Raw genomic sequence first — 57,671 nt, 5'->3', positions numbered from 1 at the left:
GGAAAGTATCGGAGCATACTTTGTGCGGATCTTTTTCATCGTGCTGCTGCTGGTGCTGCTGATGAGCTCCATCCTGATGTTCTGTGAAGTGGGCTTTCTGCTGGGTACGGGGTTCTTTGGTTTTTGGATCACCAAAGTGCCCGCTATCTTCCTGGTGGCCTATATAACCGCGCTGATCTTCTTCCCCCTGTGTATCAAGGGCGCCCAGGCGCTGTGCACCCGGGACTGAACTGCATACATAACCGTCAGCCCCTCCGTTCGGTACGGAGGGGCTGCTTTTGTCCATAAAGCTCCTCCGGCAGGCGGAGGAGACGTTGGAACGGCTTGCCTGCCCGCTCCGATACCGGAGGCGGGCAGCCGCTGTGGGTGGCCTGGTCCGCCTTGTCTGACTGAATGGTATCGCCAATGCCCCAGGGTTAAGCGGTCTCCTTCAGTGGTGGACATCTTGTCCAGAGGGGGACAGACCACGTTCTTGGCAACAACAAGGGCGCGCTGCTGATGCAGCGCGCCCTTGCCGGCATGGATCTTTACTTCTGCAGACCCTGCGCAAAGTTCATGAAGATCTGCGCCACTTCCGCGCGGGTGGCGGTGCCGGTGGGATCCAGAACGTTGCCGCCCTTGCCGGACAGCAGCTTGGAGCCTACCGCCCACTCCATAGCCTCAGCGGCCCAGGAGGAGGTTTTGGCGCCATCGGTGAAGGTGGTCAGATCGCCCCTGGCGGACACATCGTAGCCCTTGCTCTCAGCGTAGCGGTACAGGATGGTAGCCAGCTGCTCGCGGGTCACGGTGTCGTTGGGAGCGAACACGGTGTCGCTGTAACCCTTGACGATGCCCTCGGCAGCCGCCCAGCGGACCGCCTCGGTGTACCACACGCCGCTCTCCACATCGGTGAAGGACAGGGTGGCGTCGGTCTCGGGCTGGCCCTCCAGCCGCCACAGGATGGTGACCACCATGGCCCGGTTGGTGGTCATGAGGGGGGCGAAGGTGGTGGAGGAAGTGCCGTCCATCAGCTTGCTTTCATAGACGTACTTGACGGCCTCATAGAACCAGTCGTCAGCCTTCACGTCGGTAAAGGGCAGGCCGGTCTCCACGGGGGTATCGTCCTTGGTGAAGGAGGCCTCCACAGTAACGGCAGAGGCGGGCATGGCAAAGGTGTACTTGCCGTTGCCCTTGTCGGTGAGCTTGAGCTCATTGCCGTTCTTGTCGGTGACGGTGAGGGTATCCAGCTTGTAGCCTTCGTCAGGCTTCACGGTCAGAGTGACGGTGAGGCCCTTGGGGGCGCGGGTGCGGCTGGAAGTCACAGTGCCGTTGTCGCTGTCCTCCACGGTGATGACGTAGGCAGTAGAGACGGTGGGGCCCTCAGGATCCACGGGGGCGCCCTCTACATCCACGGGCATGACGGCCTCGTAGGTCTGGCCGTTGTAGAGTACGGAGCCGCGGACGTACTGGGTGTCTTCGGCGTTGGGGTTGTAGGTGGTGCTGTCCCAGGTCACGTCGCAGGCGACACCGAAGCCGGTGGACAGCTCCAGAACCACCTGCTCAGGCAGGTTGAGCATCTCAAAGGAAGTGCCGTAGTCCACGCCCAGGCTGGTGGGGTTCACCAGCACATTGACCACAGTGGGTTCGTCGGACAGGTTGACGGTTACGGAAGCGGTAAGGTTCTCCTCGTTGAGGATGGCGGTGCCGGACAGGTCCAGTGTGCCGGTCAGGTCCTGGGGCTCCGTGGAGGCGGCATCATAGCCCTCAGCGCTCCACTCTACGGGGAAGCGGAGGGTGGTGCCGTCGGACAGGGCAACTACGGCGCACACAGGCAGCTCCAGCTCGTCAAACGCGGTGTTGAGCCGGCCGTAGGCCACAGAAGGCATTACGGTCTCCACCACCACATCCTCAGGCTCGCCCGGCTCAGTGGGATCCAGGTAGCGGGTACCGGTGACCTCCAGCTCGTTCAGGCCGATGGAGTGGCCGAAAGCGCTCTGGTTGATACCGGTGAAGTAGAGACGCAGGTAACGAGTACCCTCCGGAATGGCGGCTTCAAAGTTAGTCAGGGCATCGGTGCGGCCGTCGCCGCTCATACCGGTGTAGGTTCCGATGGTGGTCCAGCAGCTGGCGTCCTTGGCGTTCTGACCCTCAAAGGCGATCTCATCGCTTACCGTACCTACATTGACAGTGCTGTAGTCGGTGGGTACAAAGTCAGAACCGGCCACTTGTACCACATAGTCGCTGGGCCATACCTTGGCATAATAGCTGGAGGAAACCTCAGTGATGTCGCACACATCCTCACCCAGATCCACCACGATCCAGGAGTCGGCGGTGTCATCGACCTTCATCTTGTTGCCGCTCCAGCGAGTGTCAAGTTTACCGTCCACAGCATCAGCGGCGAAGGTCTGATGATTGACCTCAAGGCCGGAAGCATAGACAGGGTGCTCCAGAGCCAGGTTCATAGGCTCGGATACTTCCGCAGCTGCACCGCGGCTGCCATAGACCTCCAGCTCTCTGAGGCCGATGGAGTTGCCGGCGGCTGCAGTGTTCAGACCCGTATAATATACGCGGATATAGCGGGCGCCGTCCGGGATCGGATTCTCCAGCTCGCCGGTCAGATCGATGGTGTCGATCTGGTTGGCAGTGCCGTCGGTGCGCTGGCTGACGGAGTACACGGTGGTCCAGTCATCACCGTTGGTGGCGGAGAACTGGATCTGGTAGTCGGTGGGCCACACCCTGGCGTGATAGTAGGCCTTGATGCTGGTGATCTCGCCTACCTCTTCGCCCAGGTCTACCACTACCCAGGCAGGAGTCTGCTGATCGCCCACCATACCCTGAGACCAACGGCTATTACGGCACCTATCTGGATCTGTATCTGGCGGAATTTACCCAGAATCTCCAGTGGTATGTGGACAATCTGGACTACGCCTCCGACTGGACCTGGTTTGACGAGGAGGGCAATGCCCTCAGCGACGAGGAAGTGGCGGCTATGACCAGCCAGGACAAGGCGCAGGCCTTCCTGGAGGGCCGCTACGCCAAAGGCACCTCCGCCGGCGGCCCTGGAGGCGGCATGATGGGCGGCGGCCGTGGGGATCTGGGCCAACCTCCCGAGGGCCTGGAGGAGGGGCAGCTGCCGGAAGGCATCCAACCTGGCCAGGGCGGCGACGCCGGCAACCGGGAGATGATTGTAGGTACCCCCGATGCGGGCACTACCCAGGCCTCGGGCAGCACAGTGGATTCCAACAACTACGCCACCTATGAGGAGATGGTGGAGGCCTACCGGGCTGACATCGAGAGCATTCAGGCCGGAGATGAGTACGGCAACAACCTGGTGGAACTCTACAATCCCCTGAACTATATCGGAGCTGAGGACACGGAAGACCCCACCTGGGTCAAGATTCTGTGCGGCGCGGCGGAGGGCGACATCTCCATGTTCAACTCTCTGAATCTGCAGATCGCCATGCTGAACGCCGGTATTGACGCCGAACTCCAGTGGCAGTGGGACGGCGGTCATGTACCCTCCGAAGTGCTGGGAGACTCCTTCAGCCTGTATGTGGATCAGATGTACGGCCAGTATGTGGAGGGTGCGGCAACCGTCACCAAGGCTGAGGCCCAGCCCCAGACCACCAACGGCACCGCCACGGAGGCCAGCGGCACTGACCTGACCGGCTGGGTCAGCATGGAGAACGGCACGGTGTCTTTCTCTCTGGCCGACGCGGCCGCCTACCGCACGGCCGGAGCCAGCAAGGCCATGCCCGGCTTTGACGTGATCGATTACGGCCAGGAGGACTATGTGTTCGGTACGGCGGAGCAGGATGCCCGCCATTGGGACAGCGTGCTGCTGGATATCTTCAAGACCTATGCCGACGTGCTGGCACCCCTGTTTAACAACGGAATAGCCTCCTGACGAATGAGAATAAAAGCCATCCGCCGGAACAGAATACCCATGAGGATGGCTTTTACAGAACAAAGAAAAAACCCTTGAAACCGTTTGGTTTCAAGGGCTTTATATGGTGGACGATACAGGACTTGAACCTGTGACCTCCCGCACGTCAAGCGGATGCTCTACCAGCTGAGCTAATCGTCCGAACAGCATGGACTATTATAGCGAAAAGAAAGGTGCTTGTCAATACTTTTTTTAAATTTCTCTTTTCAAGGCTGGGAAGTGCTGGTATACTGAGAAAAACGCCGTGAACAAGGAGGAAATGGTATGGCAGGACGGGTGGTTCTCATTACCGGCGGCAGCCGGGGCATCGGCGCGGCGGCGGCCCGGCGGTTTGCCGCCGGGGGAGACCGGGTGGTGGTCAACTACTGCCGCTCCAGAGAGAAAGCGGAGGCTCTGGCGGAGGAGATCGGCGGCTGGGCGGTCCAGGCCGACGTGTCAGACTCGGCCCAGGTACGGAATATGGTTGACAATGTGTTGGATAAATTTTGTCAACTTGACATTCTGATATGCAACGCAGGCATTGCCCAGCAGAAATTATTTGGCGATCTGACGGACGAGGATTGGCGGCGGATGTTTGCCGTCAACGTGGACGGAATGTTCTACACCATCCGGGCGGCGCTGCCTCATTTTATCCATCGCAAGGCGGGAAAAATTTTGACTTTGTCCTCTATGTGGGGACAGGTGGGAGGCTCCTGCGAGGTGGCCTATTCTGCCGCAAAAGCTGCTGTCATCGGGCTTACAAAGGCTCTGGCCAAGGAGGTTGGGCCCTCTGGGATCACGGTGAACTGTGTGTCTCCCGGGGTCATTGATACCGAGATGAACGGCAACCTGGGGCCCGAGGATCTGGCCGCTTTGGCGGAGGAGACCCCCCTGGAGCGCATCGGCCGGCCGGAGGATGTGGCGGAGGCCCTGTGGTATCTGGCTTCCGACGCTGCAAACTTTATCACGGGACAGGTTTTGTCCCCCAATGGCGGACTGATTATCTGAAAATGCCTGCCTATGTTCATAAATTGTTCATACTTCACACAAGGGCCACCTGCTGAAGGGCGGCCCTTGTGCATTTTTAAGGTTGACAATTTCCGACGACACGCATATAATTGTCAACAACTTCTTGAAGGAGGAATGAACGATGAAAAAGTCTCGCATCCTGTCTCTTGCGCTGGCGGGTGCGCTCAGCTTCTCCATGCTGGCCGGCTGCGGCGGCGGCACCGAGAGCGGCTCCGCCAATACCCCCGCCGGTGGCAATGAAACCACCAGCGGCAGCACCGAAGGCACCATTCAGATCGGCGGCATCGGCCCCCTGACCGGCTCCGCTGCTGTTTACGGCCTGGCCACCAAGCAGGGCGCCGAAATCGCCATTGAGGAGATCAACGCTCTGGGCGGCCTGCAGTTCTCCCTGAATTCCCAGGACGACGAGGGTGACATTGAGAAGGCTGTTAACGCCTACGGCAAGCTGAAGGACGACGGCGCCAAGATCATCTACGGCTGCACCACCACCAACCCCTGCGTGGCCGTGGCCGCCGAGACCTATAACGACCGCTACTTCCAGCTGACTCCCTCTGCCTCTTCCACCGACGTGACCGCGGGCAAGGACAACGTGTTCCAGGTGTGCTTCACCGACCCCAACCAGGGTGTGACCGCCGCCAACTATATTAAGGACAACAACCTGGGCACCAAGGTCGCTGTCATCTACAACAACGGCGATGCCTACTCCACCGGCATCTACAACTCCTTCCAGGCCACTGCCAAGGAGATCGGCTTGGAGGTTGTGACCGTTCAGACCTTCCCCGATGACACCAACACCGACTTCAACGTGCAGCTGTCTGCCGCCAAGGACGCCGGCGCCGACCTGGTGTTCATGCCCATCTACTACACCCCCGCTTCCCTGATCCTGTCCCAGGCCAAGAGCATGGGCTATGAGCCCACCTTCTTCGGCTGCGACGGTATGGACGGTATCCTGGACCTGGAGGGCTTTGACAAGAGCCTGGCCGAGGGCCTGATGCTTATGACTCCCTTCAACGCCTGGGGCGAGGACGAGCGCACCAAGACCTTCGTCAGCGAGTATGAGGCTGCTTACGGCGGTATCCCCAACCAGTTCGCCGCTGACGGCTACGACTGTATGTACGCCATCTATGAGGCCTGCACCGCTGCCGGCGTTACCGCCGACATGAGCGCCGAGGAGATCTGCGAGGCTCTGATCGCTCAGTTCACCTCCAGCGACTTCAGCGTGGACGGCCTGACCGGCACCGGCATGACCTGGTCCGCCAACGGCGAGGTCTCCAAGGCCCCCGTGGTGGTCAAGGTCGAGGGCGGCGTGTACGTCACCCAGTAATCTGGAGCAGAATACTACCGCTTAACAGGGACTCAGAAGCGGGTTGCCGGGGGGACCCGGCAGCCCGCTTTTCCCCATGTATCCCCAATCGGATGTATGGTGGAAACATCGGCAGCCCGCAGGACCGCCGATGTTTCTGCCATGCACAGAACAGAGAAAACAAGTAGAGAGGTGAATGGTTTGAGCTTCCTCAATAATCTGATCACCGGTATCAGCCTGGGCAGCGTCTACGCCATCATCGCCCTGGGCTACACCATGGTGTACGGCATCGCAAAGATGCTGAACTTTGCCCACGGCGACGTCATCATGGTGGGCGCCTATGTGACCTTCTTTGCCACCGGCAGCTTTAATCTGCCCCCTGTGGTGGGCGTACTGCTGGCTGTGGTGGTGTGTACCGTCCTGGGCGTCGTCATCGAAGGACTGGCCTACAAGCCCCTGCGTCAGGCGTCCTCCCTGGCGGTGCTCATCACCGCCATTGGCGTCAGCTATTTCCTGCAAAACGCCGCCCTGCTGCTGTGGGGCGCCGATCCCAAGGTGTTTACCCCCGTCATCCCTGAGGGCTCCCTGCCCATCTCCGGTGTGAACATCACCTATGTGTCTCTGGTTACCGTACTGGCCTGCATCATCATCATGCTGGCCCTCACCTGGTTCACCAGTAAGACCAAGATGGGCAAGGCCATGCGGGCCTGCTCCGAGGATAAGGCGGCCGCTCAGCTCATGGGCATCAACGTCAACCGCACCATCTCCATGACCTTTGCCATCGGCTCCGCTCTGGCCGCCATCGCCGGTGTGCTGCTGTGCTCCAGCTACCGGACTCTGATGCCCACCACCGGCTCCCTGCCCGGCATCAAGGCCTTTACCGCTGCCGTGTTCGGCGGCATCGGCTCCATCCCCGGCGCCATGCTGGGCGGCATCCTGCTGGGTATCATCGAGACCTTTGCCAAGGTGATCAATACCAACATCTCCGACGCGGTGGTCTTTGCGGTGCTTATCATCGTGCTGCTGGTGAAGCCCGCCGGCCTGCTGGGCAAGACCGTCCGCGAGAAAGTGTGAGGTGAGGGATATGAAGAAATTGACTTCCGGCCGGAAACGGCTGATCAACAACACCATCACCTACGCCATTGTCATTGCGGCCTTTGTGATCCTTCAGGTGCTCAATGCGGGCGATATGCTGTCCTCCTCTCTGCAGGGCCAGCTGGTGCCCATCTGCGCCTATATCGTCATGGCTCTGTCCCTCAATCTGGTGGTAGGTATCTCCGGTGAGCTGAGCCTGGGCCACGCCGGATTTATGAGCGTGGGCGCCTTCTCCGGCGTAGTGACCGCCATGTCCCTCCAGGATGCCATTCCCAACGGAGCGGTCCGCCTGGTGGTGGCCATGATCGTGGGCGCGGTGCTGGCTGGTATTGCCGGCGTCATCGTGGGTGTGCCTGTGCTCCGTCTGCGGGGTGACTACCTGGCCATCGTGACTCTGGCCTTCGGCGAGATCATCCGCAACATCATGAACGTGCTCTATGTGGGCGTGGATAAGAACGGCCTCCACTTCTCTCTGGAGAATGAGATGGCCCTCAACCTGGAGGAGGGCGGCAAGGCCATCCTGAAGGGGCCCATGGGCTTCACCACCAACGTGAAGCTGGCCTCCTTCACCGCCGGCTTTATCCTGGTGCTCATTGCCCTGACTGTGGTGCTCAATCTGGTGAACAGCCGCTCCGGCCGGGCCATTATGGCCCTGCGGGACAACCGCATCGCCGCCGAGAGCGTGGGCATCGGCGCTACCAAGTACAAGCTGATGGCCTTCGTTACCTCCGCCGTTATGGCGGGCGCCGCGGGCGTGCTCTACGCCATGAACTTCTCTTCCGTGGCCCCCAAGAAGTTTGACTTCAACACCTCTATTCTGGTGCTGGTGTTCGTGGTGCTGGGCGGTATCGGCAACATCCGCGGCTCCATCATCGCCGCCGCCTTCCTCACCTACCTGCCCGAGCTGCTGCGTGCCATCAACCTGGATGAGTACCGGATGCTGGTGTACGCCATTGTGCTCATTCTGGTGATGATCGCCACCAATAACCCGGTGATGCGCGGATTCTTCAACGGCATCAAGGAGAAATTCCGCAAGTCGCCGGAACAGCCGGCCGAGAAGGGAGGCGTCAGCCATGAGTAAACCCAAGCGTCCCGAGACCAAGCTGGTCCCGGTGCCCAGCCCCAATATTATCCCCGAGCGCGACATCAAGCAGACCCCCATCCTGGAGTGCCAGCACCTGGGCATCGACTTCGGCGGCCTCACCGCCGTGAATGAGTTCAACATGGCCATCGGCCGCACCGAGATCGCCGGCCTCATCGGCCCCAATGGCGCCGGTAAGACCACCGTGTTCAACCTGCTGACCAAGGTGTATCAGCCCACCCGGGGCACCGTGCTGCTGGACGGCATTGATACCCACAATATGTCCACCGTTCAGGTGAACAAGGCGGGCATCGCCCGTACCTTCCAGAACATCCGCCTGTTCGACAACCTGACGGTGGAGGACAACGTAAAGATCGGCCTGCACAACCATGTCCGCTACCCCATGTGGAGCGGCATCCTCCGCCTGCCCAGCTACTGGAAGAAGGAGAAGCTGGCCCATGAGAGCGCTCTGGAGCTGCTGAGCATCTTCGATATGCAGCATCTGGCCAACGCCAAGGCGGGCAGCCTGCCCTACGGCGCCCAGCGCAAGCTGGAGATCGTCCGTGCCCTGGCCACCAACCCCTCTCTGCTGCTGCTGGACGAGCCGGCGGCGGGCATGAACCCCTCCGAGACCGCCGAGCTGATGGACAACATCGTCAAGATCCGGGATACCTTCCACATCGCCATTCTGCTCATCGAGCACGACATGAATCTGGTTATGGGCATCTGTGAGGGTATCTGCGTGCTCAACTTCGGCCAGATCATCGCCAAGGGCACCCCCTCGGAGATCCAGAACAACCCGGAGGTCATCAAGGCCTATCTGGGCGACCAGAAGGAGGTATAAGCCATGGCGGTATTGCTGGACGTCAAGAACATCAACGTGTACTACGGCGCCATCCACGCCGTGAAAGACATCTCCTTCCACGTGGAGGAGGGGGAGATCGTCACCCTCATCGGCGCCAACGGCGCCGGTAAGACCACCACCCTCCAGACCGTCTCCGGCCTGCTCCACACCCGCACCGGCTCCATCGAGTTTATGGGCAAGCCCATTCAGGCGGTACCTGCCTCCAAGCTGGTGGCCCAGGGCCTGGCCCAGGTGCCCGAGGGCCGCCGGGTGTTCCAGCAGATGACGGTGGAGGAGAACCTGGAGATGGGCGCCTTTACCCAGCCCAACTCCACTATTGCCCCCAACCTGGAGCGGGTGTACGCCCAGTTCCCCCGACTGAAAGAGCGCCGCAAGCAGGTGGCGGGCACCCTGTCCGGCGGCGAGCAGCAAATGCTGGCCATGGGCCGTGCCCTCATGTCCAACCCCAAGCTGCTCATGCTGGACGAACCTTCGATGGGTCTGGCCCCCATCCTGGTGGAGCAGATCTTCGATATCATCAAGGAGCTGCACAAGGCGGGCACCACCATCCTGCTGGTAGAGCAGAACGCCCAGATGGCCCTGAGCGTGGCCGACCGGGGCTATGTGCTGGAGACCGGCCGGGTGACCCTGACCGGTCCGGGCCGGCAGCTGCTGGCCGACGAGGCGGTGAAGAAGGCCTACCTGGGCGGTTAAGCCCCAATAAAACGAGAGAGAAAGCGCGCTGCAATTTGCAGCGCGCTTTTTTTAAGAAAAGCTATGGCGGAACTAAATTTAGTGTGGTAAAATGATGGGGTAAATATTGGAATGTCTGGAAGGGGAGGGATATGCAGCGAGCATATTCTTCCGGACCGCGCTGTCTGAAACAGGCCCTGACAAACCGGCCAGAGCCGTTTTGGAAGAAACCGCCCTCCATGCCGGAGCGGAGATCAAAAAGGGAGGAAATCTGTAGAAAAAGACGCTGCGTAAACGTATCCTGGCTGGCGCTGCTGTTGCCGCCCTGTTGTGCGGGACGGCTGTGGCGGCCAGTACCGTCACCACCAAGATGATCGAAGCCAACTACATGGGTATCAAGATCGTGGTGGACGGGGTGGAGGTCACCCCCAAGGACGCCAACGGCAAGGTTGTGGAGCCCTTTGCCAGCAGCGGCACCACCTATCTGCCTGTCCGCGCCATCGGTGAGGCTCTGGGCAAGGAGGTCACCTGGGACGGCAGCACCGCCACCGTCTATGTGGGCGAGGTGCCCGGCCAGGCCACCGACTGGATGAAGAAGCTGCCCCCCTATCAGGTGAGCACCAATACCAAAATCTTTGACGGCAGCGATCCCAAGAGCTATATGACCATTTCCGGCAACAAAATTGCTCAGGGTGTCCAGATGTCGGGCGGCTACAAGAATGAGGGCTACGCCATCTGGAACACCAACCTCCAGTATGACACCATGACCTTTACCATCGGCCATGTGGACGGCTCCAAGGAGTACAAGATCAGCCTGGACGTGTACCTGGACGGCGAGCTGGCCGAGACCTATACCATTGACTGGAGCGACGCCCCCCAGACCATCACCATCTCCCTGGACCACGCTGCCAATGTGCGGCTGGAGACTCTCAACGTGGAGGGCACCAGCGGCTGGAACCATGAGTTCGGCATCTACGACATCTCCTTCTCCTGAATCCACCCAAAGGAGCGCGCCGCAGCGGCGCGCTCCTTTTTATATGGAAAAAGATTTAACATTTTTCTGCTTTCTCTCCCTGACACAGCGTGATACAATAAACACATATAATGGATCGTTATGGACTGTGACAGGAGGGAATCGACGGAACTATGCCAAATTACTACGCGCATCTGAAATTTGGAGATAAAGTACTGGGCGGGCTGCCTCAGCCTCTGGCCCAGGTCATCGATGAGGAGCGGGAGGCCTTTGATCTGGGCTGCCTGGGTCCCGATCCGCTGTTTTTCTACCAGCCCATCCGACCCAACGCTGTCCGGCGGGAGGGGGTGCGGATGCACCGCAATTCCGCCCTGCCCGCCGTGGAGCGGCTGCGCCAGGCCATTGAGGAGGGCGTACCCATGTCGGTGGGCTACGGAGCCGGATTTTTGTGCCACCTGGCCCTGGACAGCGCCTGTCACGGCTATGTGGACGAGCGGGCCGCCGACGGACCCATCTCCCACATGGCCATGGAGGGGGAGTTCGACCGGATGCTGATGGAGAGCGACGGCCTGGATACCGTCAGCCAGGCCCATCTGCCCACCCCGCCCCAGAAGGGAAGCCAGGTGTGGGACGCCGCTGCCTGTGCCTATATCCATGCCTCTCCCCGGCAGGTCCGCCGGGCCTACCGGGCCATGAATTTTTACTTGGGCTTCTTTGCCCGCTCCTGCGGCACCCGCCGGGGCAAGGTCATCGGCGCCGTCAGCCGGATGCTCCCCATCCAGTCCGCCAAGGATGTGGCCCTGAAGGAGACCCCCCATCCCGCCTCCCTGGAGAGCAGCGCCGACCTGGACCGGCTGCTGGAGGGTGCGGTGGATGAGACCACCCAGCAGATCGACGCCTTTTTCCAGGCCATCCGGGAGGACGCTCCGGTGCCTCTCTGGTTTGACCGGGACTTCAAGGGCACGCCCCAGGCGGGGGAGAAGGGGTGGACCGCGGTGCTTAACGGTTCTCTGTCCTGAAACAATCCCAGTATGATGCGGGCGACCATAAAGGTCGCCCCTACAAAAGACACCTCGTAGGGGCGGCCTTTATGGCCGCCCGATTTTTTAAGACGGGTCCACCGCCTCCAGCAAAAAGGTGACCGGGCGGATGCCGTCGGTACAGCATACCACCGTGGCTCCCTCATCCTTCTGCCAGGGGGTGTAGGTGGCTCCGCAGGACAGGGCAGAGACCGAGCGGTAAATGTCGATCCAGGCCCAGGGGCAGAACCCCGCCGGCATCTCCGCTCCGCCGGTATACAGAAACGTGTCTCCCTCCTCAAAGAAATCACAGACACATTCCTCCGGCGGCTCTGTCAGATAGCGGCGGACCAGATCGGAATAAAGCTGCTTGCGCAATACCGTAATTTTGACCTGCTTCACAGGGCGGCACCTCCTTATAAAGCCTGATCTTATTATAAATCGAACTGATGTACGAATCAAGGCGCGGGCAAGAACTTAAAGGAAAAATTTTAAAAAGGGGATTGACAACGGCGGTTAGTTGATGTAAACTCATACACGATCAAGAGGTTAGCGAGAGCTAACCAAATATGCAGACCACAAGCGGCCCTGCCGCAGTTGGGAGGGAGGAACTATGATGCCGCTGACACTGGCACAGCAGGGCGAACCGGTCACCATCCGGAAAATCACGGGGAAGGATGAACTGCGTCAGCACCTGGCTGAACTGGGCTTTGTTATGGATGCCACGGTGACTGTGGTTAGTAAACTGGGCGGGAACCTGATCGTGCAGGTCAAGGACAGCCGCATTGCCCTGGACCGGAATATGGCCGGACGAATCATGATCTGAGAGGAGCAGAGCAATGAGAACTTTGAAGGACGCCAAGGTGGGGGACACCGTCACGGTAGTACGCCTCCACGGCGAGGGCGCGGTGAAGCGCCGCATCATGGATATGGGCATCACCAAGGGTGTGGCCATCCAGATCCGGAAGGTGGCTCCCCTGGGGGACCCCATGGAGCTGAACGTGCGGGGCTATGAGCTGAGCGTACGCAAAGCCGACGCCGAAATGATTGAGATTGCGTAAGGGCTATTTGGCAGCCCGTAGGGGCGCACACTGTGCGCCCGCCTTCCCATGGGGGAAGGCTATTTTTCAGACTAATGGTTAGCTAACGCTAATCAAGAAGGGAGTAAGAAGATGGAGTTGAAGATCGCGCTGGCGGGCAACCCGAACTGCGGTAAAACCACCCTGTTCAATGCCCTGACCGGCTCCAGCCAATACGTGGGCAACTGGCCTGGCGTGACGGTGGAAAAGAAGGAGGGCAAGCTGAAGGGCCACAAGGATGTGGTGATCCAGGACCTGCCCGGTATCTATTCCCTGTCCCCCTACACCCTGGAAGAGGTGGTGGCCCGGAACTATCTGGTGAACGAGAAGCCGGACGCCATCCTGAACATTGTGGACGGCACCAACATCGAGCGCAACCTGTACCTCACCACCCAGCTCATTGAGCTGGGCATCCCGGTGGTGGTGGCGGTGAACATGATCGACCTGGTCCGCAAGAACGGGGACGTGATTGATCTGGAGAAGCTGGGGGCCGCCCTGGGCTGCCAGGTGGTGGAGATGAGCGCCTTGAAAGGCGAGGGCGGTAAGGAGGCCGCCGAGCGGGCGGTGGTGCTGGCCAAGACCAAGAAGGCCGGCGAGCTGCCCCATGTGTTTACCGGCAGTGTGGAGCACGCCATCGCTCACATTGAGGAGTCCATCGCCGACCTGGTGGATGAGCGGTATCTTCGCTGGTACGCCATCAAGGTCTTTGAGCGAGACGAGAAGGTGCTGGAGACCCTCAACCTCACCGGCGAGCTGAAGGAGCATCTGGAGGCCCACATTGCCGACTGCGAGCGGGAACTGGACGACGACGCCGAGAGCATCATCACCAACCAGCGCTACGTCTACATCAGCTCCGTGGTGGGCAAGGCCGTGAAAAAGAAGAAGGCCGTCCATTCCATGACCACCTCCGACAAGATCGACCGGGTGGTGACCAACCGCATCCTGGCCCTGCCCATCTTTGTGGCGGTGATGATCCTGGTGTACGCCATCGCCATGGGCGGCAGCGCTTTTGCGCTGGGCACCAAGGCCACCGAGTGGGCCAACGACGGGCTCTTCGGCGACGGCTGGTTTGTTCCCTTCACCGCCGACACCGAGGCCTGGGAAGAAGCCTCCGGCGCCTGGGAGGAGGCCTCCGCCATGATTGCGGGCTATGAGGCCGGCGACAGCGAGGTCTACTTCTACGATGACGAGACCGGCGAGACCACCGTGGTGCCCGTCACCGAGGAGGCCTATCAGGCCGCCCTCCAGGTGTCCGAGCCCGATCCCAACGACTACGGCACCTGGGTACCCGGCATCCCTGTACTGGCCGAGGGGGCGCTTACTGCCATCAACGCTCACCCGGTGCTCCAGTCCCTGATCCTGGACGGCATCATTGGCGGCGTGGGCGCGGTGCTGGGCTTCGTGCCCCAGATGCTGGTGCTCTTCCTGCTGCTGGCCATTCTGGAGGACGTGGGCTATATGGCCCGTATCGCCTTCATCATGGATCGGATCTTCCGCCGCTTCGGCCTGTCCGGCAAGAGCTTCATCCCCATGCTGGTGGCTACCGGCTGCGGCGTGCCCGGCATCATGGCCTCCCGCACCATTGAGCAGGAGCGGGACCGGCGCATGACCATCATGACCACAGGCTTCATCCCCTGCGGCGCCAAAATGCCCATCATCGCCCTGTTCGCTGGGGCCCTGTTCGGCGGCTCCGCCTGGGTGGCTACCTCCGCCTACTTCATCGGCGTGGCGGCGGTGGTGATCTCCGGCATCATTCTGAAGAAAACGAAGGGTTTCGCCGGTGATCCCGCCCCCTTCGTTATGGAGCTGCCCGCCTACCACGCCCCCGCTGCCGGCAATGTGCTGCGGGCCATGTGGGAGCGTGGCTGGTCCTTCATCAAGCGGGCCGGTACCGTGATCCTGCTCTCCTCTATCATCCTGTGGTTCCTCCAGGGCTTCGGCTTCGTGGACGGCGTGTTCCAGATGGTGGAGGACAACAACGACTCCCTGCTGGCCGCTGTGGGCCACGCCGTGTCCTTTATTTTCGCGCCTCTGGGCTTTGGTTTCTGGGAGGCCACCGTGGCGGTGGTCACCGGTCTCATCGCCAAGGAGGAGGTGGTTTCCACCTTCAGCGTGCTCTTCCCGGGCAACCTGACCGTGGATATGGCTGCCGCCTTCACCGCCATCTCCGCCTATTCCTTCATGATCTTCAACCTGCTGTGCGCTCCCTGTTTTGCCGCCATGGGCGCCATCAAGCGGGAGATGAACAGCCCCAAATGGACCTTGGCCGCCATCGGCTATATGTGCGGCTTCGCCTATGTGATCTCTCTCATCGTCTACCAGATCGGCGGCCTGATCCTGGGCCAGGTGGCCTTCGGTGTGGGCACCGTGGCTGCCTTCATCTGCCTGGCGGGTCTCATCTACCTGCTGGTGCGGAAGAACAAGTATGAGGAGTCCGGCGTCAATCTGCGGGCGGTGGCCGCCGCCGAGTAAGGCGTCCCGCCCATCTTATCAAGGAAAGGAGCATCTTTATGCTACCCACGATTCTCATCAGTCTGGCCATTGCGGCTGCCTGCGCGGCCATTGTGGCCCGGGGCATCCACAACCGGCGCCACGGCAAGAGCAGCTGCTCTTGCGGCGGCTCCTGCGGGAGCTGCGGATGCTCCGGTATGTGCCACCCCGGCCGGGAAGAACCCGCCAACCGCTAGGAAGGAGCATACCATGGAACTGACCAACACCAACATCCGCTATCTGCTGACCATCTATGACCTCTCCCAAGTCCGGCTGGAGGTCTCCTCCAAGGACATTGCCGCGTCGCTGGCGGTCTCCCGGGCGTCGGTCACCAGTATGATGTCCATCCTCATTGACAAAAACCTGGTGGATAAGGAGCGCTACGGCAAGATCCACCTGACCGGCCTGGGCCGGGCACTGGCCCGGGAGCTGGCCGGTCAGGCCGGACGGCTGGCCACCGATCTCCAGACCCGGATGGATCTGTCCGGGGAGGAGGCCTGGAAGGCCGCCTGCGCCGCCGTATCCGAGCTGCCCCGGCGCTGTTTCCAGCAGCCCCTGGCGGCGGTGCCCCTGCCTGCCTGAGTTACCCTCTCTCTTTCCATTCCCCTCACACCGCCCCGCCCGCCGGATATTCCGGCGGGCGGGGACTTTTTGTGCAAAAAGGCGGAGGCGGCAGGCTTGAAATGCCTGCGGCGGGTATGATATAGTATCAGAGTATGTATTTCAGCGGGAGGCGCTTTTTCTTGTTTGACGGACTGTTATTTGATCTGGACGGCACCCTGTGGGATTCGGTGGATTCCATCTGTCTGTCCTGGAACCGGGTGTTGGAGCGGATCGCGCCCCAGTATGCCGGGCAGATTACCCGGCCCCGGCTCATCGGCTGTATGGGGATGCTGCTGCCCGATATTGTGAAGAAGCTGCTGCCCGATCTGGACTGGAAGGAGATCCAGCCCCTGCTGGACGGACTGCTGAAAGAGGAGAACGCCCATGTGGCCCGCCACGGCGGCATCCTCTATCCCCAGGTGCCTGAGACTCTTGAAATCCTGGCCCGGGATTACCCCCTGTTTATCGTCAGCAACTGCCAGGACGGCTACATCGAGGCCTTTTTCCTGGCCCATGGGCTGGGAAAGTATTTCACTGACTATGAAAACCCCGGCCGCACCGGCAAGCCCAAGGGGGACAACATTGCCCTGGTGGTACAGCGCAACGGCCTGAAAAAGCCTCTGTATATCGGGGATACCCAGGGAGATTATAACGCTGCTACCCAGGCGGAGGTGCCATTCCTTCACGCCGCCTACGGCTTCGGCCACATCGACCATGAGGTGCCCCATGTGGACGCCTTCGCGGATATCCCGGCGGCGGTGAAACGGCTCAGTCCGCCGTAAAAACGGGCGGCCATAAGGGCCGCCCCTACGTTGTTTTTTGATATTATTACAAGGAGGAACCATACCTTGTCTCAATACGAATCTGAAATCAAACGGCGCAGAACCTTTGCCATCATTTCCCACCCCGACGCCGGTAAGACCACCCTGACGGAAAAGTTTCTGCTCTACGGCGGAGCTATCGCCCAGGCCGGTCAGGTCAAGGGCAAGAAGAATACCCGTGCCGCCACCTCCGACTGGATGGAGATCGAGAAGCAGCGTGGCATTTCGGTCACCTCTTCCGTCATGCAGTTCCAGTACGAGGGCTACTGCATCAACATCCTGGACACCCCCGGCCACCAGGACTTCTCCGAGGATACCTACCGCACCCTGATGGCCGCCGACTCCGCCGTCATGGTCATCGACGCCGCCAAGGGCGTGGAGGCCCAGACTCGGAAGCTGTTCAAGGTGTGCGCCATGCGGGATATCCCCATCTTTACCTTCATCAACAAGATGGACCGGGAAGCCCGGGACTCCTTTGAACTGCTGGAAGAGCTGGAGAAGGAGCTGGGCATCGAGACCTACCCCGTCAACTGGCCCATCGGCTGCGGCAAGGATTTCAAGGGCGTGTATGACCGGGGCAGCAAGAAGATCATCCACTTCACTTCCAACGGCGGCGCCAAAGCCGCTACCGCTACCGAGGTGGAGCTGGGCGACCCCAACCTGGACGGCCTCATTGGGGAACGGCTCCATCAGCAGCTGGTGGATGAGATCGAGCTGCTGGACGGCGCCGCCGCCGAGTTCGACCTGGACCGGGTGCGCCACGGCAAGCTGTCCCCCGTGTTCTTCGGCTCCGCCCTCACCAACTTCGGCGTGGAGCCCTTCCTGGAGCACTTCCTCCAGATGACCACCGCTCCTCTGCCCCGAAAGGCGGGGGACGAGGTCATCGACTCCATGGACGACAACTTTTCCGCCTTCGTGTTCAAGATCCAGGCCAACATGAACAAGGCCCACCGGGACCGGATCGCCTTCATGCGCATCGTCTCCGGCAAGTTCGAGGCGGACAAGGAGGTCTACCACGTCCAGGGTGGCAAGAAGATCCGCCTGTCCCGGCCTCAGCAGCTGATGGCTGCCGAGCGGGAGATCATCGAGGAGGCCTACGCCGGCGACATCATCGGCGTGTTTGATCCCGGCATCTTCTCCATCGGTGATACCCTGTGCACCGCCTCCAAGAAGTTCAAGTTTGACCCCATCCCCACCTTCGCCCCCGAGCACTTCAAGCGGGTGCGCTCCCTGGACACCATGAAGCGCAAGCAGTTTTTGAAGGGCATGGAGCAGATCGCCCAGGAGGGCGCCATCCAGATCTTCAAGACCCCCTACTCCGGCATGGAGGAGGTCATTGTGGGCGTGGTGGGTACCCTGCAGTTCGACGTGCTGGAGTACCGCCTGAAGAACGAGTACAACGTGGACCTCTACATGGAGGGTCTGCCCTACGAGTACCTGCGGTGGATCGAGACCGAGGACGGCCAGCCGGTGAAGGAGGAGGACCTGAACCTGGGTACCGACACCAAGCTGGTGGAGGACTACAAGGGTAACCAGCTGCTGCTGTTCGGATCCCAGTGGGCCATCAACTGGACCGAGGAGCGCAACAAGAACCTCACCTTCCACGAGTTCGGCGGCACCAAGTTTTAAAATAAAATGCGGCCCGGAACAAATTCTGTTCCGGGCCGCATTTTTGTATAAAGAAAACCACTCGCTAGGCGAGTGGTTCAAAAAAGCCTAAGGCGATGAAAAAGATAAAAAAACTCCCTTTGCTATAATAGGAGTGCGGTCTGCCAACTGCACAAACGATAGCAAAGGGAGGACATCCAGATGGGACTGAATGACATCAATAGTTTATCCCATACCCGGTGGAATTGCAAATATCATATCGTATTTGCGCCAAAGTATCGGAGGAAGGTATTTTACCAAGAAAAGAAAGCGGCAATAGGAAAAATACTGCGGCAGTTATGTGAGTGGAAAGGGGTAAAGATCATAGAAGCGGAAGCGTGCCCCAACCACATCCATCTGTTTGTAGAGATACCACCGAAAATGTCAGTATCGCACTTTATGGGGTATCTGAAAGGGAAGAGCAGCACAATGCTGTATGAGCAATTCGGCGAGCTGAAATACAAGTACCGGAACCGAGAATTTTGGTGCAGAGGATACTATGTGGACACGGTAGGGAAAAACGAGAGCCGAATTGCCGAGTATGTGAGGAATCAGCTAAAAGAGGACGAGATGGGAGAGCAACTGAGAATCCCATCTAACAGCCCGTTTACGGGCGGCAAGTAACAGTCCTTACGCAGCTGGCAGACCGTATTACGCGTTGCACGCGTCCGCGAGGAACAGAGGGCTATGCCCGCATAGTGACAACCACCAGCTTCGCTGGTGGATGTGTTCATTTGTTGTGCTTATTAGGCCTACCGCCTCAGGGAGGCGCTCTCCCGGTACTGGATGGCCTCGGCCAGATGCTCCACCCCGATGTGCTCCGCCCCATCCAGATCGGCGATGGTGCGGGCCACCCGCAGGATACGGTCGTAGCTGCGGGCGGTCAGGCCCATCCGGTCGAAGGCGCCCCTGATGAGGGCGGTGCCCGCCTCGTCCAGCTGGCAGAACAGGGAGAGTTCCTGCTGCCCCATGTGGGCGTTGCAGTCGGGGCCCTCCGGCCCGAAGCGGGCGGTCTGAATGGCACGAGCGGCGTTCACCCGGGCCTTGATGACGGAGGATGGTTCGGCGTCGGACCGCCGGGACAGCTGGTCAAAGTCCAGAGCGGGTACCTCCACATACAGGTCGATCCGGTCCAGCAGAGGCCCTGACAACCTGCTCAGGTACTTGTCCACCGCCTGGGGGGAGCAGCGGCACCGGTCGGTGCCGTACCAGCCGCATTTGCAGGGGTTCATGGCGCACACCAGCATGAACCGGGCGGGAAAGACCGCCGTGCCCGCTACCCGGCTGATCTGCACCACCCCGTCCTCCAGGGGCTGGCGCAACGTCTCCAGTACCTCCTTATGGAACTCAGGCAGCTCGTCCAGAAAGAGCACTCCGTTGTGGGCCAGGGAGATCTCCCCCGGCCTGGGAGTGGAGCCTCCGCCTGCCATGCCCATGGCGGAGACAGTATGATGGGGGGCCCGGAAGGGCCGCCGGGTGAGCAGGGGCTGGTCCTCGCTGGTCAGACCCATCACCGAGTGGACCTCGGTGCACTCCAGAGCCTCCCGGCGGGTCATGTCGGGCAGGATGGAGGGCAGGCGGCGGGCCAGCATAGACTTGCCCGAGCCCGGCGGGCCAACCATCAAAAGGTTGTGGCCTCCCGCGGCGGCGATCTCCAGAGCCCGCTTGCCGTTCTCCTGGCCCTTCACGTCGGCAAAGTCCAGTTCCGCCTCCACCGAATCCCCCGGCGTCCAGGGGTCGGCGGGGAGGATGGGGGTCTCCTCCCGCAGGTGGGCCACCAGCTGGGAGACGCTCTCCACCGGGTAGACGTTCAGCCCACTGGCCAGGGTGGCCTCAGCGGCGGAGGAGGCGGGGACGTACAGATCCTTGATACCCGCCCGAACGGCGGCCAGGGCCATGGGCAGCATACCGGGGATGGGCCGCAGCTGCCCGGACAGGGACAGCTCTCCCACGAAGGCGCAGGGGCCGGCGGGCAGCCGGAGCTGTTCCCCGGCTGCCAAAATGCCCACCAGAATGGGCAGGTCGTACACCGTGCCGCCCTTTTTGCGGTCGGCCGGGGCCAGATTGACGGTAATGCGGGAAACCGGGAAGGAGAAGCCGCAGTTTTTGATGGCGGCGCGTACCCGGTCCCGGGCCTCTTTCACCGCCGCGTCGGGCAGGCCTACGATCTCAAAGGCGGGCAGCCCGCCGGACAGGTCGCACTCCGCCCGCACCTCATAGCCTGAGATGCCGGTGAGCCCCAGGGAACGCACTTCACACAGCATGGCCTGTCGCCTTCTTTCCGCCCCGGGCCGCGGCTCCGGGGGCTGTAATCTTATACCATATTAAATTATAGCACATAAGGGCGTCTGCTGCCAGAGCGGAGGGACAGGTACGGGTTGTCTGACAGTCTGCAAAACAGGGGAGAGGGGCTTCCAAAGACGGCAATTTTCCAGAATATGAAGTCTAGTACGGGCGGTTCAGCAGAAAAAAGGGAGTTCTGAATTTTTTTCGAGTAAAAGCGGTAAAACCGGGTGTATTCCTAGGAATTTGAGAATTTGAAGAAAATTTTCATAGATAAGTAAGATTTGATTTACAAACGGTTTGGATGGTGTTACAATGAAGGCGCTCCGGGAAAGTTTCTTTCCGGTAAGCGGGGAAAAAGCCAGGGTAATGGGAATCCGGCCCGGTCTTTGGGAGAGGCGGGGACCGATTCCCATTGCCCTGGAACAACGAACAAGGAGGAATCGTTTCAATGGCTAGAAAGCTGAAATCCATGGACGGTAACACCGCAGCCGCCCACGTGTCTTACGCCTTCACCGAAGTGGCGGGCATCTACCCCATCACTCCGTCCAGCCCCATGGCCGACAACGTGGACCAGTGGGCCGCTCAGGGCCGGAAGAACATTTTCGGTACTACCGTCAACGTGGTGGAGATGCAGTCTGAGGCTGGCGCCGCCGGTACCGTTCACGGCTCCCTGGCCGCCGGTGCCCTGACCACTACTTACACCGCTTCTCAGGGCCTGCTGCTTATGATCCCCAATATGTACAAGCTGGCCGGTGAGCTGATGCCCTGCGTGTTCCACGTGTCCGCCCGTACCGTGGCCACCCACGCGCTGAACATCTTCGGCGATCACTCCGACGTTATGGCCTGCCGCCAGACCGGCTTTGCCATGCTGTGTGAGTCCAATCCCCAGGAGGTTATGGACCTGGGCGCCGTTGCCCACCTGGCCGCCATCAAGGGCCGCGTTCCCTTCCTGAACTTCTTCGACGGCTTCCGTACCTCCCACGAGATCCAGAAGATCGCTATCTGGGACTACGATGACCTGAAGGACATGGTGGACATGGACGCTGTGGAAGCTTTCCGTAAGCGCGCCCTGAACCCCGAGCATCCTGTGATGCGCGGTTCTCACGAGAACGGCGACATCTTCTTCCAGCACCGCGAGGCTGCCAACAAGTACTATGACGCTATCCCCGGCATCGTCGAGGAGTACATGGGCAAGGTCAACGCTAAGCTGGGCACCAACTATCAGCTGTTCAACTACTATGGCGCTCCCGACGCTGACCGCGTCATCATCGCCATGGGTTCCATCTGCGACGTGGCTGAGGAAGTCATCGACTACCTGAACGCTCACGGCGAGAAGGTCGGCCTGGTGAAGGTCCGCCTGTATCGTCCTTTCCGCGCCGACAAGCTGCTGGAGGCCATTCCCGCCACCGCCACCAAGATCGCTGTGCTGGACCGCACCAAGGAGCCCGGCGCTCAGGGCGATCCTCTGTACCTGGATGTGGTTACCGCCTTCGCCAACGCCGGCCGTCAGGCTACCATCATCGGCGGCCGCTACGGCCTGGGCTCCAAGGACACCCCGCCCAGCAACGTGTTCGCCGTGTATGAGGAGCTGACCAAGGACCAGCCCAAGCGTCAGTTCACCGTGGGTATCGTGGACGACGTCACCTTCACCTCCCTGGAGGAGAAGCCCGCCCCCAACACCGCGGCTCCCGGCACCATCGAGTGCAAGTTCTGGGGCCTGGGCGGCGACGGTACCGTGGGCGCCAACAAGAACTCCATCAAGATCATCGGCGACCACACCGACAAGTATGTTCAGGCGTACTTCCAGTACGACTCCAAGAAGACCGGCGGCGTGACCATCAGCCACCTGCGCTTCGGCGATCAGCCCATCCGCGCTCCCTACTACATCAACAAGGCCGACTTCGTGGCCTGCCATGTGCCTGCTTACATTGTCAAGGGCTTCCCCATGGTCCGCGACGTGAAGGACGGCGGCGTGTTCCTGATCAACTGCCAGTGGAGCGATGAGGAGCTGGATCACCATATGCCCGCCGTGGCCAAGCGCTACATCGCCGAGCACAACATCCAGGTCTACACCATCAACGCCATCGACCTGGCCATCGAGATCGGCATGGGCAAGCGTACCAACACCATCCTGCAGTCCGCTTTCTTCAAGCTGGCTAAGGTGATGCCCGAGGCCGAGGCCATCCAGTACATGAAGGACGCTGCTACCCACTCCTACCTGAAGAAGGGCCAGGACGTGGTTGACATGAACCACAAGGCCATCGACGCCGGCGCCACCGCCTTCCACAAGTTCGAGGTTCCCGCTTCCTGGGCTACCGCCGAGGACAAGCCTGTTGCCGAGCACCTGGAGGGCAAGGCCGAGACCGTGAAGATGGTCAAGGAGATCATGGAGCCCGTGGGCCGCATGGACGGCGACAGCCTGCCTGTTTCCGCCTTTGTCAACGGCCACGAGGACGGCACCTTCCAGCAGGGCGCTGCCGCTTACGAGAAGCGCGGCGTGGCCGTGTCCGTGCCCGAGTGGGATGCCTCCAAGTGTATCCAGTGTAACCAGTGCTCCTATGTCTGCCCCCACGCCACCATCCGTCCCTTCGCCCTCACCGAGGAGGAGGCCAAGAACGCCCCCGCTCAGGCGAAGATCGTGGACATCAAGGCCGGCAAGGGCAAGGGCGTGTACAAGTTCGCTCTGGCTGTCAGCCCCCTGGACTGCATGGGCTGCACCGTCTGCGTGAGCACCTGCCCCGTGAAGGCTCTGACCATGAAGCCCCAGGAGTCCCAGGCTGCCGAGCAGGAAGTCTTCGACTACATGGTGGCCAAGGTTGCCCCCAAGGCCGACGTGGAGGATATCGCCACTGTCAAGGGCAGCCAGTTCAAGCAGCCTCTGCTTGAGTTCTCCGGCTCCTGCGCCGGCTGTGCTGAGACCGCCTATGCCCGCCTGATCACTCAGGTGTGCGGCGACCGGATGTTCGTCTCCAACGCCACCGGTTGTTCCTCCATCTGGGGCGGCCCCGCTGCTACCTCTCCCTACACCGTCAACAAGGAGGGCAAGGGTCCCGCTTGGGCCAACTCCCTGTTTGAGGATAACGCCGAGCACGGCCTGGGCCTGTATCTGGGTCAGAAGGCCATCCGTGACCGCCTGGCTGACCATACCCGCAAGCTGATCGCCCTGGACTACACCGACGAGGGCATCGTGGCTGCCGGCCAGAAGTGGCTGGACACCATGGATGACGGCGCTGCCAACGGCGAGGCCGCTAAGGCTTACATCGCCGCCATGGAGGCCGTTATCGGCCAGCGCGAGGGCTGCACCTGCGAGGCCTGCACCCTGGTTCGTGAGATCCTGAAGGAGAAGGAGTACCTGAACAAGAAGTCTGTCTGGATCTTCGGCGGCGACGGCTGGGCCTACGACATCGGTTACGGCGGCCTGGATCACGTCATCGCTTCCGGTGAGGACGTCAACATCTTCGTGTTCGACACCGAGGTGTACTCCAACACCGGTGGACAGGCTTCCAAGTCCTCCAACATCGGCCAGGTGGCTCAGTTCGCCGCTGCCGGTAAGACCCAGCCCAAGAAGAGCCTGGCTGAGATCGCCATGCAGTACGGCTACGTCTACGTGGCTCAGATCGCCATGGGCGCCAATCCCAACCAGACCCTGAAGGCCATCACCGAGGCCGAGGCCTATCATGGTCCTTCCCTGGTCATCGGCTACGCTCCCTGCGAGATGCACAGCATCAAGGGCGGCATGGCCAACTGCCAGCAGGAGATGAAGAAGGCTGTGGACTGCGGCTACTGGAACCTGTTCCGGTACAACCCCGCTCTCAAGGCCGAGGGCAAGAACCCCTTCACCCTGGACTCCAAGGCCCCCGCTGGCGGCTATCAGGAGTTCCTGATGAACGAGGCTCGTTACTCCTCCCTGACCCGTGCCTTCCCCGAGCGCGCCAAGGAGCTCTTCGCTCAGAACGAAGAGGCCGCCAAGGAGCGTTGGGAGCACCTGACCCGTCTGGTGGAGCTGTACAAGTAATCAGTAACCACAGAGACCCCGGGCATAATGCCCGGGGTCTCTTTATTTGGCGGACTCTTCGGGGGCCACATCGCAGATGGGGCGGCGCTATGCGCCGTGCAAGCGTTTTGGGCCTGCGGCCCAAAACCTTGATGCCGGCGGAATTCATTTCCGCCGAACAGATCAAATCAAAGGGTCCCCAACGGGGCTATGGCCCCGTTGGGCCTGGCCGCCAAGGAGCGTTGGGAGCACCTGACCCGTCTGGTGGAGCTGTACAAGTAATTGATCACCAAAAAGACCCCCGGGCAACAGCCCGGGGGTCTTTTTATTCTGCCCTGTGAAGCAAAAAACTGGAACAATCCACTTATATGTATCATGCTTTAGTAAAATTATGGATTTGCAGCTGGGATATACCAAAAAGGACTGTAAAAATGAGCGTAGATGTGTTATATTTTTAGCGTCAGCAAATTTTGCCTCTGCATTGAGCACGCAGATCTCTGAAGTGGCAGGGGCTTTGTCATTCGGATCATATGTGAAAGGGAGAATTAGAATGGCACGGGAAAAATCGGACTCCGCGAACGTAAAAAAGGCTGCGGCTGAAAAGAAGCCTGTGGAAAAGGAGATTCCCGCCGCAGTAAGCCCCGCCTCCACTGCGAAGGAGGCTGCGCCTGCCCCGGAAAAGACAGCCGCCGCAAAGAAAAAGACAGCTCCCGCCGCGAAAGAGGCTGAGCCCACCCCAAAGGCGGCCCCTGCCGCCAAAGAAGCCGAGCCTGTCAAAAAGGCGGCCCCTGCCACGAAGGAAACTGAGCCTGCCAAGAAGACGGCCCCCGTGGCAAAGGAAGCTGAGCCTGCCAAGAAGGCGGCTCCCGCGGCAAAGGAAGCTGAGCCTGCCAAGAAGGCGGCTCCCGCGGCAAAGGAAGCTGAGCCTGCCCAAAAGGCAGCCCCCACTACGAAAAAAGCGGAGCCTGCCAAAAAGACGGCCTCCGCCGCAAAAAAGGCCGAACCCGCCAAAAAGACGGCGTCCACGAAAAAGAAGACCGCCTCTGCCGACAAGCGGAAGGCAAAGGCTCCTGTGGCCGAGCCGGAAAACACCCCTGTGGTGGCCGAGCCTGCCCCGGTGATGGAAGAGTCCAACCTGCCCCGCCGGAGCGTGGCCTTCATCGGCTCGGAGTGCCATCCCTTTGTAAAGACAGGCGGTCTGGGAGATGTAATGTATGCCCTGCCCCGGGAGCTGGCCCGGCTGAACTGTGACGTCCGGGTGATCCTGCCCCGCTATGCCTGCATTCCCCAGGAGTATCAGAACAAGATGATCTACCGGGGCGAATTCTACATGGACCTGGGCAACACCGGCCGCAGCTACTATGTGGGGATCATGGAGTACATCTGGGACGGCGTGGTGTACGACTTTATTGACAACGAGGAGTTCTTCTCCTGGGGCAATCCCTACACCAATCTGGTGGACGATATCCCCAAGTATTGCTTTTTCAGCAAGGCCGCCCTGGCTGCCCTGAACTACATGAACTGGATTCCCGACGTGGTCCACTGCCACGACTGGCAGGCGGCTCTGGTGCCGGTGTATCTGCGTACCCTGTTCAAGGGTTCCCCGGTGGGCCGGGCCAGATCGGTGATCACCATCCACAACCTCCGCTTCCAGGGCGTGTACAATATCCCCACCATCAAGTACTGGTCTGGTCTGCCTGACGAGGCCTTCGGCATGGGCGCGTTGAAGCAGGACTGGGTGGAGGCCAATATGCTAAAAGGCGGCCTGGCCTACGCCGACCGGATCACCACCGTCAGCGGTACCTACGCCTGGGAGATCCAGACCAGTGAGTACGGCGAGCGGCTGGAGGATCACCTGCGCTATCACAGCCACAAGCTCCGGGGCATTGTCAACGGTATTGACTACGGTATGTGGAACCCGGAGACCGACCCCGCCCTGGCGGAAAACTACGGTCTGGGCAACGTGCTTGACCACAAGATGGCTAATAAGCTGGCCCTCCAGAAGGAACTGGGTCTGGAGCAGGACACCGGCAAATTTGTCATTGGATTGATTTCCCGGCTCACCAACCAGAAGGGCCTGGATCTGGTCAACGCCATCGTTCCCCAGGTGCTGGACGGCAACACACAGGTGGTGGTGCTGGGTACTGGTGACAAGCAGTATGAGGACGCCTTCCGGGCCTATGAAGGGAGCTACAAGGGCACCTTTAGCGCCTGCATCCAGTATGACGAGGGGAGAGCCCACCGTATTTATGCCGGTGCGGACGCCCTGCTGGTGCCCTCCCGCTTTGAGCCCTGCGGTCTGACCCAACTCAACGCCATGCACTATGGCACCCTGCCCATCGTTCGTGAGACCGGCGGACTGAAGGATACCGTAGAGCCCTACAACGAGTTCAATGGCGAGGGCAACGGCTTCACCTTTGACCGGTATGACGCCGGTCTGCTGCTGGACGCCATCAACCGGGCCAAGTCGCTTTACTTCAACAACCGTTACCATTGGGACGAGGTGGTCCAGCGGGATATGGCCAAGGACGTCTCCTGGGAGAAGTCTGCCCGCCAGTACAAGGACCTGTACCTGGAACTGACTCAGTGGTAAAGTTCTGAAAAGAAGAAATAGAAACCGGTCCATAAGAAAAGGCCCCCTGATGCAGGACACTGCATCAGGGGGCCTTGCTGTCAAACTGCTTGTGGCGGCATATGGGGAAAAGGGGGCTTAAACATTGAAGCGGAAGAGGACGATATCGCCGTCCTTCATGACGTACTCCTTGCCCTCGGACCGGACCAGGCCCTTTTCCTTGGCGCCGTTCATGGAGCCGCAGGCCATCAGGTCGTCAAAGTTGACCACCTCGGCCCGGATGAAGCCGCGCTCAAAGTCGGTGTGGATCTTACCGGCAGCCTGGGGAGCCTTGGTGCCCTTCCTGATGGTCCAGGCACGGCACTCGTCCTCGCCGGAGGTGAGGAAGGAGATCAGACCCAGCAGGGCGTAGCTGGCCTTGATGAGCCGGTCCAGGCCGGACTCGGCGATGCCCAGGTCGTCCAGGAACATCTTCTTCTCGTCGGCGTCCAGCTCGGCGATCTCGGCCTCCAGCTTGGCACACACGGGGATGACCTGGGCTCCCTCCTTGGCGGCCAGATCCTCCACGATCTTGTAGTAAGCGTTGCTGTGGCAGTCGGCAAAGCCATCCTCGTCCAGGTTGGCGGCGTAGATGATGGGCTTCAGGGAGAGCAGCTCGGCGGTGGCGATGATGGCGGCGTCGTCCTCATCACACTCGAAGGAGCGGGCGGAGTTGCCGTCGTTGAGCCAGTCCTTCAGAGCGGTGAACACCTCCACCTCCCGCAGGTACTTCTTGTCACCCTTTGCGGCCTTCTGAGCCTTGTCGATGCGGCGCTCCACCATCTCCACGTCGGCCATGATGAGCTCGATGTCGATGACGCCGATATCCCCGGCGGGGTCCACCGGCACATTGGTGCTGGTGTCGGCCACCACGTGCATGATGTTCTCGTCGTCAAAGCAGCGCACCACATGGACGATGGCGTCGCACTCCCGGATGTTGGCCAGGAACTTGTTGCCCAGACCCTGACCCTGGCTGGCGCCCTTGACCAGACCGGCGATGTCCACGAACTCCACCACAGCGGGGGTGGTCTTCTTGGGATGGTACATCTCGGTCAGCGCGTCCAGACGAGCGTCGGGCACAGCCACCACGCCCACGTTGGGGTCGATGGTGCAGAAGGGGTAGTTGGCGCTCTCGGCGCCGGCATTGGTGATGGCGTTGAAAAGGGTCGATTTGCCCACGTTGGGCAGGCCCACGATACCTAATTTCATCGGTTAAATACCCTCTTTCGGCATATTAGCCCAAGTATTATATCGTATCCCCGGCCAAATTACAAGTGCTGGGGCAGGAACTCTTGCCCCGGTTGCCTTTCCGGCCGGTTTGTGCTACCATACAGGAGAAGGAGACAGGAAAACCTGCCGGTATATTTTTGGCATTGTATCACGGTTTACATTCTTTTTTTCTTTGCCCTGTCATACTGAATACAAGCAATGAAACTGCAAGGAGGCCATTCTGATGAAGGAATATCCTGTTCAGCGTGCCGCAGTGGGCAAGCCCAAGCCCGATCCCTCCACGCTGGTGTTTGGCAGAACCTTTACCGACCATATGTTTTTGATGGACTATACCGCCGGCCAGGGCTGGCACGACGGGCGCATCGTTCCCTACGGCCCCATTGCCCTGGACCCCTCCGCCATGGTGTTCCATTATGCCCAGGAGGTCTTTGAGGGCCTGAAGGCCTACCGTTCTCCCGATGGTACCATTCAGCTCTTCCGTCCCACCGAGAACATCAAGCGCATCAACTCCTCCTGTGAGCGTATGTGCATCCCGCCCCTGGATGAGGAGGACGCCCTGGCCGCCATTGAGCAGCTGGTGCGGCTGGAGGCGGACTGGGTGCCCGATCAGCCCGGCACCTCCCTGTATATCCGCCCCTTTATCATCGCCACCACCCCCACCCTGGGCGTCCATGCCGCCCATGACTATATCTTCGCCATCATCACCTGCCCCGTGGGCGCCTACTACGCCGAGGGCATCAACCCGGTGAAGATTTATGTGGAGAGCGAGGATGTCCGCGCCGTCAAGGGCGGCACCGGCTACACCAAGTGCGGCGGCAACTATGCCGCCTCCATCCGGGCCGGCGAGCGGGCCGAGCAGAAGGGCTACGCCCAGGTGCTGTGGCTGGACGGCGTACACCGCAAGTATATTGAAGAAGTGGGCTCCATGAACGTCATGTTCCAGATCGGGGACACGGTGGTCACCCCCATGCTCACCGGCTCCGTGCTGCCCGGCATCACCCGCAAGTCCTGCATTGAACTGCTCAAGAGCTGGGGCCTGAAGGTGGAGGAGCGGCTCATCACCGCGGAGGAGCTCTTCGAGGCGGGCGCCAACGGCACCCTGAAGGAGGCCTGGGGCACCGGTACCGCTGCTGTCATCTCTCCCATCGGCGAGATGGGCTGGGAGGACAAGCACGTTGTGGTCAATGGCGGCAAGATCGGCCCCCTGGCCCAGAAGCTGTATGACACCCTCACCGGTATCCAGTGGGGGACCCGGCCCGATCCCTATGGCTGGGTGGTCAAGCTGTAACTTTGCTATCTTCTATGCCTTCCTATACCTTCCCAGACAGAAGGACGAGACCATATGGTCCCGTCCTTCTGCCGCATCCTGTCAAAAAATGGCTGCGGTCACTTTTTTGACAGGATGTTAAACTTTTGAGGCCTTCAAAAAGTCCTCAAAAGTTGTTTGACTGCACGCGAAAGGGAACCCTGACGGTTCCCTTTCACACTATCCTTCCCTCCGAAACCTCTGGCCAGAGGTTTTTCAGCAGCCTGAGGCAGAAGACCGGGACCCAAGGGCCCTGGCCTTCTGCCGTTTCTATGGAACATCTGACGTTTTCCTGTAGATTTGTTTAGCTTTCTTCCGGCGCTCGGTTCACTGTGGTACAATCGCTCCACTACGCCGGTCCTCCGGACCGGCGAAAACGAGGTGTTTGTTATGAAACGAGCCAATCCCATTTTGCTTTTACTGCCTCTGCTGTTCCTGTCTGCCTGTGCCAGACCGGCGGCGGATGTCACTGGTCCCGACGTCCAGACCGAGGCGGCCCGTTTGGCCACCATTCAGCTGGGCCAGCTGGCGGACCGGCTGAACCAGATGGAGAAAGATCAGGTCCAAAACCTGCTGGAGGAACTGGTGCCTCTGCAGCAGGCCCGGGCCCAGGTAGGCCGGTGGGAACTGTTCCCTCAGGAGGAGGAGCTGGTGGAGCAGCTTAACCAGCTGTATGAGGACTTCACCCAGCGCTATCTGGAGGAACCGGAGGAGCCTTTGGAGGAAGAGGAGCTCCCCGTCCTGGCCCAATATGAGATCGGAGCCGACGGCACCCTCATCCCGGATAAATCGGACAAGGCGGAGTACCGGGCCCTGTGGGACAAGGTCAATGAACTGCTGCCCGAAGGGAGCCTGAAGCCCTTCGCCCGCTTCACCATCTTCACCGACGGGGAGGCTGAAATTCTGGCCTATGTGGTCCCGGTGGACGACAACGGCGCCCAGTGGGAGCTGGCGGTGGACCCGGAGGACGCAGGCGATCCTGTAGAGTTTACCGAGACGGTATACCATGAGTACGCCCATTATCTGACCCTGAACGACAAGCAGGTGACCTACGGCGCGCCCAAGCGCTACGACTGCTACGGGGAGAACGACCTGGTAAGCAACCCGGACTCCTACCTCAATGCCTTCTACCAGCGCTTCTGGAAGGACTATCTGGACGACCGGCTGGCCGATCCGGAGAGCATCAATTTCTATTTGCGGCATGAGGACGACTTCATCACCAGCTACGCCGCCACCAGCCCCTCCGAGGACATTGCCGAGTGCTTCTCCTACTTTGTGCTCTACGATAAGCCTACCGGAACGTCGGTGTGGGAGCAGAAGCAGAACTTTTTCTACGACTATCCGGAACTGGTGGCCTTCCGGGATCAGGCCCGGGCCAAACTGGGGCTGTAAGCCTTACCGGGTCAGCTTCCGGAACCCGGCGGGGGCCTCCGCCCGGAAGATGCGCTCCTCCCCGGTGAAGGGGTCGGTGAGTACCAGCTCATGGGCGTGGAGGCACAGCCGACCCAGAGGATCGGTGGCGGCTCCGTAGTCCCGGTCTCCGGCTACCGGACAGCCCAGCTCGCTGAGGTGGGCCCGGATCTGGTTTTTCCGGCCGGTGTCCAGATCGATCTCCAGAAGGGCGTATTCCTTTCCGGCGCTGACCATGGTATAATGGGTTATCGCTTCCTTACCGCCGGAGCGCACCGAGTATACCTTGTGGGCGGCGTTCTCCCGCAGCAGGGTGCGGATGGTATCCGAGTCCTTCGGAGGCCTGCCCTCCACCACCGCCAGATAGCCCCGGCGACCCACCAGCTTGTCCCAGTTGTCCTGGAAGGCCCGCTTGGTCTCCTCGTCCTTGGCGAAGAGGAGCACGCCGGAGGTGGCCCGGTCCAGCCGGTGGACAATGAAGATCCGGTTCCGGGGATCGGCCTTGCGGACGTAGTCGGTGGCCATGTGGTAGGCGGTGCGCACCTTCTCCTTGTCGGTGGCCATGCTCAGCAGACCGGCGGGTTTTTCGATGACCAGCAGCCTGCCGTCCTCGTAGAGGATGGGGAAGGGGGCCTTTTTGTCTCCCGCGCCCTGAGGAAGCACCACCACCGTCTGTCCCGGCAAGAGAGGATGGTCGTGGCGGGTGACGGTCTTGCCGTCCACCTGGACCTGGCCCCGGGTGAGCAGGGACTTGACGCTGTTGCGGCTTTTGCCGGTCACATGGGCCAGCAGGAAGGGGAGCAGGGTGTCCTGCTCGTCTACGGAATAGCGTTTTTCTTGCATATTTTCACATCCATTCAGGAGGTTTTGTCAATGAATGACGTTTTGCATCAGCTTCGGGACCGCAAATCGGTGCGGGCCTATCTGGAAAAGCCCATTGCCCCCGACGACAAGCGGGCCATCCTGGAGGCCGCCTGCGCCGCCCCCACGGCGGGCAACCAGCAGCTGTACACCATTCTGGACATTACCGATCAGAAGCTGAAGGATACCCTGGCGGAGACCTGCGACCACCAGCCCTTTATCGCCCAGGCGCCTCTGGTGCTGATTTTCTGCGCCGACTGTCAGAAGTGGTACGACGCCTTTGACGCTGGCGGCTGCCAGCCCCGGAAGCCGGGGGTGGGAGACCTGCTGCTGGCCTGCTCCGATGCCAACATCGCCGCCCAGAACGCCGTTACCGCTGCCTGGAGCCTGGGCATCGGCTCCTGCTACATCGGGGACGTGATGGAGCAGTGCGAGACCCACCGGCAGCTGCTCAACCTGCCGGACTATGTGTTCCCCGCCGCCATGGTGGTGTTCGGCTACCCCACCGCCCAGCAGCAGAGCCGGGAGAAGCCCCGCCGCCGGGCCCTGCCCTACATGGTTCATGAAAACGGCTATCGCCGGATGAACGCCGGGGAGCTGGAGCGGATGCTGGCTGATAACGCGGGCCAGCGGCCCTATGCTGACTGGCTCCAGGCCTTCTGTGCCCGAAAGTATAACTCCGACTTCTCCCGGGAGATGACACGGTCGGTGGAGGAGTATCTGAAGAACTTTAAGGAGTAACTTACACCAGCTGCTCCAGCACCCGCCGCAGCAGGTCCGCCGCCCCCACCTGGTAGCCGCAGCAGGCGTAAGCCGCCCGGCCCTCCTGGTCCCGTACCACCGCCAGAGGCGGCTTGTCTGGGTCCAGACCCAGATGGCGGGCCACCGTCTCCACCTGATAGCCCCATTCGGGGTAGACCAGCTGTACCGACGGCCATTGGGCCAGCAGTTCCGCCAGGGTGGCCTGCTGTTCCGCGCCGGGCCGCCGCAGGAAAAAGACCACGTCCCCGTCCAGGGCCTGAAATGCGGGTAGGGCGGCGGAGAGTTCGTTTAAAATATGTTCCGTGGGTTCCGCCCCCTCCTCCAGCCAGAGGAGGAGGGCGGCTTTTTCATGGGCTTCGGCCAGCTCCGCCAGGGGCAGCTCCCGGGGAGAGATCAGATCGTCCACCGAGCAGTCCCGCAGCACCAGCGGGATTTCCTGTTCCTGCCCCGCCTCCAGGGTGAACTCCAGGCGGCTTGCAAACTGGTCCCCTGCCGGCAGCCGCAGGGCGGTGAGCACCCGGTAGCGTCCGGCGGGCAGGGTGACATTCAGCTTGTTTTTGTGCCAGGCCCGGTCGGTCAGCCTGAGGGGTTTCCACATTTCCCCCGTCCAGAAGTCCAGCGACCAGTTCTGCCGGTAGAGAAAGCGCTCCACCGGGGCCTTCCGGAAGGTGACTTTTCCACATTCCTCCGGCTCCTTGGGGACAAATTTCCCGTTTTGCCACACCAGCACCGCCCCGTCCAGGGGGCGCAGCAGGGCAGGCACCCCCTGCTGCCGCAGGGCAATGACCTCACCCACCGCGCCGGGCTGGGGGATGGACCAGTCGGTGAGCCGTTCAAAGGCCACCCGGGGGCAGAGGACAAACCGCCGGAATATCTCCGCCGGGTACCGGTCCGCCCAGGGCCGGGCCCGTTCCAGATGGACCTCCAGCAGGTCTGCCGTCACATCCCGCAGGTCCTTGTCGGACAGGGAGGAGAGGAGAGCGGGGCGCAGCGGGTCATGATTCCTGCTGAGAAAGGCATAGATCTCCCCAAAATTGCCCCGGGCCTTTTGAAGCAGCTCCCGCTGCTGGGGGTAGTTTTGGGCCTTCTCCTCATCCCAATAGCCCGCCATCCGCGCCTGCCGCTTGGCGGTCCCTGCCGCCAGTACCGCAGCCCGTTCCTGGCGCTGGGCCTGGTCCAGAGGGGCGGGGTTGACGGGAGCATCCTGGGGGGCGCGGAAGTCGAAGGGAGTCCAGTCCGTGCAGGGAGAGGGGAGGGTCAATTTGGCCTCGTCCTCGGTCCGGCCGTGGCAGAAGGCCTCCTTCTCCCCGGTGGACAGGTGGAGATCGCCTATCCCCAGCTCAACCTGGACCCTGCAGGTTTCATCGGCGGTAAGGGCGGCAATGGGGCAGAAGCGAGACTCGTTGAGGACTTCCAGCGTAATGGTCTCCCCCGGCCCGGCCTGGAAGGTGTAGGTCTTGGTGTGGGCGTAGCGGGCTGTCTGGTTGTGGTACAGGGCCTGTCCCTGCCTGCCCAGAGGGGCGCCGTGGAGGGCCAGGTCGGCCACCGGGCCGAAGGTGCGGCTGTGGACCAGCATGGCCCGGGAGGCGGCGGTGTTGAACCAGCCCCGGTCCAGCACCGGCTCCGGCTCGCAGGCTCCCAGGAAGCGCCACTTGCCCTCACATAGCACCTCCACCCAGGCGTGGTTGTCGTCGCAGTGGGACCAGCGGGGGGCGTACACCTGCCGGGCGGCCAGACCCACAGCGCGCAGGGCGGACACCAGGAAGGCGGACTCCTCCCCGCACCGGCCGCTGCCGCAGCGGTATACCGTCAGGGGGGAGGCGGTGCGGTCGTCCTGGGCCTGATAGCTGGCCTGCTCGTGGCACCAGCGGTTGACCTCCAGGGCGGCCTCCTCCTGGGACAGGTCCTTCACCCGGTTCCACAGATGGCTGTAAAACAATGCCCGGTGGTCGGACAGATCCTCGTCGTTGACCCGGGGGCAGAGGACGTACTGCTCGTAGGCCTCCCGGCTGAGAGAAGCGCACCAGGGGACGGTCTGGCGCAGCATATGGCTGTGGGCGGCGAAGGCCTCAAACAGGGACTGGGGGTAGCTGTCCCAGTCCTCCGGCAGGGCCTGCCGGATAAAAGTCAGTTCCTGATCCATATGATCCACTCCTTTGGAATGGGGCTATGATATCACATTTCTTTGTGGTATCATAGCCCCAGATGAGAAAAGAAGGTGTTGCCATGATTTTGGAAGTGTGCTGCGGCTCGGCGGAGGATGTGCTGATTGCCGCACAGGCCGGCGCCCACCGGGTGGAGCTGAATTCCGCTCTGTTTTTGGGGGGACTGACTCCCTCCATCGGGGCCATGACAGTGGCCCGGCAGGTGTCCATCCCCATTATGGCCATGGTGCGGCCCCGGGAGGGGGGCTTCTGCTACAGTGAGGCGGAGTTTGCCGCCATGCTGGCTGACGCCCGCGCCCTGCTGGCAGCAGGGGCGGACGGCATCGTGTTCGGCTGTCTCCACCCCGACGGCAGGGTGGATAGGGCCCGGTGCGCCGCCATGCTGGAGGTCATTGGGGAGAAGGAGAGCGTGTTCAGCCGGGCCATCGACGTGGTGCCCGACTGGCGGGAGGCTCTGGACGTGCTGATAGAGCTGGGGGTGACTCGGGTGCTCACCAGCGGTCAGGCCAGTTCCGCCCCGGCGGGGGCGGATACCATCCGGGCCATGGAGGAGTATGCCGCCGGACGCATCCAGATCCTGCCCGGCTGCGGAGTGAAACCGGACAACGCCGCCGCCCTGCTGGCTGCCACCGGCTGCGATCAGCTCCACGGCTCCTTCAAGACCAGCCGCACCGACGTTTCCGCCACCCACAACCCGGCGGTATCCTTCTCCGGCGGGGTATGTCCCCCGGAGGAGCAGGTGCCGGTCACCGACGCCAGCGCCGTCCGGGCGGCGGCGCTGGCCCTGCACGGATAACAACAGGCGCGTCCCACCGGATGGGACGCGCCTGTCTTCAGCTCATACGGGAAAAATGCTCGATAGCCTTGGCAAATTCAGAGATGGTGCGGTCGGCGTCGCCGTGCTCGATGCCGTCCCGGACACAGTGGTTGAGATGACCCTCCAGCACCACCTGACCCACCTTGTGCAGGGCACTTTTGGCGGCGTTGATCTGCATGAGCATCTCCTCACAGGGTACGTCCTCGTCCACCATCCGGTCAATGGCGTTGAGCTGGCCGATGATCTTCTTCAAGCGGCGGTGCAGATTGTCAGCGTCCATACACTGTCTCATGGGCGCTCCCCCTTTCTGTGATGAAAAGGGCTGCTGCGTCCGGCAGCAGCCCTTGACTGGATTCAGCTACGTTCCTCAAAACTGGCGCCGCAGTTGCGGCAGTTGACGGTGATCTTTCCTTTGCCCCGGGGCACCCGCAGATACTGCCCGCAGTTGGGGCATTTGAAATAGCGGTGATCTTTGTCCCGGTGGATGGTGCGCCGCATTTTGAACCAGCGGATGAACGGCCCGAACAGGGCCAGAAACCGGGCGTTTTCCGCCCGACGGCGGTCAATGCGGCGGGAGAACATCCGAAACAGGTTCCACAGCAGCACGGCCAGTGCCAGCCAGGAGATCCATGCCATATGGGGCAGTGCCGATATAAAAATCAGCACCACATACAGGAAAAGCAGGAAAAAGGAGAGGTGATCGCTGCCATACCGTCCGTACATCAATTTTCGCAAAAAATTCATGAGCATGAAATACGGTCGTCTCCTTTGACGTAAGAATTGGGTGCACTTTTGATGTCTATATGATAGCGCCTGCGGCTTTTTTCGTCAAGGATACAACCGTAAACATTTCATGAACGATGGACCGGCGGAGAAGGCGGTACTTGCGGTTTGGAGAAAAAACCGCTATACTGACGGTATCAAATGAGAAGTGACACAAAGGAGGGTCCCCATGGGCCGCATCGACAAGGAAAATTACTATCTGGACATCGCCCAGACTGTGGCCGAGCGGGCCACCTGCCTGCGCCGCTGCTACGGCGCGATCCTGGTAAAGAGCGACGAGATCATTGCCACCGGCTACAACGGGGCTCCCCGGGGCCGGAAAAACTGCGTGGATCTGAACTACTGTACCCGGGAGGCCCTGAATATCCCCTCCGGGGAGCGGTATGAGCTGTGCCGCTCTGTCCACGCCGAGGCCAACGCCATCATCTCCGCCGCCCGCAGCGAGACCATCGGGGCCACCCTGTACATGGCCTGTGTGGACCCCGCCACCGGGGAGCTGATCCCCAACTCCACCTCCTGCTCCATGTGCCGGCGGCTCATCATCAACGCGGGCATCCAGCGGGTGGTCATCCGCAACACCAAGACCGACTATTCCGTGGTCCATGTGGAGGACTGGGTTCGGGAGGACGACTCCCTGCCCCAGACCTGAGACGGAAAGGGGAATATGGACAGGCAAAGGGCCTGCTGCAATGGTGCAGCAGGCCCTTTTTAACGGAACAGACGGTCAGCTCTCTTCTTCCGGCGGCTCCACAGTCATGTAAATGTAGGAGGAGCTGTAGTCGTTGTAGTCCTCCTGGCTCTCCGTATAGTAGCCGATGAACAGGCCCTCTTCATCATAATAGGACCGGCAGTTCTCATAGTAGGAGTTCTGTTGGAAGAGGGCGATAAAGTCCTCCCTGAGGGTGTGCTCTTCCCCCAGATTGGGGGACAGGAAGGGAACATCCGCCGAACGGAGGGCCCGGTTCAGACGGGCCAGATCTGCCTTTGCCTGAGCGATGTTGTCCTCCTTGGAGGCACTGACGTCGATGTCCAGGGAGTAGGTAATTTCCTCCACCACGCCGTCGTTGTTCACCGTGGCGGACAGGTAGGACTGGGTGTCGTTGTCCTCGTGTTCCAGGTAACCCGTTACGCGGTACCCGTAATCCTTGTAATATTCCATGGGGTCGTCGGCATATGCGCGGTCACAGGAGGCTTCAAAAACCTGCTCCAGCTTCTCCAGTATCACCGCCGCCCGGGCCGCCCCCTCCCGGCTCTCCCGGACTGCCTGCACATAGTACGGCGTCGCCACGGCTAGCTGCAGGACCAGCGGAACCAGGATGATGACCGCCACCCGCAGCTTGACGGAGGGCAGCTTCATGCCCAGAGCTTCTGCAATGCGCTTGGCGCTTTTCCGGATTTCAAACAGGATGCTCACAATGGCGTGCAGTCCGATGAGTCCGCCCACGGCAGTGCTGATGTCGCCCGCAGTCTTCACTCTGTCGTCGTCGGAGCGGGACATGAGCCGCCCGGCGGCGATGGCGGTGTTGGCGGCCAGTACCTCCGCCGAGCGGCCGGTGTAGGATAGATAGGTGTGGGCCTTTTCCTGAATGACCTCCCACTTTTTTCTTCTGACTCCCCATATGACGCTGACACCCTGAAATAAAAACAGGACCATATAGATCAGAAGAATGGCAATTGCCACATAGGCTACCTCCATGCTGGAACCGGACAGGTGAAACACCACGCTTCGGATCATGTCCAGAAAGATCCAGATAAACATGGACAGCAGGCCTGTACACAGATAGGCCGCCGCCGTCACAGGGCGGGTATAGTACTTCTTGATGGTGCGGATTTCTTTTTCCGTCATAAGTTCACATCCTCGTTTCGGCGGGGGAGGCGTGTTTGACGGAACGGACGGTGAGGGTCTCTCCATCTACCGAAAAGCCCACCTCCACCCCGCCGAAGGCCATGCCGTACACCCGGTCGGGGTTGTGCTGATAGGAGGGCCTGGGGTCCCGGGACAGCACCCCGATGAGAGCCTCCCGCTTGTCCTCCGGTACCTGGGAGAGCAATTCCGGGGGGAACTCCACCTCCAGCACCTTGCCCCCCACGTTGCCGGTAAAGCCGCCGGTGGCCTCCGGATGGGAATCGGCGTAGGGCAGATAGGGCTTGATGTCCAGGATGGGGGTGCCGTCCATCAGGTCGGCCCCTGATACCACCAGCACGGTACCCAGTTTGGGGTCCTTCTGGATGGACTCCAGTTTCACGCAGGACAGGCCGATGGCGTTGGGCCGGAAGGGGGAGCGGGTGGCAAATACCCCCATACGGGTGTTGCCCCCCAGCCGGGGGGGCCGCACCGTGGGGGACCACTTGTCCCGCACGGCCTCAGAAAACTGCCAGATGAGCCAGATGTGGGAGAACTCCTCCAGTCCCCGCAGGGCGTCCGGGTTGCGGTATTCAGGCTCAAAGACGATGGTGGCCTTCAACTCCCCCACCAGCCCGCTCTGCCGGGGGATGCCGAACTTGGTGGGGAAGTCGCTGCGGATGCGGGCGATACTATGCATGGGGATCATTTGCTTCCCTCCTGTGCCTTCTTCAGGGCGGCGGCCACCGGCCGGGACGGGGTGGACCGGTTGTTGCGGGCCAGGATGGCGGCGATCTGACCACCCACCTGCTCCAACTCCGCCTTGAAGGTGGTGGCGGACAGCCGGAGGGCTCCGTGGCCCAGGATGATGAGCTGCTCCGCCCCGTCGGAGGTGGCTACCCGCACCTGGTGGTGCTTGCCAATCTCGTAGGTGGTCCGCTCGATATAAGTGTCCGCCGTCTCCGCCTCTTTGGTATACACAACGTAAATATTGTGATATTTGAATACATCCTGTACATTGCGGGGCACCTTATAGGCGTCAAACACCAGGATGACCACGCATTTTTTGAAGCCCTGGTAGTTGCTCAGCAGGTCCATCAGCAGCTGCCGGGCGGCGTCCAGATTGGTCTGGGCCACCGCCTTCAGCTCCTCCCAGGCGAAGATGATGTTGTAGCCGTCCACCAACAGGTACTCCGGCCCCTTGTTCTGGGTCTGGACGTTGTACTTCCGCTCGTCCAGGCTGGTGCGGGCGGGTTTGGGCTGGGGACGGAAGGAGTTGCGCTCCACCTTGCCGTAGGTGCGCTCGTAGATGGCCAGCAATTCCTTATCCTGCTCCAGCGACAGGCCGGGGTTGGAACTGCTCCGCCGAACGGGGGCGGCGGGGGTCTCCGGCTCCGGGGGCTTGTCCAGGGACAGGCCGCTATCCACATGGGCCATCTCCTTCACCTGGTCCCACTTCACGTTATACCCCGCCCCGTGGGCGCAGAACACCGAGCCGGTGGGGTTGTCCACATCCCGCTCCGGGTCGTAGCCCAGGGCCTCCACCACAGTTTGCTGGTCGTGGCAGGGGTAGTAGCCCTTCAGGGTGCAGCTCAGCCGCCCCATGCCTCTGGTGTAGGCGGCCACCTCGCCGCCGTAGTCCCGCAGCCCGGCCACCGGGGCGGTGCCGGTGAGGACGGTCAGCTCTCCCGCCGTCTCGGGGGGCTCACAGTCGCCACCCATCCGCTGCAGGTCGCTCATGGCCCGGCCCACCTGGGCGGCAGGCACCTCCAGCCGGAAGGAATACCAGGGCTCCAGCAGAATCGTTTCCGCCTCCATCAGACCCTGGCGCACCGCCCGGTAGGTGGCCTGCCGGAAGTCGCCCCCCTCGGTGTGCTTCAGGTGGGCGCGGCCAGCCAGCAGGGTGATTTTTACGTCGGTGAGGGGGGAGCCGGTGAGGACGCCGGGGTGGGCCCGCTCGGCCAGATGGGTGAGAATGAGCCGCTGCCAGTTGCCGTCCAGCACGTCCTCCGGGCAGGCGGTGGCCAGGGTGATGCCACTCCCCCGCTCCCCCGGCTCCAGCAGCAGATGGACCTCGGCGTAGTGGCGGAGAGGCTCGTAGTGGCCCACGCCGATAACGGGAGAAGCGATGGTCTCCCGGTACATGATGCCCCCCTGGCCGAAACTGACGTCCATGTTGAATCGTTCGGCGATAAGCCGCTGCAAAATCTCCAGCTGGACCTGGCCCATGAGCTGGATGTGGATCTCCTTCAGCCGCTCGCTCCACACCAGATGGAGCTGGGGGTCCTCCTCCTCCAGCTGGCGCAGCTTCTGCAGGGCGGTGACCGGGTCCTGCCCCTCGGGCAGGATTACCTGATAAGTGAGCACCGGCTCCAGGGCGGGGGGCGCACCCTCCGCCTCAAAGCCCAGGCCCTGCCCGGCGGCGGCGGAGCCCAGCCCTGTGACCGCCACCACGGACCCCGCCGGGGCCACGTCCACCGGTTGGAATTTCACGCCGGAGTACACCCGCAGCTGGTCGGCCTTGTCGCTCCAGCCGGGGCCATCCAGCACTGTCTTTACCTTCAGGCTGCCGCCGGTAATCTTCATCCAGGCCAGCCGGTTGTTCTGAGTGTCCCGGGAGATCTTGAAGATGCGGGCGCCGAACTCCTCCCCGTACACCGGACGGGGGGCGTAGCGCTCCAGGCCCCGGAGGAAGTCCTCCACCCCCTCCAGCTTTAAGGCCGAGCCGAACCAGCAGGGGAAGAGCTTCCGCTGGGCGATGAGGGCGGTGAGGGCAGCGTCGGCAATGCTCCCCGTCTCCAGGTAGTCCTCCAGTAGAGACTCGTCACACAGGGCGGCCTGCTCACAAAGGGCCTCCTGATCGGCCATATCCACGCAGCCCTCGTCCAGCTTGCTTTTCAGCTCACCAAGCAGAGCGGCCTTGTCCGCCCCCGCCAGGTCCATCTTATTGACAAAGAGGAAGGTGGGCACATGATAGCGCTCCAGCAGCTTCCACAGGGTATGGGTGTGGCCCTGGACCCCGTCGGCTCCGCTGACCACCAAAATGGCGCAGTCCAGCACCGACAGGGTGCGCTCCATCTCGGCGGAGAAGTCCACGTGGCCTGGAGTGTCCAGCAGGGTGATCTCCAGCTGTTCCAGAGGAAGCACCGCCTGCTTGGAGAAGATGGTGATGCCCCGCTCCTTCTCCATAGGGTCGGTGTCCAGAAAGGCGTCCCCGTGGTCCACCCGGCCCAGCTTCTTCAATTTTCCGCAGGTGTAGAGCAGTCCCTCGCTGAGGGTGGTCTTGCCTGCGTCCACATGGGCCAGAATGCCCACCACTAATTTTTCCATAGCTGCCGTCCTTTGCGGTATGATAGGATAGTATATCATGTCCGGGGGAGCGGGGCAAATAAAAAGGGCCCCGAAGGGCCCTTTTGGGAAGCTGGAATCAGCCTTTGGCGCCGTCGCCCATATAGGAGCTGTACAGCGGAGTGGGCAGGCCGAAGCCGCCGGCCACAGGCAGGATCTCGCCGGTGATGAAGGCGGCCCGATCGCTGGCCAGGAAGGCCACGGCGTCGGCAATGTCCTCGGGACGGCCGGGACGGTTGAGGGGGACGTTTTTCAGGAACAGATCCAGGAAGGCCTGGGACATATTGTTCAGGGCCGCGTCGGTGGCAGTGAAACCGGGGAGCACCGCGTTGCACCGCACCCCCTGCCGGGCGTACTGCACGGCGATGTCCTTGGTAAGGAAGTGGATGGCGGCCTTGCTGACGCCGTAGGCGGTGCGGCTCAGATCGGGATAGATGCCGCCCACCGAGCCGATGTTGATGATGGAGCCGCCGCCGTTCTTGGCCATGACGGGCACCGCCGCCTTGCTGGGCAGGTACACGCTCTTCAGGTTGGTGTTGACGATGCGGAAGAAGTCGTCGGTGTCGCCGGTTACCACGTCCAGATCGGTCTTGACGTCGGTGGCGCCAAAGTTGTTCACCAGAATGTCCAGACGGCCCTCCTTCTTGGCCACCTCGTCCACCATACCGGAGTAACTCTCCTCGTTGGCGGCGTCAAAGTAGACCACCCCGGCCTGCCCGCCGGCGGCGATGATCTCGTCGGCGATCTGCTGACCGGCGTCCATACGGCGCACGCCCAGATAGACAGCAGCGCCCTGGGTGGCCAGAGCCTTGGCGCAGGCCAGACCAATGCCGCGGGTGGAGGAAGAGACCAGTGCGACCTTTTGTTCCAGTTCTTTCATGATGGTGATTCTCCTTTTTGAACCATATGGTATGATTAAGATACTATGATAATAGCACTATCCGCCGTTGGGCGCAAGCATTATTTTTTGGAGCGGATGCAACAAAAGTGCCCCCTCAGGGATGTTAGGGGCGAAAGGGGGGAGGGCAATGGCAGAGGAAACCGGCCTGCGGCAGGTGGTGGAGACCTACGGGAACATGGTGTACCGCCTGGCGCTGGCCCAGACCCACAGCGGCCATGACGCCGACGACGTCTTTCAGGAGGTCTTTCTCCGCTATCTCCGCGCCGCCCCGGACTTTCGGGAGGAGGAGCACCGGAAGGCCTGGCTGCTGCGGGTGACAGTGAACTGCTGCAAAAAATTCCACACCTCCTTCTGGCGGCGGCATACCACGGCCCTGTCCGAGGCCATCCCCGCCCGGACGGAGGAGGAGGGGGAGCTGCTCCAGATAATGGAGGGCCTGCCGGAGAAGTACCGGGCGGTGCTCCACCTCTACTACTACGAGGGCTACGCCACCGGGGAGATTGCGGCCATCCTGGGCCGCAGTCCCAACACCGTCCGCAGTCAGCTGGCCCGAGGCAGGGCCCTGCTGCACGACGCATGGAAAGGAGCGGAAGAGCTATGACGGAAGAGAACTATCGGGCGCTGTTTGACCGGGCGTCCCCCGGCCGGGATCTGGTGGAGGATACCCTGGCGGCGGCGGAGCGGCCCCGGCGGAAGGGTATCCCCGCCAAGCGGCTGGCGGCCGCCCTGGTGTGTCTGGCCCTGGTGCTGGGGGTGGGCAACTACCAGGCTCTGGCGGCGGGGGTCCAGAAGATCATCCGGTTCTTTGCCGGTACCGGGGCGTCGGAGACCCCCGTCATGGTGGTGGAGCAGGCCGACCGGTGGACCGAGGGGGACTGGCTGTGCCAGCTGGACGGGGTGAGCCAGGGGGAGTGGCTGCTGCTGGAACTCTACCTGGTGAGCCCGGAGTTGGAAGAGCACCAGCTGGCCACCCGGAAGCTCCAGGTCTACGCCGGGGACACCCCCCTGGAACAGGGGTGTCTGGTCTACTCCGAGTGGCTGCCCTACAACGGCTTTGCTCCCCAGGGCCAGGCGTGGGTGTCCCTCTCTGGCCTGGACTGTGGGCCGGAGGTGGCCTGGCGGGAGGATGGTTACCAGTCCCGGGTCCACATGGCCTTCCTCTATCGGCTGCCGGAGGAAACACCCCGGGAGGTGACCTATGAGCTGCTGGATCTGGAGGCGGGCGGGTCCCGCACCGGATTGCTGGAACTCATCTCGGCGGAGACCCTGGCTGCCCACACGGACAGCCGGACCTTTGAGGAGGGCACGGTTACTGCCCTGGTCAGCCAGGATGGACGGCAGCTGTCGGTATACGCCCACCAGGAGGAGAACGACGACGGCCTGCTGCTGACGGGGGCTGCTCTCTTCCACCATCAGGTCACCTTTATCGGGGCCTCCGGGGAGCGTTACCCCGACGCGGGAGAGGGCTTCCGCAGTTTCACTTCCGGCCATGTGAACGTCCAGCTGGCCTCTGCCCCCGACTGGGTGGAGGAACCCATTGTGGCGGTGGAGATCGGGGCGATCAGGCTGGTCTATGAGCATGATACCTGGTGGGACGGTCCGGGAGGAGGCATCGTCCGAACCCAGGATGACGTGGTCTATGGGGACCTGAACTGGGTCATTGATCTAATATAAACCAAACGGGCCTGCTGCAGTTGCAGCAGGCCCGTTTCAGATTTTATCGGGTCCCCGGCCGGTAGGGGGTGAGCAGCCAGCCGGTCATGGGAGGCAGAGCCACCTGCCCGGCGGGCAGCTCCATGCCGGTCATCCAGTCTTTGGCGGCCCAGGGCAGAGTGATGAGCTCAGGAGCTTTGCCGATGTTGACGGCGGTGAGTACCGGCTGACCCTCCCCCTCCCGCAGGAAGGAGAGCAGCTTGCCCTCCGCCTTACACCAGTGGATGCTTCCCCGGCGCAGGGCGGGCAGTTCCCTCCGGGCCTTGCCCAGGCTGGCGTACCAGCGGCGGAGCACGTCGTCCGCCATCTCCCAGCGGTAGGTCCGGCGGTTGAAGGGGTCCTCAAAGCCTTCAATGCCTGCCTCGTCCCCGTAATAGATCATGGGGGAGCCGGGGAAGGCGAAAAGCACCAGAGCCCCCAGCATCAGCTTGGACCGGCCCAGCAGATATTGCTCCGGGGTAAGGAAGTAGGAGGAACGCCAGTCCTTGTCGTGGTCCTGGCCGTCCCCGCCGTAACCCAGCAGGGTGAGGATGCGGGGGGTGTCATGGGTGCCCAGAAAGTTCATGGCGGAGCGGAAGGCAAAGGGGGGATAGTTCTCCCGGATGGCCTCCATGGTGTTCTTGAAGTGGACGGCGTCGCCCCCCATCAGATAGCCCAGCAGGCTGTTGCGGAAGGGGTAGTTCATCAGGCCGTCGCAGTGGCCCCCCAGGATGTGCTTGCGGCGGACGCCGTAGGCAATCTTGGTGGAGCCGTCCTCCCACACCTCGCCGATGACCACCGCCTCAGGGTTGGTTTCCCGGACGGCCTGGTGGATGCCGTGGACAAAGTCGTCGGGCAGCTCGTCAGCCACATCCAGACGCCATGCGTCCGCCCCCGCCTGCAGCCAGCGGCGGACGATGCTGTTTTCATCCCCGAAGATATAGTCCCGGTAGGAGGGCTCCCCCTCGTTGACGGCGGGCAGGGAGTAGATCCCCCACCAGGAGTCATATTTGTCCGGCCAATGAGAGAAATTGTACCACTTGTAGTAGGGACTGTCCTGGGACTGGCAGGCTCCGTTTTCCGGATAGGAGCCGTCCCCGTTGAAGTAGCGGCTCACATAGCCCTGGTGGTTGAACACACCGTCCAGCATGATCTTCATGCCCAGCTTGTGGGCGGCGTCGCACAGAGCCTTGAAGTCCTCCTCGGTGCCCAGCATGGGGTCGATCTTCTCATAGTCGCCGGTGCCGTAGCGGTGGTTTTCCGGCGCTTCAAAGATGGGGCAGAAGTAGATGGTCTCCACCCCCAGGTCGTGGAGGTAGGGGAGCTTTTCCATAACGCCCTTCAGGTTGCCTCCGAAGAAGTCCCGGTTGCGGACCTCGCCGTTCTGGTCGGGCCGGTACTCCGGCTCCTCCCGCCAGCTGGTGTGGACGGTGCGGCCCCCGGGCATCCCGGTGGGATCGGGCACTCTGGTGCGGCGGAACCGGTCGGGGAAGATCTGGTAGGTGACCCCCTCCCCAAACCAGCCGGGCACCTGGTCGGTGCCGTCGTACACCGTCAGCTGATAGGGGCCCAGCTCCTCCTGGCGGCCGTCCAGCCCTTCCAGACGGAAGGAGTACCAGATCAGCCCCACATGGTCCCCGGTGTCCAGGGTGACCTTGAGCACGTCCCGGTCCCCGTCAATGCCGTCCCAGGCCATGGGCAGCTCCAGACGCCGCTCCTGAGAGGACTCAAAGTAGGCGATGAGCACCGCCTGGGAGAAGCCCTCCGTCCGGAGGGGGCGCAGGGTGAGGGACACCTGGGTGCCCGAGGGCACCGCGCCATAGGGCTGTTTATACCGGCTGTCCCGGCTGTCAAAGGTCATTGCATCCAGCAAAGAAAAGACTCCCTTCAGCGGATCAAGGTATTTTCTGTCCCAATGGATTCCATGGTATGCTCGCTGCCGAAGTAATAGTTCACGATCTCACCGGCGGCGCTGGCCAGGTTGGCACCGGAGGCGCCGCCCTCCACCACCATGGAGATGACGATCTCCGGATCGTCATAGGGGGCGAAGAGGACGAACACGGCGTTGGCGTTTTCATCGGCGGACACCTGGGCGGAACCGGTCTTGGCGCCCACTTCCACCGCCAGATTGCTCAGGTACTGGTCCACGGTACTCTCCTCATCGTTGGCCACCTCCCACATACCCTTCTTCACCGCCTCCACATAGGCGGGGTCCAGGTCCAGGGTTTCCACAGGCTGAGCCTCATACTCATACACTGTCTCGGAGAAGTCGCTGGATTTCACCGTCTTGAGCAGGTGAGTCTGGTAGCGGTTGCCGCCGTTGACCAGGGTGGCAATGTAGTTGGACAGCTGAAGCATGGTGATCTTGGTGTTGTCCTGACCGATGGCGGCGGACAGCAGGTTGCCGCCGTACCACTCCTGGCCCAGCATAGCGCTGGTTTCCGGGCCGGCTACATAGCCTTCCGCCTCGCTCAGTTCCAGGCCGGTTTTCTGGCCCAGGCCGAACATGGCGGCGTACTCGTCGATCTTATCAATGCCCAGCCGGTGGCCCAGGGTGTAGAAATAGATGTTGCAGGAGTCCCGCAGGGCGTCGGCCATATTTTCCCAGCCGTGGGTGCCCCGGTATTGACGGTAGATCCAGCACTGGGGATGGTAGTCGCCGTAGGGGTAATGCTCCTCCTCGGGCAGCTGGAGCGCACCGGTGTCCTGGATCTTCTCGGTGGGGGTCACCAGCCCCTCCTCCAGGGCGGCAATGGCCACCAGAGGTTTGAAGGTGGAACCGGGGTAATAGATCTCGCTGGTGGCCCGGTTGACAAAGGGGTTGCGGGGATCGTCGGACACCGCTTTATAGGCCTCGGTACTGCTGTACACGGTGGACAGGTCGTAGGTGGGGTAGGAGGCCATGGCCAGAATGCCGCCGTCGTTGACGCTCTGCACCACAATGGCCCCCTTCTCCTTGGTGTCGGCCAGACTCTCGATGGTGTTGGCCAGCACCTCCTCCACCTTCTCCTGGAGCCGCAGGTCCAGGGTGGTCATGACGTGGTTGCCCGGCTCGGGCTCCATAGCCTCGCCGGTCTCATCGTCCACCATCCAGCTCTCGCTGACTACCTTGCCGCTGGTGTTCATCTCCTGGATCAGGGTGCCTGACTTGCCTCGGAGGTAGTCCTCAAAGGCGGCTTCCATGCCGTCGATGCCCACTTTATCATTCATATTATAGCCCTTGGCCTTGTAGGTCTCCCAGTTTGCGCTCTGAATGGAGCCCACCCGGCCCAGAAGATGGGCGGCGCTGGTGGTGTTGTACTGCCGGACGGTGGTGGCGGAGATATTCACGCCGGTGAGACTCCGCTCTTTCACGGCTGAGATCACGTCGATATCCACATCCTGGGCAAAGATATACTCGGTCTGCTTCACGTTCTGGCTGCGGAGATTGAGCTCGTACAGCACGCCGATGAGAGCACGGGCGTCGGCGTCGGAGAGAGACTCGTCAATAAGGAAGTACTGCCGCAGGCCGTCGATGACCTCTTCCGCCGTGGGGCCCTCTCCCAGGTCAGCCACGCTGGAGGCGGCGGCCAGGTCGTCGCTGTCCCAGCGGTTGGGAAGAATATCAGTGCCCAGGGGCAGGGCGTTCAGCAGAGATCCCAGGTAGCTGAATTTGACTTTCCCCTCGCTGTTGGTATACACCAGGGCGTTTTCATCTGTATAGGTGAAGGGGGCGTCCTTGGAGATGGGCAGGGTATCGGTCCACTCCAGGCCGTTGTCCCGGCAGATGGTGATCAGCTCCATCAAATTGGCGTTGCGCTCCGCCTCCGCCCCCATGAGGGAGGAGTTGAGGGTGATCTCATAGGTGGCACGGTTGCCCACCAGAGAGCGGCCGTACCGGTCCAGGATCTCTCCCCGGGCGGCCTCCACTGTCACCGTGTTGGCGATCTTTACCGTGGAAGCGGCCCGGTATTCATCGCCCTTAACGATTTGCAGATTGTAAAGGACCATGACAAAGCCAATCAACAGCAATGCCAGAAGGATGGAAATAATCAGGGTACGGATGTTGAATTGCTTGCCTTCCACGAGTTCAGGTCTCCTTCCGGGGTCAGGGGCGAATGCGAACGGTCGTTTTGTGGTAGAAGTTGGCTGCCGCCCGGTTGACCCAGATGGCGGGGTCTTCCTTCAGGTCGCCGTTGAAGAGCAGCTCATTCAGGTTAGCCGGCACGTCCAACGGCTTCAGTACCACATCGGTAACAGTGGGGTCCTCCAGCAGAGGCAGGCGGTCCACCTGCTGCTGCCAGTAGTATTCTGCCGAGCCGTCGGCCAGGGCGGCGGCGGTCCGGCCGGCGGTGCTCATGTCGTAGTAGTGGTAGTAAACAGTGGTGAAAGCCAGCAGGGCCAGCAGCACCGGCACGGCCACCCAGGCCCGGCGCAGCACCTTCTCCCCACCGGCCAGCCGGGGCAGCACTGCCCGGCGAATCCAGCCCAGCCAGTACCACAGGTTGGAGGTCACCAGCCAGAAGAAGGAATAAAACACGATGCTCCGCAGCCGCTCCGGTCCTGCCTCCCCCAGGGCATAGAAGTGGGGGGCGTTCTGGGCGGCGAAGAGGAGAAAGGTAAAGACCGAAAAGACCACAGGCAGGGGGAAGGTGAACTTCACCTTGCCGGTGAGGGCCCACAGCAGGGGGATCATCAGCAGGAATACCAGCAGAATGGGCCAGCTGAACCACTCCAGCACATCGGCCCATGCCTGTTCAATGGAGCGGCACACCGCGTCCACCACCCCGATGGGGGGCGCCACGGTGGCCTGCCGGACCTGGTTGCCGGGGGCGACCACGCTGATCAGGAAGCCAGCCACCAGCACCGCCGTGGGAATCAGGGCGGGAAGGAACTTTTTCCGGTCCTTCCACAGAAACCACAGCAGGAACAGTCCGCACAGCAGGGTGCCCAGCAGCGCGGAGACATAGTTGCTTCCGCCCACCATCAGGGCGGCCAGTACGCCGGGAATCACCGCCCACAGGGTCTGCCGCCGGGTGGAGGCCAGCTTGAGGGCCACCAGCCGCTCAATCAGCAGCAAAAAGATGCCGTAGGTAAAGGTGTAATATACCGCGCCGTTCCACCAGTAGAAGGTGTCCTTGGGGGACTCTACAAACTGGATGGACAGCAGCAGAATGGGAACGGCCAGGAAAATGACCTGCTGCCAGGTCCCCCCCAGAGCCCGGCACACCAGGGTATGGGCCAGCTTAAAGGTGCCGATGCACAGGGAGGCCAGCATAACCACCGGGGTGAGCCAGTAGAGAAAGGGGGAGAAGGTGAGGGGGGTGAGGGTCATCATGCCAATGGCGGAGAAGGTGCCCTGCCACCCCTTGTAGCAGTTTAAAATATACTTCCAGCTGCCCACCAGGGGAAATTCTCCCTTGAGCAAAGACTCATGAGACAAAAGGGCGTAGCTGTAGTCGTCGGCAGAGGGCCAGTCGTACCGGCCCAGCAGCAGAATGGGGATCAGGCTGATCACCAGCAAAGCCAGCAGCAGCCAGGGCCCGTATTTTTTCCAGGCCGAATGGATACCTTGCATCGTTATTCTCTCTTTTCCTATAGAACGGTTTTCTTGGGGACCCGGTGAAACACCCACAGGAAGAGAGCGTATACCGGAAATACAAATACCATGGACCAGGCGATCTCCCGCCCGGCCAGGGACAGCATGGTGGGCAGAGTGGCTGTGCCCGACAGCAGCCGGGAGAGGATGCGCACAGCGTCGATACACACCAGAGCCAGCAGGGAGCACAGCAGACAGCCCAGCAGGTTCTGCCGCAGCACATACTGGGCCAGCGCCCCGGCGCCGAAGCCCAGCAGACACAGGCCCAGAGTCATGGCGCCGTCGGGGTTGAAATAGACCGCGTCGCACAGAATGCCCACGCCCAGGCCAAACCCGGCACCGGCCACGGTACCCTCCAGCACCGCCACTGCGATGGCGGCCAGAGGCAGCAGCATGGGGGCCACCCCAAACAGGGGAAAGCGGTTGAGGATATAGACCTCACAAAACCACACCGGCAGCAGGGCAAGGGCATATACGCCCCACTTGATGAAAAAATCCTGTCTGGTCACAGGGTACGTTCCTCCTTCAGGGTCTACTCCACAATGGTAAAGTCCTTGATGACAAAGACCTGCTGGAGGTTGCCCAGGTCAGTCTCGGGGACGATGACGGCATAGTCGGTCATACCGGAGGCGTCGGTGCGTACCTCCTCCACATGGCCGGCCACCAGCCCGGAGGGATAGACGCCGCCCCGGCCCGAGGTGGTCACCAGGTCGCCCGACATGAGCTGGCTGTTCTCCGGCAGGTAGGTCAGCTTCAGCTTGCCCTCGCCCATGAGGGCCAGGTCGCCCTCCAGAATGGCGGCGCCGCCGGTACGGACCAGCTGACCGCCCATCTCGGTGTTGGCGTCAATGAGGGTGCGGACGGTACACCAGTTCTCGCCCACCTCGGCCACGATACCCACCAGATTCCAGTATTCGTCCACCACGCAGTCATCCACTTCGATCCCCTGAGCAGAACCTTTACTCAGGGTGAGGGTGGACTCCCAGTTGGAGGTGGAGCGGGCGGTGACCATGGCGGCCTCCTTGGTGAACTCCTTGCCCTTGGGGGTGAGCTCCAGCAGGTTGTACAGCCGCTCGTTCTCCTGGATGGCGGCCTCGGCCTCCCGAATTTTGGACTCCAGCTCCGCGTTTTCCTTTTTCAGGTCCTCCAGTTCGGTCTTCATCTGCTCCAGCTCAAAGGCGTCGGAATAGCGCTCCTCCGCCCAGTTGGTGACGGCGCTGATGCCGTTGCGGACCGGGGTGGTGATGAAATTGACAAAGTTGGCCACCGGGTTGGCCTTGCCTCCCAGCAGCATGGAGACCACCGTCGTCACCAGTGCCAGCAGGATGGCGGCGATCAATATCAAAAGTCCGTTACGCCGGAAAAAGTCCTTCACGCCTGCATCCAGCCTTTCTTACCGTGCTGCGGCCAGGGCCATACAGTCCATGCCCAGCTGTCCCAGGATCTGACCCAGACGACACACCGGCAGACCCATCACATTATAATAGTCGCCGCTGATGCCCTGGATGAACAGGGCCCCGTAGCCCTGGATGCCGTAGGCCCCCGCCTTGTCCATGGGCTCGCCGGTGGCGATATAGGCCTCGATCTCCTCAGCGGTCAGGGAGCGGAAGGTGACGGCGGTTTCCTCCCACTGGCTGAACACTTGCTCTCCCCGCAGTACGGTGAGGCCGGTGTATACCTGGTGCCGGTTGCCCGACAGCAGGGAGAGCATCCGGAAGGCCTCCTCTTTGTCGGCAGGCTTGCCCAGCACTACCCCGTCCAGGGCCACTACCGTGTCGGCGGCAATGACCACCGTGTTGGGGTCGGCCTGGGCGGCCACCGCCTGGGCCTTTTCCAGGGAGATCTGCCGCACCAGCTCCGCCGGAGGCAGGTCCCGGTCCATATGCTCGTCAATGTCGGGGGTGACGATGCGGAAATCCCGCACCCCCATCTGCTCCAGCAGCGCCCGTCTCCGGGGGCTTTTGGAGGCCAGAATGATATCCATGAGATTTTCGTTCCTTTCCGTTATTGCCCGGTGGACCCAAAGCCGCCGGTCCCCCGGTCGGTCTCATCCAGCTCGGCCATCAGCTCCAGCTGGGGCAGTACCACCGGGGTCACCACCAGCTGGGCGATCCGGTCGCCGGGGTGGATGGTGTAGGGCTCCTCAGACAGATTGGTGAGCCCCACCATGATCTCACCCCGGTAGTCGCTGTCAATGACACCCACCCCGTTGGACAGGGAGATGCCGTGCTTGATGCCCAGCCCCGAGCGGGCAAACACCAGAGCCACATACTCCGGCCCCGGCAGGGCGATGGCAATGCCGGTGGGGATCTTCACCAGCTGCCGGGGTGCGATAATGATATCTTCCTCGATGCAGGCAGACAGGTCCATACCGGCGGAGCCGGCGGTGGCCCGGCTGGGCCAGGGCAGCTCCCGGCCGATTCTGGGGGACACCGCTTTGATTCTCAGCTTCATCTATGGTTACTCCACATCTCGATAATAAAGACCACGGGTGTACTCGTTGGGGCTCCAGCTGCCCTGCTCCAGATAGCGCCGGGTCACCTGGACGCACTCGTCAGGGGTTTCGGTGGTGAACAGCAGCCGCTGGGCCCACAGGCCGATGCGGCGGTAGTCGGCGGCCTTGTCCGCCAGGAAGAGCTTCTGGGAGTTGAGCAGCTCGTTGCGGCAGCCGGGGGCCTTCACCACCGGGAACTTGGCGCCCTTCCGGTCGGTCAGAATGTTGGTGCCCTGGCAGCCCTGCTTGCAGTCGCCGGTGCGGTTTTGAATGATGCAGTTCTCCATGATCATCAGGGGGAGCCGGCCGTAGGTGATGAGCTCCGTGTCCAGACTCTTGGAGATATCCCGGATCTGGGGGAACTTCAGCTCAAAGGACAGGGTGAGGGAGGAGAAGCCCAGACGTTTATATTCTTTCACAGCCTGAGCGTTATAGACCTCCAGACCGAAATCGCCCCGCAGGTTGAAGCCCAGTTCCTTAGCGACCTGGATCATGCCCAGGTTGCCCACCAGGGCGTCGGTCACCCCCAGGTCCTTCACCTTTTTCAGGTTCTCCACCATCTGGGGGAACTCCCGGTCCCAGGCAATGCGGGGCAGGATTACCCCGATAGAGGTGCCCGCCGGGGCGTTGGCTTTCTCCGGATGGGCGGCCAGTTCCTCCAGGGGGATATACACCATGGCGGGGCCCAGGTCCAGCAGCTCCTGGGTGACCTGATCCGCGGAGCGCACCGAAATGGTGAGAGCGGGGGCCTCCCGCCGGTTCTCATACCGGGCGCCGGGGTGGTATTCGCCGGTGCGGCGCTGGGGCAGCTGTTCCCGCTGCTTTGTGAGACCGTCCAGGGCATCCCGCCGCAGGGCATTGAGGGTGGACAGGGGGAGGGACAGACCGTCCTCCACCAGCACCCGCATCCGCTCCGCCCGATAGGGGGTACCACCGGTGCGGGCAAGCTGCTTCTCCACCGCGTCGGCCGTCAGGGGACGGGTGCGGGCCTCCTCGGGTACAGGACCCTCCACTGTGGATACCCGGCCCTCGGGGTCCTTCACGCCCACATGGGCAGGCTCGCCAGGGCGGAGCATGGCATAGAAGGTGACGGGCACCCGCTGGGCCTCGCCGCTCTGGTAGGTGTTGCGGGCGGCGGCGAAGAGCTCCTTGGGCTCCTTGGTCTCCTCCCGTACGCCGAACATATGGCTCCCCTGCTGGTCCAGGTAGTAGCCCTGAGTAAAGCCCTGGCGGGAGAAGGCGGCCTGAAGCTGCTCCATCTCCTGGGGGGTGGGCTCCCGGTCCTCATGGATGGCCCGGGAGAAGATGCCGGTGACCACCGCCACATACTCGGGCCGCTTCATCCGGCCCTCCAGCTTGACGCATTTTACCCCCATCTTCCGCAGCTGGCGCAGGTAACCCGCCAGAGACAGATCCTTCAGGGACAGGGGGTAGGAGTCCGCCTTGCCCTCCCAGCCGTATTTCAGCCGGCAGGGCTGGGCGCACAGGCCCCGGTTGCCGGAACGTCCCCCGATGACGGAGGAGAGGAAGCACTGGCCCGAGTAGCACATACACAGCGCTCCGTGGGCAAATACCTCGATCTCAATGGGGGAGTGCTGGCAGATATATTCGATCTGGTCCCGGGACAGCTCCCGGGAGAGCACCGCACGGGTCATGCCCAGATCGGCCACCATCTTCACGCCGTCCAGATTGTGGACGGTCATCTGGGTGGAGGCGTGGATGGGCAGATCGGGGGCTACCTGGCGCACCATCCGCAGTACGCCCATGTCCTGCACCAGCACCGCGTCGGCTCCCAGGGTGCTGGCCTCCACGGCAAAGTCGGCGGCCTGAGGCAGCTCACGGTCGGTGAGCAGGGTGTTGAGGGTCAGATACACCTTGGTTCCCCGCACATGGCAATAAGAAACCGCCGCCGCAAATTCCTCCCGGGAGAAATTCTTCGCGTTGCGGCGGGCATTAAAATCTCCGTATCCCAAATAGACGGCGTCCGCGCCGTTCTGTACAGCCGCCGCCACGGCCTCCATGGACCCGGCGGGGGCGAGCAGTTCCAACATACGACCCCTCCCGGAGCAGGGGGGCAGAACGCCCCCCGTTTCCTTACTTCTTGTTTTGCAGCTTGAAGATCTCCCGTTTGGCCTCAGAGAGCTCCATCTTCAGCTTGGTGGCTTCCTCCAGATATTCCTTCAGCTGGCGGCGCAGATTCTCTGCCGCCTCCACCTCTTTAAAATATTCGTCGGCAATGTTCACCGCCGCCAGGACGGCACCGTCCACCAGAGAGACGCGGGCGCCCTCCATGACCTCCCGCACCTTTTCGTCCACGTGGGCTGCCACCTTCTCGGTATAGCCGGCGTCCTCGGTGCCCACCAGGGTGTACTCCTGCCCGGCAATGGTAACGGCGACGCGGTTTTTCATGCAAACCCCTCCTGACCATAATAATTTACAATATTATATCACATCCAGCCCTGGAAGAAAAACAAATTCTTCGTGAATTTTCGCGGGGACACAAAGGGCCCGTGGGCGGAATGGATTCATTCTGCCCACGGGCCTTAGCCCTTTATCCTTTGAACTGCACCGCAGAGATCTGGATGTCCACCGTACCGCCTGTGCCGCTGGCGGGGGAGATGTCCACGCCGAAGCGGGGCTGGTTATCCCCGCCGCTCTCCAGCGCCTCAAAGGTACGGGTGGCGGTGGCTCCGGCGGGAATCTGAGTTTCCAGCATATCCCGCCCGTTTTCTTGCAGGTAACCGGCCTGGAACAGCAGGGGCTGGGTACCGTTGTTGGTGACGGTGACGCTGAGATAGCGGCCATTGGCGCCTATGAAGGAGATATCTCGTTCAAAATCGCTGCCCGAGCGGTATTCGGTATCCTCCAGCACATGGATGCCCATTTTCTGCTCCGCAGGCTCCACCTCGCCGAAGGGGCCTACCTGCTCCCCCGCCCGGTCCAGCGGCAGCTTGTCCCAATCCTGCTCCATTCCGCCCACCACGATGACCGAGCCGCTCTGTTTGCTCTTGCTGCTGTTCATCAGACCGCTGGCCCAAATCCCCAGGGCCAGGATCCCCACGGCCACCAGCCCCAACACCACCGGCAGAAGGTGCCGCCGGCCTTTGTGGGCCTGTACCGGCTCCGGCTCTTCCGTCAATGCCGCCGGTTCCGGAATCTCTTCCGGGACCTCCGCTCCTCCCACACCGTATACCAGCTCATCCAGCGACACCTGGTACAGCTTGCCCATCTGGATCAGGTTATCCAGGGTGGGCATCCCCGTTCCGGTTTCCCACCGGGAGATGGCCTGCCGGGATACGTTCAGCCGCTCCGCCGCCTCGGCTTGGGAAAGCCCCCTGGCCTTCCGGGCTTGGGCCAGTCTTTCTGTCAAATCCATGTTTTTTCACCTCAACAGCGCAGCGTATGCAGGAGTTAGTACCTCTCATTCTACTGTTCTTTTCCCTATTCCGCAACCCGCCTGAATCTGGTAAGATTCGGGGCGTTACCCGTTGAACTGTACCGCGGAAATCTGAATATCCACCGTTCCGCCCCCGCCGCTGCCGGTGGAGATGTCCACGCCGAAGCGGGGCTGAATGGCTGCACTGCTCTCCAGCGCCTCAAAGGTGCGGGTGACGGTTGCCCCGGCGGGGATCTGGGTGGCGAGCATATCCCGCCCCGTGGCATACAGGTGCCCGGCCTGGAACAAGAGCGGCTGGGCGCCGTTGTTGGTCACGGTGATGCTGACATAGCGGCCATTGGCGCCCACAAAGGGGATGTCCCGGCTGAAATCGCTGCCCGAGCGGAACTGGGTCTCCTCCAGCAGCATGATGCCGCCTTTTCGGGCGTCGGGCTGGACCTCGGCAAAGGGCCCTGCGGTCTTTCCCGCCTGATGCAGCGGAAGGGAATCCCATGCAGACGCCCCGGTACCCGGTTCCACCGTAATGCCGCCCCCATCGCCCCGGCCCAGCACGACGGTCGTTTCGCCTCCGTCCCAGGTGATGGGTACGTCCAGCAGGTTGGCGATGGTCCGCAAGGGCAGGTAGGTGGTGCCGCCCCCTGCCTCGTCGGTGTAGACGATGCTGGAGGGGACGGACTGCCCGCTCTCTGTGTTCACGCTGTCGCCCGCCGCGAAGATGGCCTTACCATTCAGCTGGAGTCCCACGGGGCTGAACTGCACCAGGCCGGAGGCGGCCAGGGCGGTGGTGACGCAGCCCATGGTCAGGACCGTGGCCAGGACGCCGCTTAAAAACGGAATGACAGGACGTTTCTTGTTCATATAATACCCTCCTAACTTTTTGCGTTGATGTTCCTTCCTGCGATGCAGGCTCCATCGCCTCCACCGCGCCAACATCGTAGTGCACGGGCCGTTATTTGTAAACCATTTTCCCGTTGCAGCGGGGGCAACGGAGCGTTGCCCCACATTTTGCGCGGCTTTTTAAGGGAAACAGACTGTTTGCTGAGGAAATGCAAATAAAAATCCCATGAACGAAATCCGCGGATTCCGCTCATGGGATCGAATAGATTGAGGTCAGAAGCGCAAGACCCGGCACAGCCGCAGGACCATGATCAGGTCAAACAGCAGAAAGAGAGCGCCGGAAATGCGGGTGGAAATAAGAAAGAGGTGGGTGGGTTCCGCCGACTTGATCCAGGGACTGCGGCTGATCCGCCAGAGTTCCCACATTGCGCCCGGACAGATCAGACTGACCAGACCGGCCAGCGCGAGGACGATTACAACCAGCCATTCAAACACGCCCATCCTAGATTACCTCCTTTATAACCGGGCCCCGCAGTGGGGGCAAATACCTTCCGCGCCCACGTCCCGCTCCCGAAGCCGCCCGCCGCAGCGGGGGCAGCGGCAGAAGCGCCAGGCGATGAGTACCATCAGCAGGATCATCACGCCGAGCAGGAGGAACACCGCCCAAAGGGGCAGCAGATCCTTCAGGAACAGGACCAGCAGCCCAGCCGCGGCCAGAATCCGCAGGCAGGTCCAGCCCACCCGGCAGAGGGGGGCTTTTTGTCCGGGGGAGGGC

The 57,671-nt window shown here is 61.6% G+C and carries 52 protein-coding genes and 1 tRNA gene (1 of these 53 running past the window's edge); 27 read left to right on the top strand and 26 right to left on the bottom strand.

What is annotated here, in order from left to right:
- Positions 1-229: the 3' portion of a hypothetical protein gene (locus B5G06_RS07350; RefSeq protein WP_087188443.1), read on the top strand. The gene continues 221 nt to the left of window position 1, outside the view; only the last 229 of its 450 coding nucleotides appear in the window; its start codon lies off the left edge, out of view; the stop codon is at positions 227-229.
- Positions 230-527: 298 nt separating this feature from the next.
- Here the strand turns inward: B5G06_RS07350 and B5G06_RS07345 are convergent, their stop codons facing one another.
- Positions 528-2,864 carry an S-layer homology domain-containing protein gene (locus tag B5G06_RS07345; RefSeq protein ID WP_343286356.1) on the bottom strand — a complete coding sequence of 779 codons (2,337 nt, stop codon included), beginning with the start codon at positions 2,862-2,864 and terminating at the stop codon, positions 528-530.
- A gap of 23 nt (positions 2,865-2,887) precedes the next feature.
- Here B5G06_RS07345 and B5G06_RS07340 point away from each other — a divergent pair, with 23 nt between their 5' ends.
- On the top strand, positions 2,888-3,886 hold the full coding sequence (locus B5G06_RS07340) for a hypothetical protein (RefSeq protein WP_087188441.1): 999 nt from the start codon (positions 2,888-2,890) through the stop codon (positions 3,884-3,886).
- 104 nt (positions 3,887-3,990) lie between these two features.
- Here the strand turns inward: B5G06_RS07340 and B5G06_RS07335 are convergent.
- Positions 3,991-4,066, bottom strand: a tRNA-Val gene (locus B5G06_RS07335).
- Positions 4,067-4,189: 123 nt separating this feature from the next.
- Here B5G06_RS07335 and fabG point away from each other — a divergent pair.
- From fabG to B5G06_RS07295, 8 genes are all read left to right on the top strand, one after another.
- Positions 4,190-4,912: an elongation factor P 5-aminopentanone reductase gene (gene fabG / locus B5G06_RS07330; RefSeq protein WP_087188440.1), complete on the top strand. Its 723-nt coding sequence runs from the start codon at positions 4,190-4,192 to the stop codon at positions 4,910-4,912.
- A gap of 142 nt (positions 4,913-5,054) precedes the next feature.
- Complete coding sequence (locus B5G06_RS07325) at positions 5,055-6,257, top strand: ABC transporter substrate-binding protein (protein WP_087188439.1); 1,203 nt, start codon at positions 5,055-5,057, stop codon at positions 6,255-6,257.
- A 180-nt stretch (positions 6,258-6,437) separates the two neighbouring features.
- A complete protein-coding gene (locus tag B5G06_RS07320) occupies positions 6,438-7,310 on the top strand; it encodes a branched-chain amino acid ABC transporter permease (protein ID WP_087188438.1) in 873 nt (290 codons plus the stop codon).
- A 10-nt stretch (positions 7,311-7,320) separates the two neighbouring features.
- Positions 7,321-8,412: a branched-chain amino acid ABC transporter permease gene (locus B5G06_RS07315; protein WP_087188437.1), complete on the top strand. Its 1,092-nt coding sequence runs from the start codon at positions 7,321-7,323 to the stop codon at positions 8,410-8,412.
- Entirely contained in the window at positions 8,405-9,256 is an 852-nt protein-coding gene (locus B5G06_RS07310; protein ID WP_087188436.1) for an ABC transporter ATP-binding protein, read from the top strand. The genes B5G06_RS07315 and B5G06_RS07310 overlap by 8 nt, the downstream gene beginning before the upstream one ends.
- Before the next feature lie 12 nt (positions 9,257-9,268).
- The gene (locus B5G06_RS07305) at positions 9,269-9,970 is read left to right on the top strand and encodes an ABC transporter ATP-binding protein (protein ID WP_343212813.1); all 702 of its coding nucleotides are present in this window, start codon (positions 9,269-9,271) and stop codon (positions 9,968-9,970) included.
- A 322-nt stretch (positions 9,971-10,292) separates the two neighbouring features.
- Positions 10,293-10,943: a stalk domain-containing protein gene (locus B5G06_RS07300; RefSeq protein WP_087188434.1), complete on the top strand. Its 651-nt coding sequence runs from the start codon at positions 10,293-10,295 to the stop codon at positions 10,941-10,943.
- A gap of 152 nt (positions 10,944-11,095) precedes the next feature.
- A complete protein-coding gene (locus B5G06_RS07295) occupies positions 11,096-11,941 on the top strand; it encodes a zinc dependent phospholipase C family protein (protein ID WP_087188433.1) in 846 nt (281 codons plus the stop codon).
- An 87-nt stretch (positions 11,942-12,028) separates the two neighbouring features.
- Here the strand turns inward: B5G06_RS07295 and B5G06_RS07290 are convergent, their stop codons facing one another.
- Complete coding sequence (locus tag B5G06_RS07290; RefSeq protein WP_087188432.1) at positions 12,029-12,343, bottom strand: TIGR04076 family protein; 315 nt, start codon at positions 12,341-12,343, stop codon at positions 12,029-12,031.
- Between the two features lie 211 nt (positions 12,344-12,554).
- Between B5G06_RS07290 and B5G06_RS07285 the strand changes: the two genes are divergently transcribed.
- The 8 genes from B5G06_RS07285 to tnpA all read left to right on the top strand — a co-directional run bounded on the left by B5G06_RS07285 (position 12,555) and on the right by tnpA (position 19,205).
- Complete coding sequence (locus tag B5G06_RS07285) at positions 12,555-12,767, top strand: FeoA family protein (protein ID WP_087188431.1); 213 nt, start codon at positions 12,555-12,557, stop codon at positions 12,765-12,767.
- A 13-nt stretch (positions 12,768-12,780) separates the two neighbouring features.
- Positions 12,781-13,002 carry a FeoA family protein gene (locus B5G06_RS07280; RefSeq protein WP_087188430.1) on the top strand — a complete coding sequence of 74 codons (222 nt, stop codon included), beginning with the start codon at positions 12,781-12,783 and terminating at the stop codon, positions 13,000-13,002.
- Between the two features lie 111 nt (positions 13,003-13,113).
- Positions 13,114-15,492, top strand: coding sequence for a ferrous iron transporter B (locus B5G06_RS07275; RefSeq protein ID WP_087188429.1), 2,379 nt, complete (start codon positions 13,114-13,116; stop codon positions 15,490-15,492).
- A gap of 38 nt (positions 15,493-15,530) precedes the next feature.
- Positions 15,531-15,707 (top strand): FeoB-associated Cys-rich membrane protein, encoded by a 177-nt coding sequence (locus tag B5G06_RS07270; protein WP_087188428.1) that lies wholly within the window; start codon positions 15,531-15,533, stop codon positions 15,705-15,707.
- 13 nt (positions 15,708-15,720) lie between these two features.
- Positions 15,721-16,092 (top strand): metal-dependent transcriptional regulator, encoded by a 372-nt coding sequence (locus B5G06_RS07265; RefSeq protein ID WP_087188427.1) that lies wholly within the window; start codon positions 15,721-15,723, stop codon positions 16,090-16,092.
- Between the two features lie 161 nt (positions 16,093-16,253).
- Positions 16,254-16,895 carry an HAD family hydrolase gene (locus tag B5G06_RS07260; RefSeq protein ID WP_242955393.1) on the top strand — a complete coding sequence of 214 codons (642 nt, stop codon included), beginning with the start codon at positions 16,254-16,256 and terminating at the stop codon, positions 16,893-16,895.
- Between the two features lie 66 nt (positions 16,896-16,961).
- Positions 16,962-18,563: a peptide chain release factor 3 gene (locus B5G06_RS07255; protein ID WP_087188425.1), complete on the top strand. Its 1,602-nt coding sequence runs from the start codon at positions 16,962-16,964 to the stop codon at positions 18,561-18,563.
- A 180-nt stretch (positions 18,564-18,743) separates the two neighbouring features.
- On the top strand, positions 18,744-19,205 hold the full coding sequence (gene tnpA, locus B5G06_RS07250; RefSeq protein ID WP_162614482.1) for an IS200/IS605 family transposase: 462 nt from the start codon (positions 18,744-18,746) through the stop codon (positions 19,203-19,205).
- 128 nt (positions 19,206-19,333) lie between these two features.
- Here the strand turns inward: tnpA and B5G06_RS07245 are convergent, their stop codons facing one another.
- The gene (locus B5G06_RS07245) at positions 19,334-20,845 is read right to left on the bottom strand and encodes a YifB family Mg chelatase-like AAA ATPase (protein ID WP_087188424.1); all 1,512 of its coding nucleotides are present in this window, start codon (positions 20,843-20,845) and stop codon (positions 19,334-19,336) included.
- 470 nt (positions 20,846-21,315) lie between these two features.
- Here B5G06_RS07245 and nifJ point away from each other — a divergent pair, with 470 nt between their 5' ends.
- Complete coding sequence (gene nifJ / locus B5G06_RS07240; RefSeq protein WP_087188423.1) at positions 21,316-24,882, top strand: pyruvate:ferredoxin (flavodoxin) oxidoreductase; 3,567 nt, start codon at positions 21,316-21,318, stop codon at positions 24,880-24,882.
- A 529-nt stretch (positions 24,883-25,411) separates the two neighbouring features.
- Positions 25,412-27,454, top strand: coding sequence for a glycogen synthase (locus B5G06_RS07230; protein ID WP_143382717.1), 2,043 nt, complete (start codon positions 25,412-25,414; stop codon positions 27,452-27,454).
- 117 nt (positions 27,455-27,571) lie between these two features.
- Here B5G06_RS07230 and ychF read toward each other — a convergent pair whose 3' ends face one another.
- Positions 27,572-28,681: a redox-regulated ATPase YchF gene (ychF, locus tag B5G06_RS07225; protein ID WP_087188421.1), complete on the bottom strand. Its 1,110-nt coding sequence runs from the start codon at positions 28,679-28,681 to the stop codon at positions 27,572-27,574.
- A gap of 244 nt (positions 28,682-28,925) precedes the next feature.
- Here ychF and B5G06_RS07220 point away from each other — a divergent pair, with 244 nt between their 5' ends.
- Together B5G06_RS07220 and B5G06_RS07215 are read left to right on the top strand one after the other, a co-directional pair.
- Positions 28,926-29,990, top strand: coding sequence for a branched-chain amino acid aminotransferase (locus B5G06_RS07220; RefSeq protein ID WP_087188420.1), 1,065 nt, complete (start codon positions 28,926-28,928; stop codon positions 29,988-29,990).
- Positions 29,991-30,398: 408 nt separating this feature from the next.
- Positions 30,399-31,400, top strand: coding sequence for a hypothetical protein (locus B5G06_RS07215; protein WP_087188419.1), 1,002 nt, complete (start codon positions 30,399-30,401; stop codon positions 31,398-31,400).
- Between the two features lie 3 nt (positions 31,401-31,403).
- Here the strand turns inward: B5G06_RS07215 and B5G06_RS07210 are convergent, their stop codons facing one another.
- Entirely contained in the window at positions 31,404-32,261 is an 858-nt protein-coding gene (locus B5G06_RS07210; RefSeq protein WP_087188418.1) for an RluA family pseudouridine synthase, read from the bottom strand.
- A gap of 30 nt (positions 32,262-32,291) precedes the next feature.
- Here B5G06_RS07210 and B5G06_RS07205 point away from each other — a divergent pair, with 30 nt between their 5' ends.
- Positions 32,292-33,020: a nitroreductase family protein gene (locus B5G06_RS07205; protein ID WP_087188417.1), complete on the top strand. Its 729-nt coding sequence runs from the start codon at positions 32,292-32,294 to the stop codon at positions 33,018-33,020.
- Between the two features lies 1 nt (position 33,021).
- Here B5G06_RS07205 and B5G06_RS07200 read toward each other — a convergent pair whose 3' ends face one another.
- Positions 33,022-35,184: a transglutaminase-like domain-containing protein gene (locus B5G06_RS07200; RefSeq protein ID WP_087188416.1), complete on the bottom strand. Its 2,163-nt coding sequence runs from the start codon at positions 35,182-35,184 to the stop codon at positions 33,022-33,024.
- A gap of 83 nt (positions 35,185-35,267) precedes the next feature.
- Here B5G06_RS07200 and B5G06_RS07195 point away from each other — a divergent pair, with 83 nt between their 5' ends.
- Positions 35,268-36,002 (top strand): copper homeostasis protein CutC, encoded by a 735-nt coding sequence (locus B5G06_RS07195; protein WP_158094674.1) that lies wholly within the window; start codon positions 35,268-35,270, stop codon positions 36,000-36,002.
- A 37-nt stretch (positions 36,003-36,039) separates the two neighbouring features.
- Here B5G06_RS07195 and B5G06_RS07190 read toward each other — a convergent pair whose 3' ends face one another.
- Entirely contained in the window at positions 36,040-36,315 is a 276-nt protein-coding gene (locus tag B5G06_RS07190; protein ID WP_087188414.1) for a metal-sensing transcriptional repressor, read from the bottom strand.
- Between the two features lie 62 nt (positions 36,316-36,377).
- A complete protein-coding gene (locus B5G06_RS07185) occupies positions 36,378-36,773 on the bottom strand; it encodes a hypothetical protein (RefSeq protein ID WP_087188413.1) in 396 nt (131 codons plus the stop codon).
- A 202-nt stretch (positions 36,774-36,975) separates the two neighbouring features.
- Here B5G06_RS07185 and B5G06_RS07180 point away from each other — a divergent pair, with 202 nt between their 5' ends.
- Complete coding sequence (locus B5G06_RS07180) at positions 36,976-37,455, top strand: deoxycytidylate deaminase (protein WP_087188412.1); 480 nt, start codon at positions 36,976-36,978, stop codon at positions 37,453-37,455.
- Between the two features lie 75 nt (positions 37,456-37,530).
- On the opposite strand, the gene B5G06_RS07175 is transcribed toward B5G06_RS07180, so the two are convergent.
- The 4 genes from B5G06_RS07175 to B5G06_RS07160 form a co-directional block, all read right to left on the bottom strand.
- Positions 37,531-38,652 (bottom strand): hypothetical protein, encoded by a 1,122-nt coding sequence (locus tag B5G06_RS07175; RefSeq protein WP_087188411.1) that lies wholly within the window; start codon positions 38,650-38,652, stop codon positions 37,531-37,533.
- A gap of 4 nt (positions 38,653-38,656) precedes the next feature.
- Entirely contained in the window at positions 38,657-39,358 is a 702-nt protein-coding gene (tsaA, locus tag B5G06_RS07170) for a tRNA (N6-threonylcarbamoyladenosine(37)-N6)-methyltransferase TrmO (protein WP_087188410.1), read from the bottom strand.
- The gene (locus B5G06_RS07165) at positions 39,355-41,979 is read right to left on the bottom strand and encodes a translation factor GTPase family protein (protein WP_087188409.1); all 2,625 of its coding nucleotides are present in this window, start codon (positions 41,977-41,979) and stop codon (positions 39,355-39,357) included. Before B5G06_RS07165 ends, tsaA begins: the two co-directional genes overlap by 4 nt.
- 97 nt (positions 41,980-42,076) lie before the next feature.
- Complete coding sequence (locus B5G06_RS07160) at positions 42,077-42,877, bottom strand: 7alpha-hydroxysteroid dehydrogenase (protein ID WP_087188408.1); 801 nt, start codon at positions 42,875-42,877, stop codon at positions 42,077-42,079.
- 148 nt (positions 42,878-43,025) lie between these two features.
- Between B5G06_RS07160 and B5G06_RS07155 the strand changes: the two genes are divergently transcribed.
- Together B5G06_RS07155 and B5G06_RS07150 are read left to right on the top strand one after the other, a co-directional pair.
- Positions 43,026-43,499, top strand: coding sequence for an RNA polymerase sigma factor (locus tag B5G06_RS07155; protein ID WP_087188407.1), 474 nt, complete (start codon positions 43,026-43,028; stop codon positions 43,497-43,499).
- Positions 43,496-44,572, top strand: a complete 1,077-nt coding sequence (locus B5G06_RS07150; protein ID WP_087188406.1) for a hypothetical protein — start codon at positions 43,496-43,498, stop codon at positions 44,570-44,572. The genes B5G06_RS07155 and B5G06_RS07150 overlap by 4 nt, the downstream gene beginning before the upstream one ends.
- 43 nt (positions 44,573-44,615) lie before the next feature.
- Here the strand turns inward: B5G06_RS07150 and B5G06_RS07145 are convergent, their stop codons facing one another.
- The 13 genes from B5G06_RS07145 to B5G06_RS14035 form a co-directional block, all read right to left on the bottom strand.
- The gene (locus tag B5G06_RS07145; protein WP_087188405.1) at positions 44,616-46,463 is read right to left on the bottom strand and encodes a glycoside hydrolase family 13 protein; all 1,848 of its coding nucleotides are present in this window, start codon (positions 46,461-46,463) and stop codon (positions 44,616-44,618) included.
- A 14-nt stretch (positions 46,464-46,477) separates the two neighbouring features.
- Complete coding sequence (locus B5G06_RS07140; protein WP_087188404.1) at positions 46,478-48,655, bottom strand: penicillin-binding transpeptidase domain-containing protein; 2,178 nt, start codon at positions 48,653-48,655, stop codon at positions 46,478-46,480.
- A gap of 22 nt (positions 48,656-48,677) precedes the next feature.
- Positions 48,678-50,147 carry a DUF6056 family protein gene (locus tag B5G06_RS07135; protein ID WP_087188403.1) on the bottom strand — a complete coding sequence of 490 codons (1,470 nt, stop codon included), beginning with the start codon at positions 50,145-50,147 and terminating at the stop codon, positions 48,678-48,680.
- A 17-nt stretch (positions 50,148-50,164) separates the two neighbouring features.
- Positions 50,165-50,677, bottom strand: a complete 513-nt coding sequence (mreD, locus tag B5G06_RS07130; protein WP_087188402.1) for a rod shape-determining protein MreD — start codon at positions 50,675-50,677, stop codon at positions 50,165-50,167.
- Between the two features lie 23 nt (positions 50,678-50,700).
- Positions 50,701-51,543, bottom strand: coding sequence for a rod shape-determining protein MreC (mreC, locus tag B5G06_RS07125; protein ID WP_087188401.1), 843 nt, complete (start codon positions 51,541-51,543; stop codon positions 50,701-50,703).
- Between the two features lie 18 nt (positions 51,544-51,561).
- Positions 51,562-52,152: a Maf family protein gene (locus B5G06_RS07120; RefSeq protein ID WP_087188400.1), complete on the bottom strand. Its 591-nt coding sequence runs from the start codon at positions 52,150-52,152 to the stop codon at positions 51,562-51,564.
- A 20-nt stretch (positions 52,153-52,172) separates the two neighbouring features.
- Entirely contained in the window at positions 52,173-52,622 is a 450-nt protein-coding gene (dut, locus tag B5G06_RS07115) for a dUTP diphosphatase (protein WP_087188399.1), read from the bottom strand.
- 6 nt (positions 52,623-52,628) lie between these two features.
- On the bottom strand, positions 52,629-54,713 hold the full coding sequence (locus B5G06_RS07110; RefSeq protein ID WP_087188398.1) for a U32 family peptidase: 2,085 nt from the start codon (positions 54,711-54,713) through the stop codon (positions 52,629-52,631).
- Positions 54,714-54,756: 43 nt separating this feature from the next.
- Complete coding sequence (locus tag B5G06_RS07105; RefSeq protein ID WP_087188397.1) at positions 54,757-55,071, bottom strand: cell division protein ZapA; 315 nt, start codon at positions 55,069-55,071, stop codon at positions 54,757-54,759.
- Between the two features lie 142 nt (positions 55,072-55,213).
- Complete coding sequence (locus tag B5G06_RS07100; RefSeq protein ID WP_087188396.1) at positions 55,214-56,038, bottom strand: helix-turn-helix domain-containing protein; 825 nt, start codon at positions 56,036-56,038, stop codon at positions 55,214-55,216.
- A 105-nt stretch (positions 56,039-56,143) separates the two neighbouring features.
- On the bottom strand, positions 56,144-56,917 hold the full coding sequence (locus tag B5G06_RS07095) for a hypothetical protein (protein WP_087188395.1): 774 nt from the start codon (positions 56,915-56,917) through the stop codon (positions 56,144-56,146).
- 252 nt (positions 56,918-57,169) lie between these two features.
- Positions 57,170-57,397 (bottom strand): DUF6199 family natural product biosynthesis protein, encoded by a 228-nt coding sequence (locus tag B5G06_RS07090; protein WP_087188394.1) that lies wholly within the window; start codon positions 57,395-57,397, stop codon positions 57,170-57,172.
- A 15-nt stretch (positions 57,398-57,412) separates the two neighbouring features.
- Positions 57,413-57,671: hypothetical protein (locus B5G06_RS14035; protein ID WP_204220766.1), on the bottom strand; the 259-nt coding region annotated here is incomplete at its 5' end.

The sequence above is a fragment of the Flavonifractor sp. An52 genome (genome assembly GCF_002159385.1).
Classification (GTDB): domain Bacteria; phylum Bacillota; class Clostridia; order Oscillospirales; family Oscillospiraceae; genus Flavonifractor; species Flavonifractor avicola.
Note: the sequence above shows the minus strand (reverse complement) of the source record. Positions and strands in the feature narration are given on the sequence as shown.

What these genes read in the sequence shown, in the direction of transcription:
- B5G06_RS07280 (WP_087188430.1), top strand. Translation starts at nt 12,781, where the DNA reads ATGAGAACTTTGAAGGACGCCAAGGTGGGGGACACCGTCACGGTAGTA.
- B5G06_RS07110 (WP_087188398.1), bottom strand. Translation starts at nt 54,713, where the DNA reads ATGTTGGAACTGCTCGCCCCCGCCGGGTCCATGGAGGCCGTGGCGGCG.
- B5G06_RS07090 (WP_087188394.1), bottom strand. Translation starts at nt 57,397, where the DNA reads ATGGGCGTGTTTGAATGGCTGGTTGTAATCGTCCTCGCGCTGGCCGGT.
- nifJ (WP_087188423.1), top strand. Translation starts at nt 21,316, where the DNA reads ATGGCTAGAAAGCTGAAATCCATGGACGGTAACACCGCAGCCGCCCAC.
- B5G06_RS07230 (WP_143382717.1), top strand. Translation starts at nt 25,412, where the DNA reads ATGGCACGGGAAAAATCGGACTCCGCGAACGTAAAAAAGGCTGCGGCT.
- B5G06_RS07210 (WP_087188418.1), bottom strand. Translation starts at nt 32,261, where the DNA reads ATGCAAGAAAAACGCTATTCCGTAGACGAGCAGGACACCCTGCTCCCC.
- B5G06_RS07160 (WP_087188408.1), bottom strand. Translation starts at nt 42,877, where the DNA reads ATGAAAGAACTGGAACAAAAGGTCGCACTGGTCTCTTCCTCCACCCGC.
- B5G06_RS07205 (WP_087188417.1), top strand. Translation starts at nt 32,292, where the DNA reads ATGAATGACGTTTTGCATCAGCTTCGGGACCGCAAATCGGTGCGGGCC.
- tnpA (WP_162614482.1), top strand. Translation starts at nt 18,744, where the DNA reads ATGGGACTGAATGACATCAATAGTTTATCCCATACCCGGTGGAATTGC.
- B5G06_RS07155 (WP_087188407.1), top strand. Translation starts at nt 43,026, where the DNA reads ATGGCAGAGGAAACCGGCCTGCGGCAGGTGGTGGAGACCTACGGGAAC.
- B5G06_RS07150 (WP_087188406.1), top strand. Translation starts at nt 43,496, where the DNA reads ATGACGGAAGAGAACTATCGGGCGCTGTTTGACCGGGCGTCCCCCGGC.
- B5G06_RS07270 (WP_087188428.1), top strand. Translation starts at nt 15,531, where the DNA reads ATGCTACCCACGATTCTCATCAGTCTGGCCATTGCGGCTGCCTGCGCG.
- B5G06_RS07120 (WP_087188400.1), bottom strand. Translation starts at nt 52,152, where the DNA reads ATGGATATCATTCTGGCCTCCAAAAGCCCCCGGAGACGGGCGCTGCTG.
- B5G06_RS07285 (WP_087188431.1), top strand. Translation starts at nt 12,555, where the DNA reads ATGATGCCGCTGACACTGGCACAGCAGGGCGAACCGGTCACCATCCGG.
- B5G06_RS07105 (WP_087188397.1), bottom strand. Translation starts at nt 55,071, where the DNA reads ATGAAAAACCGCGTCGCCGTTACCATTGCCGGGCAGGAGTACACCCTG.
- fabG (WP_087188440.1), top strand. Translation starts at nt 4,190, where the DNA reads ATGGCAGGACGGGTGGTTCTCATTACCGGCGGCAGCCGGGGCATCGGC.
- B5G06_RS07175 (WP_087188411.1), bottom strand. Translation starts at nt 38,652, where the DNA reads ATGACGGAAAAAGAAATCCGCACCATCAAGAAGTACTATACCCGCCCT.
- B5G06_RS07295 (WP_087188433.1), top strand. Translation starts at nt 11,096, where the DNA reads ATGCCAAATTACTACGCGCATCTGAAATTTGGAGATAAAGTACTGGGC.
- B5G06_RS07195 (WP_158094674.1), top strand. Translation starts at nt 35,268, where the DNA reads ATGATTTTGGAAGTGTGCTGCGGCTCGGCGGAGGATGTGCTGATTGCC.
- B5G06_RS07190 (WP_087188414.1), bottom strand. Translation starts at nt 36,315, where the DNA reads ATGAGACAGTGTATGGACGCTGACAATCTGCACCGCCGCTTGAAGAAG.
- B5G06_RS07215 (WP_087188419.1), top strand. Translation starts at nt 30,399, where the DNA reads ATGAAACGAGCCAATCCCATTTTGCTTTTACTGCCTCTGCTGTTCCTG.
- B5G06_RS07185 (WP_087188413.1), bottom strand. Translation starts at nt 36,773, where the DNA reads ATGCTCATGAATTTTTTGCGAAAATTGATGTACGGACGGTATGGCAGC.
- B5G06_RS07100 (WP_087188396.1), bottom strand. Translation starts at nt 56,038, where the DNA reads ATGGATTTGACAGAAAGACTGGCCCAAGCCCGGAAGGCCAGGGGGCTT.
- dut (WP_087188399.1), bottom strand. Translation starts at nt 52,622, where the DNA reads ATGAAGCTGAGAATCAAAGCGGTGTCCCCCAGAATCGGCCGGGAGCTG.
- B5G06_RS07180 (WP_087188412.1), top strand. Translation starts at nt 36,976, where the DNA reads ATGGGCCGCATCGACAAGGAAAATTACTATCTGGACATCGCCCAGACT.
- B5G06_RS07245 (WP_087188424.1), bottom strand. Translation starts at nt 20,845, where the DNA reads ATGCTGTGTGAAGTGCGTTCCCTGGGGCTCACCGGCATCTCAGGCTAT.
- B5G06_RS07265 (WP_087188427.1), top strand. Translation starts at nt 15,721, where the DNA reads ATGGAACTGACCAACACCAACATCCGCTATCTGCTGACCATCTATGAC.
- ychF (WP_087188421.1), bottom strand. Translation starts at nt 28,681, where the DNA reads ATGAAATTAGGTATCGTGGGCCTGCCCAACGTGGGCAAATCGACCCTT.
- B5G06_RS07200 (WP_087188416.1), bottom strand. Translation starts at nt 35,184, where the DNA reads ATGGATCAGGAACTGACTTTTATCCGGCAGGCCCTGCCGGAGGACTGG.
- B5G06_RS07220 (WP_087188420.1), top strand. Translation starts at nt 28,926, where the DNA reads ATGAAGGAATATCCTGTTCAGCGTGCCGCAGTGGGCAAGCCCAAGCCC.
- B5G06_RS07095 (WP_087188395.1), bottom strand. Translation starts at nt 56,917, where the DNA reads ATGAACAAGAAACGTCCTGTCATTCCGTTTTTAAGCGGCGTCCTGGCC.
- B5G06_RS07135 (WP_087188403.1), bottom strand. Translation starts at nt 50,147, where the DNA reads ATGCAAGGTATCCATTCGGCCTGGAAAAAATACGGGCCCTGGCTGCTG.
- B5G06_RS07315 (WP_087188437.1), top strand. Translation starts at nt 7,321, where the DNA reads ATGAAGAAATTGACTTCCGGCCGGAAACGGCTGATCAACAACACCATC.
- B5G06_RS07310 (WP_087188436.1), top strand. Translation starts at nt 8,405, where the DNA reads ATGAGTAAACCCAAGCGTCCCGAGACCAAGCTGGTCCCGGTGCCCAGC.
- tsaA (WP_087188410.1), bottom strand. Translation starts at nt 39,358, where the DNA reads ATGATCCCCATGCATAGTATCGCCCGCATCCGCAGCGACTTCCCCACC.
- B5G06_RS07325 (WP_087188439.1), top strand. Translation starts at nt 5,055, where the DNA reads ATGAAAAAGTCTCGCATCCTGTCTCTTGCGCTGGCGGGTGCGCTCAGC.
- B5G06_RS07165 (WP_087188409.1), bottom strand. Translation starts at nt 41,979, where the DNA reads ATGGAAAAATTAGTGGTGGGCATTCTGGCCCATGTGGACGCAGGCAAG.
- B5G06_RS07275 (WP_087188429.1), top strand. Translation starts at nt 13,114, where the DNA reads ATGGAGTTGAAGATCGCGCTGGCGGGCAACCCGAACTGCGGTAAAACC.